The sequence below is a fragment of the Oceanisphaera sp. IT1-181 genome (genome assembly GCF_033807535.1).
GTDB lineage: Bacteria > Pseudomonadota > Gammaproteobacteria > Enterobacterales > Aeromonadaceae > Oceanimonas.
Map to the genome: position 1 here is coordinate 3,428,015 of NZ_CP136856.1, position 57,671 is coordinate 3,485,685.

Annotated in this window: 45 protein-coding genes, 1 tRNA gene, 3 rRNA genes and 1 pseudogene (2 of these 50 running past the window's edge); 20 read left to right on the forward strand and 30 right to left on the reverse strand. The window is 51.8% G+C overall.

Annotated elements, in window-relative coordinates:
* Positions 1-328, reverse strand: partial view of a DNA polymerase I gene (gene polA / locus R0134_RS15235; protein WP_319782791.1) — the 5' end (the start) only. 2,411 nt of this gene lie to the left of the window's left edge; only the first 328 of its 2,739 coding nucleotides appear in the window; it begins with the start codon at positions 326-328; its stop codon lies beyond the left edge, outside the window.
* Positions 329-689: 361 nt separating this feature from the next.
* On the opposite strand from polA, the gene elbB reads away from it, so the two are divergent.
* Complete coding sequence (gene elbB, locus R0134_RS15240; protein WP_319782792.1) at positions 690-1,337, forward strand: isoprenoid biosynthesis glyoxalase ElbB; 648 nt, start codon at positions 690-692, stop codon at positions 1,335-1,337.
* A 564-nt stretch (positions 1,338-1,901) separates the two neighbouring features.
* Positions 1,902-2,540, forward strand: coding sequence for a hypothetical protein (locus tag R0134_RS15245; RefSeq protein ID WP_319782793.1), 639 nt, complete (start codon positions 1,902-1,904; stop codon positions 2,538-2,540).
* 37 nt (positions 2,541-2,577) lie between these two features.
* Here R0134_RS15245 and R0134_RS15250 read toward each other — a convergent pair whose 3' ends face one another.
* The 4 genes from R0134_RS15250 to R0134_RS15265 form a co-directional block, all read right to left on the reverse strand.
* Positions 2,578-3,243, reverse strand: a complete 666-nt coding sequence (locus R0134_RS15250) for a 7-cyano-7-deazaguanine/7-aminomethyl-7-deazaguanine transporter (protein WP_319782794.1) — start codon at positions 3,241-3,243, stop codon at positions 2,578-2,580.
* A 121-nt stretch (positions 3,244-3,364) separates the two neighbouring features.
* Positions 3,365-4,264 carry an EamA family transporter gene (locus R0134_RS15255; RefSeq protein ID WP_319782795.1) on the reverse strand — a complete coding sequence of 300 codons (900 nt, stop codon included), beginning with the start codon at positions 4,262-4,264 and terminating at the stop codon, positions 3,365-3,367.
* Positions 4,265-4,342: 78 nt separating this feature from the next.
* A complete protein-coding gene (locus R0134_RS15260) occupies positions 4,343-4,639 on the reverse strand; it encodes a DUF3630 family protein (protein ID WP_319782796.1) in 297 nt (98 codons plus the stop codon).
* A gap of 120 nt (positions 4,640-4,759) precedes the next feature.
* Entirely contained in the window at positions 4,760-6,193 is a 1,434-nt protein-coding gene (locus R0134_RS15265; protein WP_319782797.1) for a protein adenylyltransferase SelO, read from the reverse strand.
* 210 nt (positions 6,194-6,403) lie between these two features.
* Here R0134_RS15265 and R0134_RS15270 point away from each other — a divergent pair, with 210 nt between their 5' ends.
* Positions 6,404-6,703, forward strand: coding sequence for a cytochrome c (locus R0134_RS15270; protein ID WP_319782798.1), 300 nt, complete (start codon positions 6,404-6,406; stop codon positions 6,701-6,703).
* 403 nt (positions 6,704-7,106) lie between these two features.
* On the opposite strand, the gene recQ is transcribed toward R0134_RS15270, so the two are convergent.
* A complete protein-coding gene (gene recQ / locus R0134_RS15275) occupies positions 7,107-8,933 on the reverse strand; it encodes a DNA helicase RecQ (RefSeq protein WP_319782799.1) in 1,827 nt (608 codons plus the stop codon).
* 189 nt (positions 8,934-9,122) lie between these two features.
* Here recQ and rarD point away from each other — a divergent pair, with 189 nt between their 5' ends.
* Positions 9,123-10,025 carry an EamA family transporter RarD gene (gene rarD, locus R0134_RS15280; RefSeq protein WP_319782800.1) on the forward strand — a complete coding sequence of 301 codons (903 nt, stop codon included), beginning with the start codon at positions 9,123-9,125 and terminating at the stop codon, positions 10,023-10,025.
* Positions 10,026-10,182: 157 nt separating this feature from the next.
* Here rarD and R0134_RS15285 read toward each other — a convergent pair whose 3' ends face one another.
* The 11 genes from R0134_RS15285 to lptM form a co-directional block, all read right to left on the reverse strand.
* Positions 10,183-11,709 carry a penicillin-binding transpeptidase domain-containing protein gene (locus tag R0134_RS15285; RefSeq protein ID WP_319782801.1) on the reverse strand — a complete coding sequence of 509 codons (1,527 nt, stop codon included), beginning with the start codon at positions 11,707-11,709 and terminating at the stop codon, positions 10,183-10,185.
* A 53-nt stretch (positions 11,710-11,762) separates the two neighbouring features.
* Positions 11,763-13,088, reverse strand: coding sequence for an IS4 family transposase (locus R0134_RS15290; protein WP_319782802.1), 1,326 nt, complete (start codon positions 13,086-13,088; stop codon positions 11,763-11,765).
* A 92-nt stretch (positions 13,089-13,180) separates the two neighbouring features.
* The gene (locus tag R0134_RS15295) at positions 13,181-13,663 is read right to left on the reverse strand and encodes a transglycosylase domain-containing protein (protein WP_319782803.1); all 483 of its coding nucleotides are present in this window, start codon (positions 13,661-13,663) and stop codon (positions 13,181-13,183) included.
* Positions 13,664-13,704: 41 nt separating this feature from the next.
* A complete protein-coding gene (locus tag R0134_RS15300) occupies positions 13,705-19,245 on the reverse strand; it encodes an alpha-2-macroglobulin family protein (protein ID WP_319782804.1) in 5,541 nt (1,846 codons plus the stop codon).
* A gap of 531 nt (positions 19,246-19,776) precedes the next feature.
* Positions 19,777-21,945, reverse strand: a complete 2,169-nt coding sequence (uvrD, locus tag R0134_RS15305; RefSeq protein ID WP_319782805.1) for a DNA helicase II — start codon at positions 21,943-21,945, stop codon at positions 19,777-19,779.
* Between the two features lie 44 nt (positions 21,946-21,989).
* A complete protein-coding gene (locus tag R0134_RS15310; protein ID WP_319782806.1) occupies positions 21,990-22,697 on the reverse strand; it encodes an HAD-IA family hydrolase in 708 nt (235 codons plus the stop codon).
* A 259-nt stretch (positions 22,698-22,956) separates the two neighbouring features.
* Positions 22,957-23,895 carry a tyrosine recombinase XerC gene (xerC, locus tag R0134_RS15315; RefSeq protein ID WP_319782807.1) on the reverse strand — a complete coding sequence of 313 codons (939 nt, stop codon included), beginning with the start codon at positions 23,893-23,895 and terminating at the stop codon, positions 22,957-22,959.
* Positions 23,892-24,668, reverse strand: a complete 777-nt coding sequence (locus tag R0134_RS15320; protein WP_319782808.1) for a DUF484 family protein — start codon at positions 24,666-24,668, stop codon at positions 23,892-23,894. Before R0134_RS15320 ends, xerC begins: the two co-directional genes overlap by 4 nt.
* Positions 24,665-25,474, reverse strand: a complete 810-nt coding sequence (gene dapF, locus R0134_RS15325) for a diaminopimelate epimerase (RefSeq protein ID WP_319784390.1) — start codon at positions 25,472-25,474, stop codon at positions 24,665-24,667. Before dapF ends, R0134_RS15320 begins: the two co-directional genes overlap by 4 nt.
* 27 nt (positions 25,475-25,501) lie before the next feature.
* Complete coding sequence (lysA, locus tag R0134_RS15330; protein WP_319782809.1) at positions 25,502-26,758, reverse strand: diaminopimelate decarboxylase; 1,257 nt, start codon at positions 26,756-26,758, stop codon at positions 25,502-25,504.
* 11 nt (positions 26,759-26,769) lie between these two features.
* A complete protein-coding gene (gene lptM / locus R0134_RS16545) occupies positions 26,770-26,985 on the reverse strand; it encodes an LPS translocon maturation chaperone LptM (protein WP_413641415.1) in 216 nt (71 codons plus the stop codon).
* Between lptM and cyaY the strand changes: the two genes are divergently transcribed.
* The gene (cyaY, locus tag R0134_RS15335) at positions 26,965-27,276 is read left to right on the forward strand and encodes an iron donor protein CyaY (protein ID WP_319782810.1); all 312 of its coding nucleotides are present in this window, start codon (positions 26,965-26,967) and stop codon (positions 27,274-27,276) included. The genes lptM and cyaY overlap by 21 nt on opposite strands.
* A 91-nt stretch (positions 27,277-27,367) precedes the next feature.
* Here the strand turns inward: cyaY and R0134_RS15340 are convergent, their stop codons facing one another.
* Complete coding sequence (locus R0134_RS15340; protein WP_319782811.1) at positions 27,368-29,860, reverse strand: class I adenylate cyclase; 2,493 nt, start codon at positions 29,858-29,860, stop codon at positions 27,368-27,370.
* Between the two features lie 196 nt (positions 29,861-30,056).
* Between R0134_RS15340 and hemC the strand changes: the two genes are divergently transcribed.
* The 4 genes and pseudogenes from hemC to R0134_RS15360 all read left to right on the forward strand — a co-directional run bounded on the left by hemC (position 30,057) and on the right by R0134_RS15360 (position 34,353).
* The gene (hemC, locus tag R0134_RS15345) at positions 30,057-30,986 is read left to right on the forward strand and encodes a hydroxymethylbilane synthase (RefSeq protein ID WP_319782812.1); all 930 of its coding nucleotides are present in this window, start codon (positions 30,057-30,059) and stop codon (positions 30,984-30,986) included.
* Entirely contained in the window at positions 30,983-31,741 is a 759-nt protein-coding gene (locus tag R0134_RS15350) for a uroporphyrinogen-III synthase (protein ID WP_319782813.1), read from the forward strand. The genes hemC and R0134_RS15350 overlap by 4 nt, the downstream gene beginning before the upstream one ends.
* 331 nt (positions 31,742-32,072) lie before the next feature.
* Positions 32,073-33,095 (forward strand): annotated as a pseudogene (locus R0134_RS15355) (uroporphyrinogen-III C-methyltransferase); the annotation flags it as partial.
* 10 nt (positions 33,096-33,105) lie between these two features.
* Positions 33,106-34,353, forward strand: a complete 1,248-nt coding sequence (locus R0134_RS15360; protein WP_319782815.1) for a heme biosynthesis HemY N-terminal domain-containing protein — start codon at positions 33,106-33,108, stop codon at positions 34,351-34,353.
* 442 nt (positions 34,354-34,795) lie between these two features.
* On the opposite strand, the gene R0134_RS15365 is transcribed toward R0134_RS15360, so the two are convergent.
* Positions 34,796-35,662 carry an NAD(P)-dependent oxidoreductase gene (locus R0134_RS15365; protein WP_319782816.1) on the reverse strand — a complete coding sequence of 289 codons (867 nt, stop codon included), beginning with the start codon at positions 35,660-35,662 and terminating at the stop codon, positions 34,796-34,798.
* Positions 35,663-36,522: 860 nt separating this feature from the next.
* Here R0134_RS15365 and R0134_RS15370 point away from each other — a divergent pair.
* The 9 genes from R0134_RS15370 to R0134_RS15410 all read left to right on the forward strand — a co-directional run bounded on the left by R0134_RS15370 (position 36,523) and on the right by R0134_RS15410 (position 43,915).
* The gene (locus R0134_RS15370; RefSeq protein WP_319782817.1) at positions 36,523-37,431 is read left to right on the forward strand and encodes an urease accessory protein UreD; all 909 of its coding nucleotides are present in this window, start codon (positions 36,523-36,525) and stop codon (positions 37,429-37,431) included.
* A gap of 100 nt (positions 37,432-37,531) precedes the next feature.
* Entirely contained in the window at positions 37,532-37,834 is a 303-nt protein-coding gene (gene ureA, locus R0134_RS15375; RefSeq protein ID WP_319782818.1) for an urease subunit gamma, read from the forward strand.
* Positions 37,835-37,845: 11 nt separating this feature from the next.
* Positions 37,846-38,181: an urease subunit beta gene (locus tag R0134_RS15380; protein ID WP_319782819.1), complete on the forward strand. Its 336-nt coding sequence runs from the start codon at positions 37,846-37,848 to the stop codon at positions 38,179-38,181.
* A complete protein-coding gene (ureC, locus tag R0134_RS15385; protein WP_319782820.1) occupies positions 38,178-39,881 on the forward strand; it encodes an urease subunit alpha in 1,704 nt (567 codons plus the stop codon). Before R0134_RS15380 ends, ureC begins: the two co-directional genes overlap by 4 nt.
* A gap of 21 nt (positions 39,882-39,902) precedes the next feature.
* Complete coding sequence (gene ureE, locus R0134_RS15390; protein ID WP_319782821.1) at positions 39,903-40,433, forward strand: urease accessory protein UreE; 531 nt, start codon at positions 39,903-39,905, stop codon at positions 40,431-40,433.
* On the forward strand, positions 40,405-41,130 hold the full coding sequence (locus tag R0134_RS15395; RefSeq protein WP_319782822.1) for an urease accessory protein UreF: 726 nt from the start codon (positions 40,405-40,407) through the stop codon (positions 41,128-41,130). Before ureE ends, R0134_RS15395 begins: the two co-directional genes overlap by 29 nt.
* Before the next feature lie 32 nt (positions 41,131-41,162).
* Entirely contained in the window at positions 41,163-41,801 is a 639-nt protein-coding gene (gene ureG / locus R0134_RS15400; RefSeq protein WP_319782823.1) for an urease accessory protein UreG, read from the forward strand.
* Between the two features lie 73 nt (positions 41,802-41,874).
* On the forward strand, positions 41,875-42,462 hold the full coding sequence (locus R0134_RS15405) for a HupE/UreJ family protein (RefSeq protein ID WP_319782824.1): 588 nt from the start codon (positions 41,875-41,877) through the stop codon (positions 42,460-42,462).
* 187 nt (positions 42,463-42,649) lie between these two features.
* Positions 42,650-43,915: a RidA family protein gene (locus R0134_RS15410; protein ID WP_319782825.1), complete on the forward strand. Its 1,266-nt coding sequence runs from the start codon at positions 42,650-42,652 to the stop codon at positions 43,913-43,915.
* A gap of 183 nt (positions 43,916-44,098) precedes the next feature.
* Here the strand turns inward: R0134_RS15410 and ilvA are convergent, their stop codons facing one another.
* From ilvA to ilvG, 4 genes are all read right to left on the reverse strand, one after another.
* The gene (gene ilvA / locus R0134_RS15415) at positions 44,099-45,652 is read right to left on the reverse strand and encodes a threonine ammonia-lyase, biosynthetic (protein ID WP_319784391.1); all 1,554 of its coding nucleotides are present in this window, start codon (positions 45,650-45,652) and stop codon (positions 44,099-44,101) included.
* Position 45,653: 1 nt separating this feature from the next.
* Positions 45,654-47,504: a dihydroxy-acid dehydratase gene (gene ilvD / locus R0134_RS15420; protein WP_319782826.1), complete on the reverse strand. Its 1,851-nt coding sequence runs from the start codon at positions 47,502-47,504 to the stop codon at positions 45,654-45,656.
* A 166-nt stretch (positions 47,505-47,670) separates the two neighbouring features.
* Entirely contained in the window at positions 47,671-47,931 is a 261-nt protein-coding gene (gene ilvM, locus R0134_RS15425) for an acetolactate synthase 2 small subunit (RefSeq protein ID WP_319782827.1), read from the reverse strand.
* 2 nt (positions 47,932-47,933) lie between these two features.
* Positions 47,934-49,592 (reverse strand): acetolactate synthase 2 catalytic subunit, encoded by a 1,659-nt coding sequence (ilvG, locus tag R0134_RS15430; RefSeq protein WP_319784392.1) that lies wholly within the window; start codon positions 49,590-49,592, stop codon positions 47,934-47,936.
* A 380-nt stretch (positions 49,593-49,972) separates the two neighbouring features.
* Between ilvG and R0134_RS15435 the strand changes: the two genes are divergently transcribed.
* Positions 49,973-51,484 carry a YifB family Mg chelatase-like AAA ATPase gene (locus R0134_RS15435; protein ID WP_319782828.1) on the forward strand — a complete coding sequence of 504 codons (1,512 nt, stop codon included), beginning with the start codon at positions 49,973-49,975 and terminating at the stop codon, positions 51,482-51,484.
* A 47-nt stretch (positions 51,485-51,531) separates the two neighbouring features.
* Entirely contained in the window at positions 51,532-51,831 is a 300-nt protein-coding gene (locus R0134_RS15440; RefSeq protein WP_319782829.1) for a hypothetical protein, read from the forward strand.
* A 67-nt stretch (positions 51,832-51,898) separates the two neighbouring features.
* Here the strand turns inward: R0134_RS15440 and R0134_RS15445 are convergent, their stop codons facing one another.
* The 7 genes from R0134_RS15445 to R0134_RS15475 form a co-directional block, all read right to left on the reverse strand.
* The gene (locus R0134_RS15445; protein ID WP_319782830.1) at positions 51,899-52,501 is read right to left on the reverse strand and encodes a thiol:disulfide interchange protein DsbA/DsbL; all 603 of its coding nucleotides are present in this window, start codon (positions 52,499-52,501) and stop codon (positions 51,899-51,901) included.
* Positions 52,502-52,541: 40 nt separating this feature from the next.
* Positions 52,542-53,510 carry a serine/threonine protein kinase gene (locus R0134_RS15450; protein ID WP_319782831.1) on the reverse strand — a complete coding sequence of 323 codons (969 nt, stop codon included), beginning with the start codon at positions 53,508-53,510 and terminating at the stop codon, positions 52,542-52,544.
* 61 nt (positions 53,511-53,571) lie between these two features.
* Complete coding sequence (ccoG, locus tag R0134_RS15455; RefSeq protein ID WP_319782832.1) at positions 53,572-54,993, reverse strand: cytochrome c oxidase accessory protein CcoG; 1,422 nt, start codon at positions 54,991-54,993, stop codon at positions 53,572-53,574.
* Between the two features lie 395 nt (positions 54,994-55,388).
* Positions 55,389-55,503, reverse strand: a 5S ribosomal RNA gene (gene rrf / locus R0134_RS15460).
* 18 nt (positions 55,504-55,521) lie between these two features.
* Positions 55,522-55,597, reverse strand: a tRNA-Thr gene (locus tag R0134_RS15465).
* 10 nt (positions 55,598-55,607) lie between these two features.
* Positions 55,608-55,722 (reverse strand): 5S ribosomal RNA (gene rrf / locus R0134_RS15470).
* 114 nt (positions 55,723-55,836) lie between these two features.
* Positions 55,837-57,671: ribosomal RNA gene (locus R0134_RS15475) — 23S ribosomal RNA — on the reverse strand (it continues 1,058 nt past the right edge of the window).

The window sequence follows — 57,671 nt, forward strand, 5'->3', positions numbered from 1 at the left end:
TCAATAGCGGCAAGCCCATGGCTTTAATAATGTTGTGAATTGGTTCTATTTGGCTACGTAGATCGTCGGGCATGGAGGGCCGCTGTGCCTTATATTCCGAGTACAGATCGTCACGAAAGGTCTTACCTTTGGCATCAAACACCACTGTCACTTGCGAGTCGGGAAACTGCTTGTGCAGGCTGCGCAGCATATTAGTGACCACGCGAACTGCCCCACTGGGGCGGCCGTCACTGGTACGTAGATCCGCCTTTAAAGAGGCAAAATAGGCACGATAAAGATAAGAAGATCCATCAACTAGGATCAGAGGTTTACTGGGTAAGGCAGCCATGGTGTCGTTCTCGTTAATGCGTTACCTATTAGCATGCCACAGCCAGGCTGTTGACACCACGGCGAGCACTTTCTAGCCTGTGGATAAGTCTGTGCAAAGGCGATCTACACAAGATCTAGTCAAAAAACATTAGATCTTACTTATCAGACACTTAGAGAAAAATACTTGATCTGGCATTAAGATCTTGCAATGTGGAAATCTCTTTAGATGGCCTTGTGAATTATATGTAAGAGGTGAGGCGTAAATGGTGAGGTGCAAGATGATAAACATACTCAAACCTGCAAACTCAGTGTTTTACTGTTAGCTTTAGCCCTTCACTCTTTACACTTCTCTCCTCACGTTCACTTACAAGGAATAAGGTATGAAAAAAGTTGCCATTATTTTAAGCGGCTGCGGCGTGAATGACGGTTCTGAAATTCATGAAGCCGTGCTCTGCTTATTACACCTCACCAAACAGGGCGCGAGCTATCAATGCTTTGCGCCCGATAAACCCCAAGAGACTACCAATCATCTCACGGGAACATTAGACGCTGGCCAACAGCGCAATGTACTAACCGAAGCGGCGCGCATTGCTCGGGGCGAGATTAAACCGCTCACCGAGCTCAATGTGAGCGATTTTGATGCACTGCTGTTACCTGGCGGTTTTGGCGTGGCGAAAAACTTAAGTGACTTTGCCAGTCAAGGCACAGACATGCAGCTCGATGCCCAAGTGCAGGCGGCCTGCAAGTCGTTTGCCAGTGCCCGCAAACCCGCAGGCTACTGTTGCATAGCGCCCATCTTGATCCCGCGCGTTTATCCAGCTGGCGTGAAAGGCACTATCGGCACAGACACGGGCACCGCCGATGCTTTTATCGCCATGGGCGGCGAGCACATCGGCTGTGCGGTGACGGACGTAGTAGAGGATGCCCGTTATCAGGTGATCTCGACCCCCGCCTACATGCTAGCCAAAAACATTGCCGAGGCGGATATTGGTATCGGCAAACTAGTGAAACGCTTATTGGAGATGTAAGAGCAGCGCCCAGCACTAGGCGCCTAGCTAAGTTCAAAAGACTAGAAATGTTTTTGCCACGGAAGAACACGGAATCCACGGAAAAATTAAGATGATATAAACTCGACAAGTAATAAGATCCTATTATGGTAAGACCTCCCTTTCTTATGGCTTGGGGTGGCTCTTACCATAAAAATCACTTTCAGATCTGATCTCTATTTTTCCGTGTTCTTCCGTGGATTCCGTGGCGAAGAAGTCTCAATCGCATAAAAAAGGCCAGCATAAGCTGGCCTAAAAAACTCTGGAAGCAATGTGAGCAATGTGAGCAATGTCGTGCCTTCAAAAACTTATCTCCGCTTACCGCATAACTTAACCATAACTTAACCATAACTTAACGTCGCGGGGAACCACTCCTCGAAAGCAAAGTAACGATAACTATTATCATTACTGTTTGCAACTATCATTTACACTTTTTTCAATCCTGCTCGCCAGCGTCCCTAGCCGGTGCGGCTACTAGTTATGTCTCTACTACAATAAACAACACTGCTTTAGCTGAGATCTAGAGCTTATTGAGGAGGGAACCTTATGACTAAGCGCTGGCTATGGATAAGTTTATTAATGCCCAACCTACTGCTGGCAGGACAGCTGTTGGCCGCAGAGTCGAATACCGCGACTAAAGAAGCGATTGAAGCCGCTCATGAAGCAGAAAACGAAATTAAACAGGCAATCACAGCCGCCGCCGAGGCTTATCAAGCAGGCGAGCTGTCCCAGGCGGTGACGCAATTAGATTATTCCGCCACCTTAATCCGCCAACTACAAGCGGTTGAGCTGGGTAAGTTATTTCCTGAGCCTTTACCCGGCTGGCAAGCAGATAAGGTAGACAGCCAAGCGGGAGCCGCAGGGCTTTTTGGCGGTGGTATTAATGCCTCACGCAATTATCACAAAGGCGACCATCGTCTAGAGATAAGTATCATGAAAGACTCGCCGCTGCTGCAAACCATGGGCATGCTGTTTGCTAACCCCAGTATGGCGACCATGGGTGGCTACAAGATGAAGCGCATTCAAGGGCACACCGCCATGAGCAAAGCAGAAGATAACCACCAAGAGCTACAGATGATGATCGAAAACCGCATTTTGCTGCAGTTTAATGGCCGCAATATCAGCGAAGACGACCTCAAGGCTTATGCTGAAGCCGTCGACATTGAGGCCATCACTAAACTCTAAGTGCGACTGGCGCTAGTGGCTCGCTGCGCCTTGCTGTTTAGCTTCTTACTGTTTGTACCTTAAGACCGGTTTCACCAATAAACTTGCTGCTCAAGTACTTGAGCAGCAAGCCATAGGCTGGCACAAATAAGACCAAACTAAACAGCAGCTTAACTCCGTAATCTACCCAAGCAATCTCCACCCAATGTTGTGCCATAAAGGGATCGGGTGAGCGATAAAACGCCAAGCTAAAAAACACCAGCGTATCGACTAAATTGCCAAAAATAGTGGAGCAAGTGGGCGCTATCCACCAGGCTTTTACTTGGCGTAACCGGTTAAACACCGACACATCCATGATCTGGCCCAACACATAAGCCATAAAACTGGCCAGTGCGATGCGCGCCACAAACAAGTTGAACTCAGACAGCGCCGCTAGCCCTTGATATTTAGCCTCAAAAAACAATACCGACAACACATAAGAGCTGGCCAAGGCCGGCAGCATCACCAATAAAATAATGCGCCGCGCCATGGCCGCACCAAAGATGCGCACCGTCAGATCGGTCGCTAAATAAATAAAGGGAAAACTCAGTGCACCCCAAGTGGTGTGAAAACCAAACAGGGTAAAAGGCAACTGCACCAGATAGTTACTGGCGGCAATAATAGCGACGTGAAAGAAAGACAGCCGAAATAAGGCCGTATTGTACTGCTGAGGTGAAATAACCATGATAGACCTTTTTTATAATGGGGTTAGGGAACCCATTCCGAAAACGGCGCTTAGTATAACCAGCCGTGCGGCATTAACAAATGCTTTAATTTTAATCAGATTCGGAATGACGGCCGCTATACTAACGTTTTGCCACGCATTTGTCTTTACCTGAAAGTAAATTCCACACTCGTAGGCCAAACACATTCAAGCCTAAGCCCAGCATCACCAGTAACGCGCCCGCCCACTGGGCCGAGGTAAGTTGCTCATCCAACAACCATACTGCCGAGCTTAATCCCACTACGGGTACCAACAGTGAAAAAGGCGCCACCATACCGGTAGCATAGCGCTGTAATAAACGGCTCCAGAGGCCATATCCTAACAGGGTGGCGATAAAGGCGAGGTATGCCAAGGCGAGCAGTGTCTGTCTACTAATATGGCGCAAAGCATCTGCTATTTGCGCTGGGCCTTCTAGCCACAACGACAGTGCTAAAAAGGGCAAGGGTGGCACCAAGTTACCCCATACAATAAGACCAATTAAATTAACGCGACCTATTTTTTTAGTCACTATATTACCCAGTGCCCACATGGCCGATGCCGCCAGTGTTAGGCCTAAGCCCAGCATGGTCATGGTGCCGTCACCACCAAAGCCAATAATCGCCAAACCCGCCGCCGCCACCAACAAGCCCGCCAGATGCACAGGTTTAATCTTCTCGCCTAACAATAACGCGGCAAAAAACAGGCTAAAAAAGGCTTGGGATTGCAGTACCAGTGAAGCGAGTCCGGCCGGCATGCCATTGGCCATTGCGTAAAACAGAAAGGCAAACTGGCCTAATGAGATAGTACCGCCATAAGCAATCAGCCAACGCCAAGGAACCGCGGGCCGCTTAATCAACAGCACGGCAGGAAAGGCCACCAAGGTAAAACGCAGGGCTCCCAGCAACATAGGCGGCACATCATCTAAACCCGCGAGGATCACCACAAAGTTCATGCCCCACACGCCGATTACAACTAATGCCAACAGTACGTCTTTGGGTGCCATAGTGAGAACTCCTGTTAAGTCATATTGTCAGCTTTAGCCATCAGCCACAGAAAACACGGTATTGTGTAAGCTTGGCCCTTAACCGACAGCTACCGAAGGCCCGTTCCACTGCTCGGTTAGCCACGCCGCTACCTCTTGATCGGCGGCGCTAAAGGGCTGCAGCCAAGCGCAGTTTCCATAATGCTCAAAGCACAGCAATACGCGACTGCCTTCAAAGCCTAACAACCATTGCTGATAATCCGCACCCTGCTCACGTTCTATTAGCTGCAAATCTAATACGGTTATAAATTGTTCGGCCCAAGCGGGAAAACTCTCAAAGCTCAGCGGTTGCACGGCTACTAGGGCGACTGCGGCGGATGATTTTTCATCATTCATATAATTTATGTGCCCTGTTTATTGAAGTCGCTATACGCATTACGCCATACGCGGTAAATAAAACGGTGACTAGCTCTTAACTTACGGCGTAAAGCTTACCGCGTAAGACGTTGTGTACCCTTACGAACTACAAGAAATAGACAGATCGCAGGCCCAAGTCGGTGCAGGCTCGGCATAAGCTTCAAACTCCGGCTGCTCGTCGAAGGGGCGCGCCAGCAGCATTAACAAAGTATCCGCCTCACTTAAGTCGCCCTGCTCCGCCATCGTAATCGCCTGTTGTGCCAAGTGATTGCGCAGTATGTATTTGGGATTGACGCTATTCATCAAACGCACGCGTTCGGCTTGATCTGTGCCTTCTCGGCTTAAGCGCGCCTGATATTGCTCAAACCAAGAGCTAAAGGATTCGGCATTCGGCAATAAAGCTGCTAAATCGGCGGATATTTCACCACTCGCCGTCACGCCCACTAAGCGGCGAAACCAGCAAGTGTAATCCACTTTATGGATGGCCATTAGGTTAAACATATCGCGAAACAATGCGGGATCTGCGTCTTCCCACGCGGTTAAGCCCAGCTTTTGGCGCATGCCCTCGGAATAAGCAGACATTAATTGCCGCTCATATTTACCTAAGGCCGTTTGTAAGACCTCCATCTCGACAAAACCCGATAATGATTGAGCCAAGCGTTGTAAGTTCCAATAGCCCACCGCCGGTTGCTGATCGTAGGCATAGCGACCGCCGGAGTCTGAGTGATTACAAATATGATGAGGGTCATACGCATCTAAAAAGCCGTAGGGGCCGTAATCCAGCGTTAAGCCCAGCATCGACATATTGTCGGTATTGAGCACCCCATGACAAAAGCCCACTAACTGCCACTGAGCAATCACGGCGGCGGTTTTCTCCACCACCCGCGAAAATAAATCGCCATAACCGGCCGCATCTTTGGTTAAATCCGGCCACTGAGTATCAATTAAATAATCGAGTAAGGTCGGAATATGCTCAGACTTGCCCGAGTAGTAAAAATACTCAAAATGACCAAAGCGTAAATGGCTGGGGGCGGCGCGCAATACGGCGGCCCCTGCTTCTACCTCTTCTCGATAAACCGGCTGCTTGCTGGTCACCAATGCCAGCGCGCGCGTGGTGGCAATACCTAAATGATACAGAGCTTCTGAGGCTAAATACTCGCGCAGTGAAGAGCGCAACACGGCGCGACCATCACCAAAGCGCGAATAAGGCGTCTTGCCGCCGCCTTTAAGATTTAAGTCCCAGCGCTGGCCATTAGGTGCTATCACTTCACCCAGTAACAGCGCCCGACCGTCGCCTAACTGGGGGCTAAAACCACCAAATTGATGCCCAGCATACACCTGAGCAAACGGCACCATGCCCTCCGCTAACCAGTGGCCACTGACTAAATCGCGCCATTGTTCTTGGCTGAGCTCAATACCCAACTCTTCGGCAAGCTCAGTGTTAAGTAACAACAAGGTAGGCGAGAGCAAGGGACTGGGTTGCACCACAGAGCCGGCCCACGCAAATTGAGCATATTGATTATCTAAGCGCATGTTTTTGTCCTATGGCCGTTAACTGGGTTTTATCTTTCACCCTGACTTACATTATACTGCCGCCGCCAACTCAATAACGATTGTCGATTAGTAAGGAAAGTGTCACCTAAGCCAAGTATATGAGCGCTTGGGTCAGCAGCCTCTTGTCCGCAACCGTTATTAAGTCTCGAAGCAATATTCTAAATTCACTAATAATAACGGAGTTTCATCATGAAAAAACGGATGACAGCCGCAGTCGCTTTCGCACTACTGAGCGCCCCTGCTTTTGCTGCGGGCAATGCGGATGCTGGTAAAGCTAAATCTGCAGTTTGCGCCGCCTGTCACGGGCCAGAGGGTATCTCTTCTTTGGAGATTTACCCGAATTTAGCGGGTCAAAAAGAAGCATATTTGGCTACCCAGTTACAACATTTCCGCGATGGCGAGCGTAACAACCCTATTATGGCGCCCATGGCCAAGCCTTTGTCTGACGCTGATATCGCCGACTTAGCCGCCTATTACGCAAATTTTTAAGAGCCGCTGTAAGCTCTAAGCCGTACCTGATTACCCACAAAGCTCAGCCATGTTTCAGAGAACTCAGCACCAATTAATTCAATAGGTTACAGGGAGGTACCGCCTCTTCGGTAAAGAATATGAGGCTCAGTTTGGTATTTTGACCTTGTAGGGGCCAATTTATTCGGCCCGGTTTGGTGTTTTGGTTTAAATCTAAACCTCAGTAGCAGCCAGCAGAGCTGGCCTGCCGAATAAATTGGGCAGCTACAAAGAACAAACCAAAACAGCGCACATCATGGCTGAGGGTCATACGTAATCAGGAAGCCGTAAGTCAAAAAAAAGCACTGAACCTCAAGGTTTGGTGCTTTTTAGTTTTAGCTTTGTGTGGATTTTTCTGACGTCTGATGGCTGAGGGCTTTACCGACTAGTTCTGCTGGCGTAATAATCTTAAAAAAGCCACGCCGTAGCGTTCTAACTTACGCGCGCCTATGCCATTAATACTTAATAACTCGGCCTCGGTTTTGGGTCTATAGCGGGCTAATTCAATAAGCGTAGCGTCACTGAACACCACGTACGGTGGCACATCTGCTTCATCGGCCAGTTGTTTGCGTAACTTGCGCATCTCCTGAAACAAGGCTTTATCTTCAGGCTTGGTTAAGGCTGCATCACTTTTATCTTTGGTTTTCACCCGTACCATTCTCGGCTCAGCCAACTCTAGGCAGACTTCACCGCGCAATACCGGCCGCGCCGCTTCCGTCAGCTGCAACACCATATTACGGGTGATATTTTGGCTGAGTAAGCCGGAGTGAATCAGTTGGCGAATAACACTCACCCAGTGCTCTTGGCTTTTATCTTTGCCAATGCCATAGGTCGAAAGCTTATCGTGGCCGTATTCGCGCACCCGCTGAGTATCGGCACCGCGCAGCACATCCACCACATAAGTAACGCCAAAGCCCTGCCCAACGCGATACACACAAGACAGCGCCTTTTGCGCATCTTGGCTGCCGTCATAACGGGTAGGCGGATCCAAACAAATATCACAGTTACCGCACGCTTCCCGCTGATATTCACCAAAGTAATTTAGCAGCACTTGGCGCCGACACGTCAGTGACTCGGCAAAGGCCGCCATCACGTTCAGCTTATAGAGCTCGACTTGGGTCTGTTGGGCATTTTCATTGTTTTCTAACAATCGGCGTACCCGACCCACATCGCCTGGATCGTAGAGCAACAAGGCTTCTGCAGGCAGACCATCTCGCCCACCACGACCGGTTTCTTGATAGTAAGATTCGATGTTTTTTGGAATATCGTAATGCACTACGTAGCGCACGTTGGGCTTATCGATGCCCATGCCAAAGGCCACGGTCGCCACTACTATGTCGAGATCGTCGCGAGTAAAACGCTCTTGCACCGATTGGCGCACTTCTAATGGCAAACCCGCATGATAACTGGCGGCTTTATGGCCCCGACCAATCAGCCGTTCGGCCATTTCCTCGACCCGTTTGCGGCTCGAGCAATACACAATGCCACATAAGCCGGGCTGGTCAGCTACGTAACGCAGCAGTTGGTCGGCGCCTTTAAATTTATCGACTAAGGTGTAGCGAATATTAGGCCGGTCGAAGCTGGCGATATGGATTAAAGGGTCGGTTAAATTCAACCGACCCAGCATATCTTGGCGAGTGGCTTCGTCTGCGGTGGCCGTTAATGCCATCACCGGAATATTCGGGAACCACTGTTTGAGCCGACCCAGCAGTGCATATTCAGGCCTAAAATCATGGCCCCACTGGGAAATACAGTGTGCCTCATCGATGGCAAATAAGCCGAGCTCTAATTCGCCCAGTCGCTCCATAAACTCTTGCTGCAGCAAGCGCTCTGGCGACACATAGACCAACTTCACCTCACCCCGGCGCATGGCCGTTAAGTGATTGTGCATCACCTCACGGCTAAGGGTGCTGTTGATGTAGACCGCCGCCACGCCGTTGGCTACTAAGCTATCCACCTGATCTTTCATCAAGGAAATCAACGGCGACACCACAATAGTGAGGCCGGATCGCAACAAAGCAGGAATTTGATAACAGATGGATTTACCGCCACCGGTCGGCTTGATAACCAAGGCATCGCGCCCAGCTATGACTGTATCTATGATCTCTTGCTGGCCATCGCGAAAGCTCTGATAGCCAAACACCTGCTGCAAAACCGCCAAGGGAGTGTCGGGAATAGGAACGGAATCAACTTGTTCGGTCAAGGGAGTCATTTCAGCCTGCAGGATAAAAGCGGACCTACATTGTAGAACAGGGGGGCCAAACAATGAAGCTCGCCGATAATTGGCGAACCTACCGAGCTCGGTGTGAGTCTTGAGCAAGCAAGTTAACAAGCTTTACTGCTAGCCAATTCGGACTGGCGATAGTTACACTGCACTCCTGCTTTATATTAGATATTTATTATGGAAAAAGATCAGGGTACAAAGGGCGCACTGTATGCGGTGGGAGCTTATACGTTGTGGGGCATAGCGCCTTTATACTTTAAGCAGCTGACGCATATTCCTGCCTATGAGATTTTAACGCATCGGGTGATTTGGTCTTTTTTGCTGTTGCTAGTGTTACTGACAGTGCTGAAATTTTGGCCGCGAGTGCGGGCCATGTTGCGCCAGCCCAAGTATTTGCTGTTGCTAACTTTGTCGTCCGTCATTATTGGTTTAAATTGGTTGGTGTTTATTTGGGCAGTAAACAACAACCATATGCTAGATGCCAGTTTGGGCTATTACATTAATCCGCTTTTTAATATAGTGCTGGCCATGTTGTTTTTGGGTGAACGCTTTCGGCGCATTCAATGGTGGGCGGTGGCGCTGGCGGCCAGTGGTGTGGTGATCCAATTAGTGGTGTTTGGCAGTTTGCCTTGGATCGCCTTGGTGCTGGCTATCTCCTTTGGCCTCTATGGGCTAATTCGTAAGAAAGTACCGGTGGATCCCATTACTGGCTTAACCATAGAAACCCTAGTGCTGTTGCCGCTAGCTGCGATTTATTTATTCTGTATTGCCGATACGCCCACGAGTAACCTAAGTGCCAATTCGCTGAATACTAATCTGTGGCTAATTTCTGCCGGCTTGGTCACTACCGCACCTTTGTTGCTGTTTGCCGGTGCCGCTAAACGGCTTAAATTATCGACGCTGGGCTTCTTTCAATATATTGGCCCTAGCCTGATGTTTTTAGTGGCGGTGGGGCTCTACGACGAGGCCTTTACTGCAGACAAGATCATTACCTTCGTGCTGATCTGGTGTTCGTTAGTGATCTACAGCTGGGATGGGATTAAGCACCGCAAAAAGCCAGCCGTACGTCAAACGCTTTAAGCTGTACGCCGTCCGTTAAAGTCAGCGATAAAACCAAACCGTGCCGAAGTCCTCTTTACCAAAGAGACGGGCATCTACAAATAACTTTCGAACTTGTAGCCCGCCAACTTGTGTCGGCGGCCAGCATAGCTGGCTTTTATATCACTGCTGGCTCGACTTAGCGCAATCTTACTTTGGCTTGTGCGGATTGGCCGGTGCTGTCGATAACTGATAGTTCTACAAAACCCGGGCCGGGCATTTTTACTAGCTGGTCTCGCCCGCGGGCCGATACTACTACTGGCTGCCCGTCGGCCAGCCAAGTGAAGGGGCCAGTGCCGCCGCGTACTCGCAGTAATAAACTGTTCGACATTAGCTCGACCTCGGCGCCGTCGGGCGGAAAGTCCACTTTAGGCGCATCTGCGGCGCTAAAGGCCCCATTACGCGGGCGAAACTTACGCAGCGGCTGGGGTAAGCTGGCGTTGGCCACCATTAAGGTGCTCGGTGGTGGCAAAGGTAAAGGGTCTAATTTGCGCTTTACTCGGGCAAAGGCTTGAAACAGCAAAGGGGCGGCTAAATCTGCGCCAAATACGCCGGGTACTGGCGTGCCGTCGGCTCGGCCCATCCAGACTCCGATCACATGAGTACCATCGAAGCCGATGGCCCAGGCATCTCTGTGTCCGTAACTGGTGCCGGTTTTATAAGGCAAGCGGTTAACCGGCGCACCGATTGGCGGTGCTACGCCCGATAAAATATCCGCCACTTGCCACGCCGCTACCGCCGACATCACTCTCAAGCCAGCTGCACTTTTACCCGCTTCATCCATGCTGTTATCGACTGTAAAATGTAACGGCCGTGACACGCCGCCGCGGGCTATGGTGGCATATAAGCCCACCATATCTTCTAACGTAACGCCCACGCCGCCCAATGCCACCGCTAAACCTGGTTGACCACCGGGCACGCGGGCTTCTACCCCGGCACGACGTAAACCCGACATCAACTTAGCCGGGCCCAGCGCATCGGTGAGTGCGACGACTGGCAGATTAAGCGACAGCTGTAGCGCTTCGCGAATACGCACTTCACCACGAAAAATCTTATCGAAATTTTGCGGCGCATAGCCGCCAAAATCCATGGCTCTGTCTTCAATCAAGGTTTCGGGGTGGGCCAAGCCTTCATCAAACGCCAAGCCATAGACTAAGGGTTTTAAGGTGGAGCCGGGGCTGCGAAAAGCGCGGGTCATATCGACGAAACCTAATCGGGCATCGGCGCGATAGGCGGCAGATCCTACCGATGCCAACACTTCGCCGTTGCCGTGATTCGCCACTACCATAGCCACCTGTAAGCGATCGCCGTGGGCGGCAACCGCTTGAGTGGCCAACTCTTCGAGTCGGCGTTGCAAGCTAGCATCTAGGCTGGTGCGGTGCAGTTGAGTGGTGGGTGTTGCCGCTACGATACGGTCGGCTAAGTGTGGCGCCAGCGCCGGAAAGCTTTTACGCCGTGTAGGCATGGGCTCACGGTTGGCCGCTGCGGCTTGGTCCGCCATGATCACCCCCGCACCCACCGCTTGCGCCAGCACTTTTTCTCGCGCCAAGGTGGCAGCTTTGGGGGCGCGATCTGGCCGACGGCCTTCCGGTGATTGGGGCAAAGCCACTAACAGTGCGGATTGAGCTGGCGTTAAGCGCTTCGGCTCCTTGCCAAAATAGGCCAAAGACGCGGCGCGTAGGCCTTCAAGATTGCCCCCATAGGGCTAACACCATTCAGTTAAGCGTGTTTAGAGCGAATGGGGTACCGAGTTTTTGATATCCGAACGGTCCTACTCTTGGGCCGTTTTCTTTTTTCAGGCAAAATATAGCGCTTCACTCGCTCGCGCATGGCCCTCAGCTTTTTGGGGATCGTGCCGGGGGCGGCGATGGCACACCACATTACTTCATCCTGAATATCTCTTAACGCCATCATAAAACTAATCCGCAGCGGTGAGACGTCTGCCTCGTGAGCAATGCGGCTGATCTCCACCCGCACTAAATTGTAGGCAAGTAAAATCCCCCACAGCTCCTGCGTGACACCTTCAACCGACTGACTGCGCAATAAAATCGTATCCTCCAGCATCCGATGTTTAATTTCCCCATAACTATTTTCGATCTCCCACCGCTCAAAATAGACATCCAGTAACGCTTGGCCTGAGTGCTGCTGTCCATCGACTAACGAGCACAGTACGCCCTTGATATGGTTGCTGCTAACCGGCTCAGGGTAAAGTACCAGCCGCGCTTGCCAGTGCTCCGGCAAGGAAGGATCTAATTTTCTTGCCTGAGGTGACACTTTCATTTCCACCAGATGATCGCACTCTGAAAACGAGTGCAGCACCGTATATTGGGTGTTACTTTTTATGGGTACCATCCAGTGCGCGTGAGGATGCTGGCGTTGCCAGTTAATCAATAATTCTGCACTGAGATAACAACGGTCAAATATCGTTAGGCTGTGATCGGGGACATGCGCAAGCAGTTGCTTAGTATAAGTGACTTCTCCCTGATGACTCGGGCCAAAAGCAACATGATGAACCATGCGACTACGCAGAGAACTAAAGGCACACAGACGAACAACGGGGTATTCAGTATGGGCCGTTTTACTGTGTTTAACGTAACCGAAGTGTTTGGCTAACTCGGGGGTATCCGCAGTGCGAAATTGGGTGCCGTCGACAGAATAAAGTCGAAGTCCATGCCAGGTATCCTTACCGTCTTCTTCTGCAATCCAACGCGCAGCCGTGAGGTTAAACAAGGCGGCTAATGGCTCGCTAGTCAGACGTTGTCTAGCTTGGGGAATGGCACTGGGCGCGACGGACTCTCCCAGCTTATTGGTCAGTTGAAGATCTAACTTGTCTACCACATCACTAATCGAACGGTCACGAAATAATCCCATGGCGATAACCAACCAGACCACCAGCTCGGCGGGGAGCTTTCGCCGCCTGACACTCGCTTTATCCGTTTGCTCTAGCGCGGTATGAATCCAGTCCAGAGGAAGGTGTTTGTGAAAGGTCGATAACGACTCAGGAACGGCAAATGTATCGGTGTCGAGTAACCAGTGAGCAAGCAAAAAAATACCCTCATACCATGTGGTGATGAGGGTATTCTGACGCCGTATAAGGATCGGTCAACCGATCGCCAAAATTTCTTAACTGATCGGTGTTACCCATAGGGCGCCACTTGATAGTAAAGCTGCAAGATTTCCGCTTTGTTTAAACGTCGCTCTAAGGCCAGCGCCAGCCGCGCTTGGCGCAACTTGCCCTTTATTTGGCCGGTGCCGCTGTCCTCCAGCAAACGCGCCACCTGCATAGTTAAGGTTGATCCTCCCGACACCACTCGCCCTTGCCATGCCGCCTGCGCCACCGCGCGCAGCACCGCTAAGGTATCCACGCCGCCGTGGTTGTAGAAACGCTTATCTTCATAGGCGACCAACATGGCGGTAAAGTCTGGGTCTACCGCATCCGGCTCTATCGCCATGCGCCAGCGGCCATCCGCCACCATATAAGCGCGCAGCAAGCGGCCATCTCGAGCCAACACTTCTACCGAGGTTTCTATCACTAAGCTGGGTAACGCTGTGGCCTCAACCCAAGCGTCTAGCGCCTCGGCGGCCAGCCACAGTAGCAAAGCGCTGCTTAAGCTCACCATTAACGTAAGCCCCAGCGCGAACTTAAGCCAAGCTCTGCGTATCACTCGCTGATGGTCACCCGGCCCGCGTCAGTTTGGGCGCGGTAATCCGGGCGATACATATCTTCGACCGAGGCCGCCGGATGATGAAATTGCCCGGGCGACACGGCACGCACTATATAAGCTAAGCGCAGCGTATTACTACCTTCCCAATCCACCTGAGAAATAAAGCGGTCTTGGCGAAATTCGCTGTGCTCGGCATCTTCTTTGACCTTCAGCCAATCCAGCCCCCCTACTTCGCCACCGCGTAACAGATTCGGGTTATCAATCTCAAAACCGGCGGGCAGCGGGTCCGCTAACATCAAGCGCGCTTGCGCCTTGCCGAACGGCACCACTTCAAGTACCACCACCATGCGATCACCGGCTTTTACGCCGGAATCCAAGTCAACCGGCACGCCGTCCATCTGGTAATAGCTGCGCGTAATAGCATAACCATTGCCCGTGGCAGGCTCGGGCACCCGTGGCACACCATAGGTGGTCAGCGTAAGCGTGGTCGGCTTAAAGGAGCCATTACTTACGGTCAACGCCTTAGCGCTATCAGCCTTAGCACCATAGGTATGAGTAACATCCGCTTTTAGTACTCGTACTAAGGGCCCCTCCACCGGCTTACCATCTAAGGTAATACCATCATTACTGGGCTGTTCAATTAAGGCGTTAGCCGCCAATAATGTCCAGCTGGCTTCTTGAGTAGACAAACTGCGACCATCTGGGCGCAAACTAAGCGCCAACTCTTCCACGTCCAGCGCCTTCGATTTAGCTTCCGTGGCCAAGGTCAGCACTGCTGCCACATCGCGACGACGACTGCCGTAATCTTCACGATAAATTTGTGCCTCGGTGAGCGATTTATAAGCCGCCACCCGGGCACCCGCCTTGTTAAACATGGCATCAGCGCGTTTTTGATCGCCATAGCTGGCCAAAGCCGCCGCCAGTTGCGCTTGGGCAATCGGCGTGGCAAAGGCATCACCTTTCACATCTGCGTAATAGCGCAAGTCACCAATGGTGGCCGCACCTTCACGAGCCAACACCATCAGCGCATAGGCCAGCGCCTCACCGCCTTCATCAAAATCGGCGGTATAGTTGACGCGGTTGCGCAAGTTATCCAATGCGGAGCGAAACGCCACATCGGGCACCGCATGGCCTTGGGCCTTAGCGCGACTTAAGAAGTCGGTGACATAGGCATCCAACCAAAAATCGCCGGAGCTGGGGCCCCATAAGCCAAAGCCGCTTTCGGAGCTTTGGTTAGTCAATACTTCACCCACCGCCTTACTGATACGCGTTGGGAGATCTTCTGCCCCTTTTAGCTGCATCGCCTTCGCCACCTGATCAAAATACAGCAGCGGCAGCGCACGCGAGGTCACTTGTTCGGTACAGCCGTAAGGATAACGGTCTAACGCCGCCAGTAGCCCAGGCACATCTAAGCGAGCAATCGGCCCTACCGACAAAGTCGCCAGGCCAGAGCCTGGAGCAAAGTCCGCAAAGGCAGTTTGGTCGAGAGTAAAAGACTCACCGGCGGCCAATTCCAGACGTTGAGTACGTGAAACCTCTGGATCCCCGTTGTGTACCGGGATAAATAACTCTTTGCTCAACTGCTTGCCGTCGGGCGTGGTGAGCGAGACAGACACACTTTGCTGCCCCTCTGCGCCTGCGGTGATGGGCACCGAAAACGTCGCCTTTGCGCCCTTCGCCAGTTCAAAATCGTTAGGCACATCGCCTAAGGTCAGCCCTTCTGCGGACAACTTTAAGCCCATCTTGCCTGCCGGTCCCGTGGCATGCATCACTTCGAGCAGCATGCGGCTTTCGTCATTAGGCGACATAAAGCGCGGCACCGAGGCGGTGACTACTACCGGATCGCGCACCAGTACTTCGGCGTCGGCTTGGCCAACGGCGGTGTTAGACCACACCACCGCCATCACTTTCACCGTGCCGTTAAACGAGGGCATGTCGAAGGTGGCGCGGGCGTAGCCGTCCTTATCTATGGTGACCGGACCAGTAAAATAAGCCACCAATTCTTCGGTAGGCGGTGGCGCTTGCATGCGCGCTTGTGCTGCGGCGTCACCACCGGATCGCACCGTGCCCGCCGCACCACTTAGGCCATCGATTAAACGGCCATATAAGTCGCGCATGCCTACTCCCAACTTACGCTGGCCAAAATAATGGCCTTTGGGATCCGGCGGGGTAAAGGCGGTGAGGTTCAAAATTCCCACATCTACCGCCGCTATGGTGGCGTAGGCGGTTTCACCCCGAGCTATGCCGCCCACTTTCACGGAAATCTCCATGGGGCCACGGGGCGCCACTTCTGCTGCTACCTCAACGCTCGCACTCAATGCTTTCTTGCCCGGCGCTATGCTGGCGTGCGCCAATCCTAAGGCACGGGCCGGATTACGGCCGGCGGCCACATCCATGGGTCGTAACACAGACGCAGACACATAGACGCCTGTGCCCCAATCGTCGGTGACATCTAATTTAATGGTGTTTTCACCCTCAGCTACCTTCACCACTTTCATGGTTACTAGGCGGTTAGATAACACATACACCAGTGCCGTACCGGCGGCACGGGGCACAATGCGCAATTGCGCCACCTCGCCAGACTTATAGGCCGGCTTGTCTAAGGATAATTCCAGCGTATCGGGAGTCGAAGTTACATCTGCTGGCGCATACCAGCCCGCATAAAAACGGCTGGAAGTAGCCGCATCGCCACCGTCCGCTTGGCTGACCACCAACTCATACTCGCCCCAGTCCACGGGTGCTGAGATTTCTACTGCCGCGCTTAATTCTTTCCCTAGCTCTTTCCCTAATTCTGCTCGGCCATCCGCTACTCGTTCACGGCTGCTGACAGGCTCCCAACGCCAATCGCCATATTCTTGATACCACTGATAGCGAGTTTCAATACGCGATAATTCCCAGGTTACCGTCATGGTGGTGGCTGTTTCATCAGAGCCTACCGCCAGCAGCGAGAACTTAGCATCCGTGCCTTGCTTGACCACCTCATCAAATAAGGGTTTAACGCCAATCATGGGCCCGCTGGGTTGTAGTGCGCGCGTTATGCGCCGCTCCACCGGACGGCCCGAACCTTCGGCCACCCGTGCTGCGACTGTGATTTCTAATGGCCGCAAGGGGTCGGTGACATCGGGTATAGATAGTGCAATCACCGCCCGACCTTGGTCGTCAGTACTCTGGCCACTAAAGCTTTCCATTTGGGTTTGGAACGGTTCATCAGTGCGGCCAAACTGGTAGCCAGGAAAAGCCGCCAAGCCTTTGGCGGCGCGTAACGTCACATCGCCTTCCACGCTCAAATCGCTACCCAGGGCGCCAAATAAGTATTTTGCATCTAACGTAAGCGCAGGCGTATCGCCCAAGCGTATTGGGCTGTCGGGTAAGTTCAGGCTGAAATCAATGCGTTCGGGTAAGAAGTCTTCCACCAAGAAGGTTTTTGCGGTGAGCGCTGGCGCGTCGAGATCGGCTTTCACCTCTAGTCTCCATACGCCACGAGGCGCACTACCGGCAATCGGTAGCACAAACACATGACCGCCGGCTCCTGCGTCTGCTGCCACTACTCGGGAATATTCCACGCCATCGGGGCGTTTCACGATGGCCGTTAAGGGTAAGCCGGCAATCGCCGCAGCATTAGCATCACGACTCAGAGCGGTGGCATAGACAGTTTCGCCGGCACGATAGGCACCGCGGTCGGTGGTTAAGAACACATCTATGGGTGGTGCCGGTTCACGGCCTTCAACGCCACGATCCGACAGATCAAATTCTGGGTCGGTGAGTGAGAGAAATGCCATATCTGCCGATTCTTCTTTGGCTTCGCCCTCTTTAGCACTTCCTTCTTTGGCAACAATCATGGCCGGCGCCAACGCGCCCACGCCTCGGGTGAGTGCTGCAGGAAAAAGCGCGTAACCTTGATCGTCGGTTTGTAACCTGCCCAATATTTCATTACTGCGGCTCAGCAGCTCCACCGTCACCTTAGGCTTGGCATCCGCCGTGCCTAGGCTGCGCACTACCACGTGTAAACCATCAGCACCACTTAAGGTGCTAATGCCTAGATCAGACACCACAAACCACTGCCAAGCGGGTGCTACCTCATAGCTGTCTTTGCCGGGCATACTGGCGCGCAGCGCAAAAATACCCGCACCTTGCCCCGCTAGCGCCTCATTCATCGGCAAACGCGTGGTCATGTCGCGATTCACTTCCATCGCTAAGTCCGCATGGCCTTGCCAAATTTCTGCGCCCACTTCGCTAGAAAAACTATCCTCACGCCAATAAGACATGGGTTCGCCAAAATACTCGCTCTGTATCGCGCGCAAGATATTACGATCGGTCACCCGAAATAACGTTAAGTCCGCCTTAGCCGTGTTCACCGCTTCAATGGGCAGCGCCGCGTCTTGGCCTACCTTAGGTAATACATAAGCACGGCCCGGAAAACGCAAGCTGGGGCTACGATCCCGCACATAAGCGGTAATGGTGACCGGCTTTGCTGTGGTTTGGCCATCGGCAGCGGGAATACCCGCACGGAAAGTTAAAGTATGGCGTGCACCATGGCTCACGCCTTCTACACAGAGCATCTGATCGCCAGTTTTCTCTACCGTTAGGCCTTTGCCATCCAGTTGCACAAACTTATTAAAATCGATATCTGTTTTGGCTAAGTCATCGGAAAACTGCACGCAAATTCGCGGCCGCGCGCTGTCCGATTGCACATCATGCTCGGTAACTCTGAATCCGTATTTGCCAATGGCTTTATCTAAGGCGGCTTGAGTCTCGGCGCGCGTATGTATCTGCTGGGCCAAGCGCAAGGCGGGCACCATTGCTAAGCCCCGGCTGCGGTCTTCTAATATTTGGGCCATTTCAACTAACAGGTTATGGCGAAGGCCGGGGGTATCGGCACGTAAATAACCATTAATGGTGGCAGCCAGTGCTCTTTGCTGTAATTCGCTGCTGGTACTCTTATCGCGCGCTGCCGCACGTCTTAATAACCGCGCATATTCAGACCAATCTGAGGCCGCATCGGTAATGTTTAAGGCAGCACCTATATGGCTACTGGCGCGCAGCATATTACCGTTAGACTCTTCTGCTTGGGCCGCGGCCAAATGCTCAGCGGCTGAGCTAGCGCCGGTCACGTGGCGTATCGCTAAACCGGTGGCTAATTCAGTGGCCCGAGCAAGATCCGTTGGCTGTAAAAAGCTCAGTTCAGCAGCGCGAGTTTGTGCCAAGGCGGCCGCATTGGGGGAGGCGTTCAGCATAAAACCCGACAGCGCATCTGCGTATGCGGCAGTGTCACCAAACTCTGCTTTTAAAAAGCAGGAGCCGTTGCGCGAATTAAAGGTGATGGCCGTACAGGCACTATTGCTGACGCAGGCTTTTTGGCAGGACTCTAAGGTAGTATCAAATAGCGAGCTAATATCGCCGCCGGGCAAGTCCACATCTTGGCTCATCACGAAGCGCTGTTGCGGCACTAAATCTGCTGCGCCACTGATGCCAGACCAATTCAAGCCCAATACGGCGACCAAAAGCGCGCCTAATTTTATTCCGCGTCCATACGCCATCTTCAACACCCCATCGACTGTGTCTGCACTCAACGCAGCCGTAACCAGCAGGGCCGCACTCAAAAACAAACTGATTCAATCCTGCCACGCAGATCCATTTATAGCCAAAAATTCTATTGGTTATTAATGTTAATAGCGCCGAGCACCAAACTAAAAATAAACACCTTAAAGCAAACCGCTCCCGAAAATTTAGGTTTTGTAGGCGAACGCTTGCTCTCGCATTTCGCCGAAGGCGGAACAGAACATCACACCAAACGGCAAAACGTATTTAGCTGAATGTTGCTCGCTTGCTTGTTACCTAAAATAAGCGACCCGACGAAAATAAAGAGACACGAGTTTTCTGATGTAGGCTCACTTTATTTCGGTAAAGAATATTTTGACGACTTCCGGCCAGATAAATCGGCCTCTACAAAAGTCTAAAGCAAGATCCTGACTTTCGTCAGGATGACGGCACAATAAAAAAGCACCTAACCCTAAGGCTCGGTGCTTTTCTACTATCTGACAGCTGAACGCTGACGGCTTACCGCTTTCTTATAAAGCTTCTAACCGCGCATAGGCGGTCACTAGCCATTTGCTGCCGCTACCTTCAAAGTTCACTTGTACGCGGCTGTGATCACCCGCGCCTTCGTAGTTTAATACCACGCCTTCGCCAAATTTGGGGTGCATCACTCTTTGCCCCAGCTTAAAACCGGTTTCATTAAAGGTGTCTTGCACGCGGTCTTGGCTAAAACGGCCATTGGGCATGGCGCGGCTCACCGTGGCTTTAAGGCGCACTTCATCTAAGCAATCTTGGGGCAGCTCTTTAATAAAGCGGCTGGGGCGATGAAACATTTCTTTGCCATATACGCGGCGGGTTTCCGCATGGCTAATAAAGAGCTTACTCATGGCGCGCGTCATACCCACATAAGCCAAGCGGCGCTCTTCTTCAAGGCGCTGGCTGTCTTCTGCGGACTGCTGGCTGGGGAACATGCCCTCCTCCACGCCCACCATAAATACCAGTGGGAATTCTAGACCTTTGGCCGAGTGCAGCGTCATCAGTTGCACCGCATCATCAAATTGATCGGCCTGACTTTCGCCCGCCTCTAATGCCGCATGAGATAAAAACGCCGACAGCAAAGACATATCATCGTCTTCCGAGGGCGTAAATTGGCGGGTGGCGCTAACCAGCTCTTCTAAGTTTTCGACCCGCGCTTGGGCTTTTTCGCCGCGCTCGGCTTGGTACATGGCTTTGAGGCCCGACTGCTCAATAACGCGGTCGGTTTGCACGTGCAAAGGCAATTCGCGGGTGTCATCTTCCAACTGATTAATTAAGGCTAAGAAGCGACTCACCGCCGTGGCGGCGCGACCACTTAACACCTTTTCTTCAACTAAGGCCCACGCTGCCTGCCACATGGTCAGTTGACGATCGCGTGCTGCTTCGCGTACTAGGCCAAGGGTGCGCTCGCCAATGCCGCGAGTGGGCGTGTTGACGATGCGCTCAAAGGCCGCTTCATCGCCACGGTTATTCATTAACCGCAAATAGCTGAGTGCATCTTTAATTTCTTGGCGCTCAAAGAAGCGCAAGCCCCCGTAAATGCGATAGGGCAAGCGCGCCTGAATTAATGCTTCTTCTAATACCCGCGACTGGGCGTTGTTACGATATAAAATCGCCACTTCGCTCAGCACATTATCTTGTTGCTGCCATTGCTGGATTTGCCCTACGGCAAAGCGCGCTTCGTCCACCTCGTTATAGGCGCCGTAAATGGAAATCTGCTCGCCAGCTTCGCCCTCGGTCCACAGCTCTTTACCCATGCGCTCGGTATTATTGGCGATCAGGGTATTTGCGGCCTTCAGGATAGTAGCGGTAGAGCGATAATTTTGCTCTAGACGCACGGTTTCAGAGCCGGGGAAATCGCGCAAGAAACGGGCAATATTTTCTACTCTAGCGCCGCGCCAGCCATAGATAGACTGGTCGTCATCGCCCACTATCATTACCCGCGCCTGGGTGCCGGCCAGCATTTGCAGCCAAGCATATTGAATGCTGTTGGTGTCTTGAAACTCATCCACCAAAATATGGCGGAAGCGGTCTTGGTAATGGGCCAGAATATGCGGCTTATACAGCCATAATTCGTGGGCACGGAGCAGCAATTCGGCAAAATCTACTAAGCCGGCGCGATCACAAGTATCTTGATAAACCTGATAAATACGCTGATAAGTTTGCTGAATAGGGTCGTGCAAAATTTGAATGTCTTTGGCCCTTAAGCCTTCGTCTTTGCGGGCATTAATAAAGCCGGCTACTTGGCGCGGCACCCACTGCTTATCATCCAGATTCATACCCTTGAGAATGCGGCGCAACAAGCGCAGCTGATCGTCTGAGTCGAGAATTTGAAAGTCTTGGGGCAGATTGGCATCCAGATGATGGGCGCGCAGCAGTCGATGGGCAAGACCATGGAAGGTGCCCAACCACAGGCCAGAAAGGCGGCCACCCAGCAGTTGCTCAACCCGGCCGCGCATTTCGGCGGAGGCTTTATTGGTAAAGGTGACCGCCAAAATCGCCGAGGCCGGCACATTTTCTACCTGCATCAGCCACGCAATGCGATGCACCAGCACCCGTGTTTTACCACTGCCGGCGCCCGCCAGCACTAGCATGTTCTGGGCGGGAGCGGCCACCGCCGCCCTTTGCTCGTCGTTCATGCCGTCAAGCAGGCTGGATACATCCATTACAACTCCTGAGTTTATTTACAGTATTAGCATCTGCGGGGGGATTATAACAGCTCCAGCATTTGCTCCAACCGTTCCAGCTCAACATGAGGTAAACACTGTAAATCGGCGGCACTACGCCCTTGGTCATTGAGCCAAATGGTCTGGCAACCGCTGTGCACAGCACCCAACACATCGGTATTAATATGGTCGCCAATGTGCAGAATTTCACTTAACTGCACGCCGGTTTGCGCGGCGAGCAGATTAAACATGTCCGCCGCCGGCTTCATGCGACCATCAATACCGGCGCGCAAAACGGTCTTAAAATACGGTGCCAAGACGGTGTTCTCTATGGGCAAATTACCATTAGTGATCACCGCTAATTGATAACGTTGGCCCAGCTCGGTAAGCACTTGATGGCTAACAGCGGGCACTGTTATTTTGCCGCGCTCAGTTAAAAAGCCCTGATAAAACTCTGCAGCCATTTCGGCGGCAAGCGTATCGGCGACGCCTTGCTGGCGTAAGCCTTGAGTTAAGATGCGCAGTCGCAGTGCGCTCACATCGTGACTCAGCTCAGGCTCACTCGATAAAATTTGGCGTTTAATCTTCGCTAAACTCTCGGCACTGAGCAACGTGGATTCAGGCCGATGATTTTTTAGCGCCTGTAATAACCAAGCTTCTGCCGCCGCTATGACCGGCTCGTTATCGTACAAGGTGTCATCTAGGTCAAAGCTGATCACCTTCACCGGCGTCAGTCGTTTATAAAAGCGCATGGAAAATCCTTATTAAAAAGCTGGAAGCTAGAGCTGTTTTTGCCACGGAAGAACACGGAACTCAAGGAAGCAGTTCACGGGCGACAAAAGATAATAAATGTATAGTAAGCACATCCCTGATCCTTACTAGATGGTGTTTTAGATTTTACTATTAAGATCTCTTTCAGATCTGATCACTATTGTTCCGTGTTCTTCCGTGCGTTCCGTGGCAAAAAAGGGGTTTATCTGTTGGCTCTTTGTCTTTAGCTCGACGCTGAACTTATTCTTCTTTATCCCGTTTGGCTCTGGGGTGGGCTTGGTCGTAGGCTTTGGCTAAGTGTTGAAAGTCCAGATGGGTGTAAATCTGGGTGGTGGCTAAATCCGCGTGGCCGAGTAGCTCTTGTACCGCGCGTAAGTCGCCGCTGGATTCCAACATATGAGTAGCGAACGAGTGGCGCAATTTATGGGGGTGAATATGGCTGGATAGTGACTGTTTACCGCCCCACTCGGCCATGCGCAGTTGTACGCTGCGATGACTAATGCGCCGCTGACGTTGGCTAACAAATAAGGCGAACTGTTCGCCGCCCGCGATGGCATCGCGCACTTTAAGCCACTTTGCTAGCCATTCCAGCGCCATGCGCCCCACCGGTAAAATCCGCTCTTTATTACCTTTACCGATAACGCGCACTTGGCGTTCATCAAACTGAATATCGCCCAGATTTAAATCGACTAATTCTGCCAATCGTAGGCCCGACGAGTACATCAGTTCCATAATGGCGCGATCGCGCACCGCTAACGGATCTGACTCATCGATATTCATCAATTGATGCAGCTCATCCACGTCGAGGTTTTTCGGTAACGGGCGGCCTTGCTTGGGCGCGCTCACGCCGCGAGCCGGATTGGCCTGCAGTTGGCCTTGGATGATCAGCCAATCACAAAAGCTGCGCAGCGCACTTAACTTGGTCGCGATAGAACGCGGCGATAAGCCACCTTTGTGCATGCGGGTGGCAATGCCGCGTACATGATTAATGGTGAGCTCAGACCAAGAATGCAGCGCTAACTCAGCCAACTGCTCGGCCATGGCATTAAGGTTGCGGCCATAACCGGTGCGGGTATTCACGCTTAATTGGCGCTCCACGCGCAGATATTCGAGAAACTCCTCGATAACAAGAATCAGCGCCGCGGTACTGTGGCCCGCACTCTTATCCTGCTCAATCATAATGCTTGCGCTGTTACTAGTTCGGGCAATACCCGCGATACTACATCAGCCAATTGACGGAGCAAAAAGGTATCCATATCTGAGCCATAATGACCGGCATCGGTGCTGCCAAAGGCCAATAAGCCCAGCTCGCCTTTAGTGCCTAGCCGAATTAAGGCGAAAGAGTTCACTAAGGAGTCTTGAAACAAGCGCAACTTTTCTTCTTTGCCTAGCCGACCTAAGTATTCGCTTTGGCTAGCCATACGCTCGCGATATAAACGCTCTAATTGTTCTCCGCCTGAGCTGGCCGCACCAGGAAAGGTACGCCCATCCACGATTAAACGTACCGCAGGAATGCGTAACTGCTCTTGCAAGCTATGCCGAATGCAAAGCTCGAGTTCAAGTACGCTTTCGCAATCAAATAAACGTGGCATCAGCTCCATATATACCTGAAAGATACGCTCGTTTTCGCTGGCAACTGTCAGCAGCGCGCTACGCTCATCTTCGAGTTCATAAATGCGCAGCCGTTGCTGCTCAAGCTTGGCTTCGACCAATGACAGGCTGCCGCGTTCTTGATGAGGCACCCTTAGCTTGCCTAACAAACTGGGTTGGCGAGCAAAAAATTCCGGCTCGGCGGCTAAGTAGTCGGCAATACGCGCGTCGTTCAAGCTCGGCTCTCTGGGCTCTAATACTAAATTAGGCATTGAATCTGGCACTACGTCTGCCCTTAATTCCACTGCTAGATTGGTCGCTAACTTAGGTTCAGCCAAGGTGGCATTGACGGTCTTATTCATAAATTAATTTGTCCATCAAATACATGCTCAGCCGAGCCTGTCATATACACCGGCTTGCCCGGGCCTTGCCAAGCGATTTGTACGCTACCGTGAGCAAAGTGCACTTGTACGCGATCGCTAAGCTTACCCCAATAGATGCCCATCACGGCGGCGGCGCAGGCGTTGCTACCACTGGCTAATACTTGGCCGGTGCCACAACTGTAGCTACTAAGCTTAATCTCACGGGCATTAAGCACTTGCATAAAACCCACGTTTACTTGATTAGGAAAGCGCTCATGTTGGGCCAACTCAGGGCCTAAGGCGGCCACTAAGTCGGTGCTAATGTCGTCCACTTCTACGATGCAGTGCGGATTGCCCATGGACACCACGCCGCACAACACGGTTTGTAAGGTTGAGGGCACCAAATAGGTTTTTTCAACCTTTTGCGCCTTAAAAGGGATTTTGGCGGGGTCAAATTCGGGGATACCCATATTGACCGTCACCTGATTATCTTTTTCTAGAGTGAGCGTCACATGGCCGTTTTGGGTGCTAACGCTAATGCGGTCTTTATAGGTTAAGCCTTTTAAGCGCACGAAGCGGGCCAGACAACGGGCGCCATTGCCGCACTGTTGGGTTTCGCTGCCATCGGCATTAAAAATACGGTAGTGAAAGTCCAGATCCGGATCGTAGGGCGGCTCGATCAGCAATAGCTGATCGAACCCCACACCAAAATGACGATCGGCTAATTGCCGAATCACCTCGGGATTAAAAAATACCTTCTGCGTGATGCCATCAACCATCATAAAGTCGTTGCCGAGGGCCTGCATTTTGGAAAAGTGGATCACAGATTCCCCTTAAGCCTTGGGCAGCAAGTGCTCACCGCGCCACAAATCGTTAAGTTGTTCGCGCTCACGTACGACTGTGGCAGTGGCACCATCAACCATAATTTCGGCGCCGCGGGGACGACTGTTGTAGTTAGACGCCATCACAAAGCCATAAGCACCGGCTGAACGTACCGCCAGCAAGTCGCCTTCGGTAATCGCCAATTCACGGTCTTTACCGATAAAGTCACCGGTCTCACAAATTGGGCCCACTACGTCATATACCGCAGATGGGCGTTCTAAGGTGCTATCTACCGGAATTATGGCCTGCCAAGCGCTGTATAAGGCTGGGCGAATTAAATCATTCATGGCCGCATCGACGATGGCGAAGCTTTTCGCCTCTCCTGGCTTTAAATGCTCAACGCGGGTCAATAATACTCCAGCGTTAGCAGCAATGGCGCGGCCCGGTTCAAATACCAGCGTTAGCTTACGACCTTGCAACTTAGCCTTAATTTGCTTTACGTACTCTCTGGGCTCTGGTGGCGTTTCGTCGTCATAACGCACGCCTAAGCCACCGCCCACATCCAGATGCTTAATGTGAATGCCGTCAGCGGCCAGTGCATCAATCAGCACTAATAATTTATCGACCGCTTCTAAGAATGGCGCCACTTCGGTGAGCTGAGAGCCAATGTGGCAATCCAAACCGTGAATCTTTAAGTTTTTCATCTCAGCCGCATGGCGGTAAATGTCTTGGGCTTGCTCGATAGGAATACCAAACTTATTTTCTTTAAGACCAGTCGAAATATAAGGATGGGTGCCTGCATCTATGTCCGGATTTACACGGATCGAGATCGGAGCCACACGGCCCATACGACCGGCAACCTCGTTGATACGTGACAGTTCGGCCACGGATTCGACGTTAAAACAGAAGATATTTTTTTCCAGCGCAAACTCGATTTCATCGACTCGCTTGCCCACGCCAGAGAATACTACCTTGCTGGCATCGCCGCCGGCGGCTAGAACGCGGCACAACTCGCCCTTAGAAACGATATCAAAGCCAGAGCCTAAACGTGCCAGCACATCCAGTACTGCCAAGTTAGAGTTGGCTTTTACCGCGTAACAAATTAGGTGCGGAAAATCACCGGCGGCTTGGTCGAATGCATGCCAATGGCGCTCTAAGGTTGCGCGTGAATAAACATATAAGGGGGTGCCGTGTTGTGCGGCCAGTGCTGTTAAATCGCAGGCTTCACCGTAAAGGCGGCCATCTTCCTGATAATTAAAATAATCCAAGGTGTTTTCCTTTACGACTGCTCAACGTGAGGTGGATTGGCTTGCGTTTCGGGCAAGGTTAACGGCCCTTTCAGGCCACATGCCGACAAACTTAGGCATAATGCCATCAATGTGGTTAACTTGAGTATCTTCATAGGATGACTGTGAATATGTTTCCAGGCTCTTATAATCTCATTCATATTCTCAAAAGCAATAGGAAGCGGATCATGAAAGACAGTGAGTTTCATGCCTTGGCTGACGCCATTTACCAACACATTGAAACCAGTATCGATAACAGTGGTGTCGATATTGATTGCGAAACCATAGGCGGCGTGATGACGCTGACCTTCGAAAACAACGTTAAATTCGTGATTAATCGCCAAGAGCCCCTGCATCAAATCTGGCTGGCCACCCGTGAAAACGGCCATCACTTTGCCCTAAAAGACGAGCAATGGATTGATAATCGCCAAGGCCACGAGCTACTCAGCTGGCTGAGCCTGCAGGCACAACGCCAAGGTGAAACCGAACTGGCGCTGTAAGCTAGCGACGCTCAGTTCGTTGCCTGACTTTATCAGCTAACTGCTTGTTAATTAACTACTATCAAATCACTTATTCTCAAGTAACAGTTTATCAACTAAAGAGCGCCGGGGCTTCGTCTCGGCCCTCTTTGCTGGTTTTAAAGGGCAACACTTTTTGCTGCCCTTGCTCTTCTACTATCTCGTAATACTGAGGCAGATTAAAGTGTGCAAAGCGGCTTTGGCCCGCGCCTTGCTGATTTGAAGCGTAAAACCGATTAATGCTTTGTATCAGCTCATCTTTACTGCCAGAAATCTGCCGATATACCTCTACTCGATTAGCTTCATCCAAAATATACAGGTTGTAGTCGTCACCGCTGTCTTCGAAGAAAAATTGCATTAGGCCTTCGCTGGCATACACATCGACGATGTCTGGCACCGGCTTGCCCACTTGTTGATCCAGCTTCAGGCTGCCGTGGGAGGTGGATGGTCGCAGCTCTGGCTCAACCACCGCTTGTTTTTGTACGCTCACACCGCGACGTTCGAAGAAGATGCTGTGCTCTTCCGTACCTAGGCGCACGGTTTTAACTGTGCTGCCTTGATCCCGCGCCAGCCGTAAACTGATGCATTCTTTCACTAACAACTCAAAACGGGTGCGGATCAGGCTGCGAAAATTCAGGCTGTAGCAAAATATCTGCACGCTTTCTGGCGGTGTGGCCCCTTGATGCATCTTGCCCAAGATAGTGGTCAAAGCTTCGAGTATCGCCGCTGGGCCACTGAAGTGTAAGGAGCGAATTTCATCCCAAGAGTTGCGATACAAGACATCAATCGAGCCCACCAAGTTTTCTCTTTGCTGGCCAAAGCTAAAGGGATCACTGGTTTTGGTGGTAAATTCAATGGCTCGGCTACGCCACTGGGCGGTGGGATCTTGTTCTAGATTCAGAAAAATACCTAACTCGCGTACTTCACAGGGTCGGCTGAGCGCCAAGTTGCTGGGTGAAGGGGCTCGAACCAGAAAAACACGAGCCAAATCGCGGCAGAACTCCTGTAAGTGCTGTAAGTTAACGTCCGTATCTTGATTAAACAGCTGCAGCTCGGTGTCGTTCGTTAATAGGCCATTAAAATGCGCCCAGGCCACCAACTTACTGGCGTAACGGCTGTGCTCTAAAGGCTTACGGCCAATGAGCTCGGTGGCGGTCAGGCCTTGCTTATATAAATACCATCCTGCGTCATGCAGGCGGCCTTCTGGCACTTGCACCAAGCTGATATTGGCCTCTGATAAGTCTGGCGCTATGCCTAAGTTGATCAGCTGCACTTTGCCCGGCAGGTTTTCGAAGGCGGCATACAACTTGCGCGATAAAATGCCGATATCTTCTGGGTTAATCGACTCGCTGATGCGGTTACGCTGGGCAAACTGGATCAAATTACGATAGCTATGCATCAAGGCTTCCAGCAGCTCTTTATAAGCCAGCCTAACCTGCTCTACTTTCCAATGATCACGATTATTGAGCAAGGCAACTTTGTCCGCCGGCCATTCCCAGGCCGCGATCAAGCGCTTAATTTGCTCGTGGCGCCGAGCATAGCGCGCTTGGCTTAAGTCCACGCCTTGGGATATTTTCAAGTAGAAACAACGTCGCACTAAGTCGAGGCGCTTTTCATCATCGATGGACTTCAGATACCCCGTCACCTTCTCCAACATCAACATATAGTGATCTTGGCGCTCATCGAGTCGGTCCGCGTCGTGTAAATGCCCTTTTAAATCCCGGCACAGCAGCTGAGTATCAGGATACTCATGGGAATAGGCTTCCATCAGAATGGTTTTCAGCACCGCCTTATAAGGCGAGTCGATACTTTTATACAGCTGCCACAGCGCAGAGCCAAAATACTCTTCCGCTGGAATACGGGCAAAGCCGCCTAAATCCAGCCACTCATCATGATTCAGGGTGCCGTTGGCAAATTGCTCCGCCACAAAGCTGTCGTAACGCGGCCCCAATTGTCCGGGCGCGAACATCCACACCAAGCGCTTGCCGGCAATCACTAAATGGCTGCGATAAAATTCATCCAGCAATAACAAGTGCTGGGCACTGCCACAGCTTTCGCCGGCGACGGACTCTTCATTATCGGTACGAAACTTGTTATCTGGGATCAAAAACAGATTCAGCTCAACTTGGCGCTGAGCGGCCCATTGGGAAATAAGCAGGCATTTTTGTTGCAGCCACGCCACCCGCTCGGACGCCATGGTGTGGGAATAGCAGACCCAAACATCGAGATCTGAGTCGAGACTTTGGCCAATGGAAGAAGTACTGCCCATGCAGTAGACGCCAAAAATTTCATTGTGCCCAGATTCCAAGCCTTGATGGCCGTTGGCCGCTTGACATAAGTCATCAATAAATTCTTGTTGGCGAGCATTAGGTAAAAATTGGCACACACCCGCAGGTACATCACCCGGTACGAAACCAGGCAACAGGGGGTGATGGTAATGCAGCAACACCGGCAGTAGTTGGAATACTTGCTGCCCGTAACGGCTCATGACCGCGAGGGCATGGGCTTGTTTTTGCTCATTAAACTGATCACATCGCGCTAAGAGCTGATGAAAATTCTCGTGCAAATGTACAGGCCTTTGGTGGACCGACACGGACTCAAATCGAGTCAAAAGTGTGATCATGGTAACAATTTGGCAATAGATGAACAATATATGTCGCACCAAACCGCTTCAAGATGGTGCCTAAGCGGCTTTCTCCCCTGTAATGACAGCACAGGAATGATAATATCGAGTCATTAGTGGATATTGAGAAGAGATTCAAATGGCAAATCGCACCATACGTATAGCTACGCGCAAGAGTCTGCTGGCCCTGTGGCAGGCTCATTATGTTAAAGAGCAGCTGGAATTGCTGCATCCGCACATTACCGTTGAACTGGTGCCCATGACCACTAAAGGCGACGTGCTCTTGGACACACCTTTGGCCAAGATTGGCGGCAAAGGCTTGTTTATTAAAGAATTAGAGCAAGCTATGCTGGAAGGCAGAGCCGACATCGCCGTACATTCTATGAAAGACGTGCCAGTCGAGTTTCCTGAAGGTTTAGGCTTAACGGTAATTTGTGAGCGCGAAGACCCGCGCGATGCGTTTGTTTCCAATAACTATACCCATTTAGAGCAGTTACCTGCCGGTGCTGTGGTTGGTACCGCCAGCTTGCGCCGCGAATGCCAAATTCGCGCTCGTTATCCGCACCTAGAAATTAAAGTACTACGCGGCAACGTGCAAACCCGTTTGCGCAAGCTCGATGACGGCGAATATGACGCCATTATCTTGGCTGCCGCCGGCCTGAAGCGCTTAGATCTAGAAGACCGCATTGCCGGCTTAATGAGCCCAGAAGACAGCTTGCCCGCCAATGGCCAAGGTGCCGTGGGTATCGAATGCCGCGTTGATGACGCCGAGTTACTCGCATTATTAGCGCCTTTGGATCATTACGAGAGCCGCCTGCGCGTAGAAGCGGAGCGCGCCATGAATAAAGGCTTGATGGGCGGTTGCCAGGTGCCCATTGGTGCTTATGCAGAATTGCAAGGCGACCAGCTGTGGTTGCGCGGTTTAGTAGGCCGCCCTGATGGCAGCGAAGTGATTTATGAAGAAATGACTGGTCCTGCTACCCAAGGTAAAGAAATGGGTGCCGAAATGGCCAAGCGTTTACTCGCCCGTGGTGCCGATAAAATACTAGCCGAGGTGGTTGAGTCATGATCCCGTTGGTGGTGCGCCCCGAGCCTCAGGCCAGTAGTTTAAGCCAAGCTTTGCTTGCGGCCGGCCACCAACCGGTGACCAGCCCTTTGCTCAGCTTTGTAGAGGGTAATGAGCTCAACCGCCTACCCGCGTTACTGAGTTCGCTTTCAAGCGCAGATTATGTGATAGCGGTCAGCGTACAAGCGGTAAATTTTACGCATACTGCCTTACAGAGCAAAGGCTTAGTTTGGCCTAAGGCTCACTATATCGCGGTGGGCGAAGCCACCGGCAATGCCTTTGCCACCGTGGGCGTCTTAGGCGCCGCCGTACCGGACGACCCGCGCTCTGAGGGCATTATTGCGTTGCCCGGCTTAGATGAATTAACTGAGCGTCGCGTAGTTATTTTACGCGGTAACGGTGGGCGGCATATGATAGCGCCCACCTTGACCGGACGCGGGGCAAGGGTCGATTATTGTGAAGTATATCGTCGCCAATATCTTCAAGACCCAGATGGAAAACTGTTGAAAAGCTGGCAGAGCCAAGGTGTGGACAGTATTATCATCACCAGTGGTGGTTTATTAAGCCATATTGTGCAATTGGCAACGGCCAGCGCAAAGGACTGGCTGCTAAGCCGTTTATTGATTGTGCCCAGCATACGCGTAGTAGAAGAAGCCAAGGAGCTGGGCTTCACTCAGATCATAAATGCAGAAGGTGCATCCAATCAGGCTCTGATTGCCGCTCTGGATGAAAGGAACCCCAATGACAGACAAGACTGATAAGAACCAACAGCATAATAATACGGCTACCGGTGAGCAAAAATCTGCAGACCTAAGCAAGACTCCACTGACGGCAGCAGTCAGCAAGGGTGCCAGTGCGCCCGCGATGGCACCCGCAAGTACGCCCGACAGCGGTAAAACACAGCCTGCCACCTCTACTTTGGCTACCGATGCCAAAGCGGACGCGGTCAAGCCGGAGCCCACATTGAGCACCACTAGTACAGGCTCAACGAGCGGATCCAAGCCTGCAGACGCTAAGCTCGGTCAAAGCGAAACCGCCAACAGCCCGGCTCACGCTAAAAGTACGGCCGGTGCTACGGCTCCGCCACCGCCGCCCGTCGAGCCTACGCCTTCAAAAAGCTCAAACGCAGGCAAGGTGTTGGGCATTATCGCCATTATTATTGCCATCTTGTTGGCTGCCTTTTTATATTGGCATGGCCATAATCAAGCGCTCGCGCAAGCCGAACAGGTCCAGCAATTACAGCAGCAGTTGCAACAGCAACAGCAGCAAGTACAAGACGCTCTCAAGAACGCCGAAGGTAAACAAGCCAAGCAATTAGCCAGCGTGGCCAGCCAGCAAGATGGGGTGAATGAGCAGCTCGAAGGCTTATCGCGCAAAATCTTAGATTTAGACACCAAACGCCCCAACGACTGGATGCTGGCGGAAGCCGAGTATTTAGTACGTATGGCGGGTCGTAAGTTGTGGTTAGAGCAAGACGGTGTGTCTGCCGCCATGATGCTGGCCAATGCGGATGAGCGCTTAGCTGCCGTGAACGATCCCAGCCTAGCGCCGGTGCGCCGCGCATTAGCAGAAGACATTGCTGCCATTAAATCGGTACCAAAAGTCGACCGCGAAGGCCTGGTGATCAAGCTCAATAGCATCAGCAATCAAGTGGATAAGCTGAAGTTAGACGGCGTGATCCTAGCGCAAGCAGCAGAGCCTGACTTTACCGTCTCAGGCTCGGTGAGTGATTGGAAAGAGAACTTAAAGAAAAGCTGGTCAAGCTTCAGTGATGATTTTGTCACCGTGCGCCGCCGCGATGGCAAGGTAGATGCACTGTTATCACCGCAGCAGCATTGGTACTTAAGCGAAAACTTGAAAGGCACGCTGTTACAAGCACAGTTGGCGGTCTATCGCGATCAGCAAGAAATCTATGACAGCGCGCTCGAACAAGCCAGTGACTGGTTAACGACCTACTTTGCTGATGACAGCGTTCGTCAATTTATGTTGGAGCAAATCGAGCAGTTACGCGGTCAACAAATCAAAGTCGAATATCCACAGCAGTTTAGCGCTCAAGACAATTTGAAGCAGCTGTTGGATGAGAGATTACAACGCCTGTTAACTGGCCAGTAAGGGGAAGTCCATGATACGTCTTGCGATTATCATCGCCATCCTGGCCGCCGGCCTGATTATTGGGCCTAACATTAGCGGTCAACAAGGCTATGCACTGCTAGCGGTGGGTAATTACACCATTGAAACCACGGCCACGGTATTTTTAGTGGGCATAGTGTTGTTTTATATGCTGCTGCTGTTTATTGAATGGCTGCTGGGCCGCATCTTTGGCTTAGGCCATAAAACGCGCAGCTGGTTTGTAGGTCGCCGCCGCCGTAAGGCGCTGAACTACACCCAAAGTGGCATGCAAGCCTTGGTAGCCGAAGACTATGCGGTAGCAGAAAAAATGCTCCTCAAGGGCGCTAAAGGCAATGATTTAGCACTGCTTAACTACCTTAATGCTGCCACTGCCGCTCAGGCGTTAGGCCATGACACTAAGCGCGATGATTATCTGCGTTTAGCGCAGGAGCATAACCCGGGTGCCGGTTTAGCGGTGGGCTTAACGCAAACCCGCTTGCAGTACCAAGAAGGCCAATTTGAATTAGCCTTGGCCGGTGTGCAGCAGTTAAACCAAGAATATGGCAGCCATCCGGCGCTACTTAAGCTGCAAAAAGACGTGTATTTAGCGACTGGTCAATGGCCTGAGCTGATGACCACACTGGATGTGTTAGCCAGCCAAGGGTTGATTGAAACGAGTGAGCAGCAAGCGCTCAAGCAACAGGCTTATGCGGGCTGGTTTGATAGCGTGGCCAAGACCGAAGGCAGTGCCGGTTTAATTACTTTATGGCAAGGGCTCTCTCGCAAAGAGAAGTATCAAGCGGATATTTTGGTGCCCTTGTGTGAGCGATTAATTGCCTTAAAGGCCCATCAAGAAGCACAGCAGTTATTGCTGGAAGGCATCAATAAAGAGTCAAACCCACGACTCTTGGTATGCATGACGCAGTTACAGCTGAGCGACTATCATCCACTGCTGACCAACCTCGAGAAAAAGGCCAAGAACCACTCTTCTGCCCAATTGCACTCGACCTTAGGTCAGTTGTACTTAAAGGACGATAAGCCTGAGCTGGCCGAGCAACACTTGCAACAAGCCATCAGCTTGCAGCCTAAGTCTGCAGATTACATCTTGCTGGCGGGCTTAGCCGAGCAGCGTGAAGAGGTAAGCCAAGCCAACGATTACTATCGCCGAAGCCTAGCACTCGGAACAGCAGTTGCTATAGTTCCTGAAGAAAAGGTTACAGAAGCAAAAGCTACAGAAGTGAAGCTGCAAAAGTTGAAATAGACTAAAAGTAGTGATCACTCCAGATACGCAGAAGGAGCCGAAAGGCTCCTTTTTTATGGGCCACTAATAAGATAAAGATCAAAAGATAAGGCTATTTTGCAACGGAAGAACACGGAATCCACAGAAAAATTAAGATGAGCTAAGGTCGAAAGGGCTCATTATTGGTGAGCGAAACATAGCAACGACAGAGCCACCAACGCATTCTGCTACGCATAACCGGCGAAGTCTTCTTCGCTGAAGAGACGGCCGGCAACGCAGGGGCTGGTGCACTGATCTTACCCATTAATATTTTCAGATTTGTTCTCTATTTTTCCGTGGGTTCCGCGGATTCCGTTGCGAAAAAATCTTTAAGGTCTGGTTTTAGTGTGGGTTTAACTTCTAACCACTCCAAAACAAAAAAGGAGCCTTGCGGCTCCTTCATCTAATCTGTTTCTCGTAGTGATTAGTCTTTGTATAACTTGATAAGCGTTGCTGGGTCGCGCTCTAAGAAGCCTTTGCTGCCGTGTTGGCGCATTAGCTGTGCCGCCAAACCAGACATGGGCACGGCGGTGCCTTCGAGCTTGCTCTGGCTAACGGCCATATCCAAGTCTTTTAACAGTGTGCGTACATGCCACTTAGGATCTGGGTCTGACTCAGCGGCCATTAGCGGGCCAGTGATTTGCATCGGCTTAGAATCGGCAAAGCCGCCGGCCAGCGCTTCGGGAATCTTATCCGCTGCCACGCCGCAGGCTTTGGCTAATGCCATCATCTCCGCCAATACCATTAAGTTACAACCCACTATCATCTGGTTACAGACTTTAGTGACTTGGCCCGCGCCTACTGGCCCCATATGAGTGGAGCGCTGTGATAAGGGCGCCAAAATGGGCTGAATGCGCGCAATATCTGCCGCTTCACCGCCACACATAATGGCCAGCGTGCCTTGTTCTGCACCCACAACGCCACCGGAAACCGGTGAGTCTACCCAGTTCATGCCGCAAGCGTCTTTTAACTTGGCGGCAAACTCGCGAGTGGCAGTGGGGTCTGAGCTAGAAAAATCCACTAGCAACTGATCGGCGCCGCCATTTTCGACCACGCCACCGACACCAAATACCACCGTCTCTACCACTTCGGTATTGGCCACGCACAGCAAGATAACATCCACCTGCTCAACCAGCTCAGCGATAGAGTTAGCGACAGTTGCGCCAGCGGCTTTAACCTCAGCTAGCTTATCGGCACTGCGATTCCACACGGTAACGGCAAAGCCTGCGTTCAATAACCGCTGAGTCATGGGATTGCCCATTAAGCCAATACCAATAAATCCTAGTTTCATTCACACCTCTCCCTTTTGGTCAGATATTTAGTCTAATAATAGCTATAAGCGTCATACCGCCTTGTTAGAGAAGCAGTCATTGTTCCAACTGATAACATGATGACGCAACCAACCACTGATAGACTTTTTGATCGCTATCTGCTGACGTTATACTCTAATTGATGATGCTCGAGCAATCAGTCTGACAAATGGCTCAAGTTGGATATATCAGTATTTTATCCCGAGTATTGCAACGACTATAATAGACCACAGGGTTCATAACTATTTGAATAAAGCTCTGTGCATCTTTAATTCTAAGATTCAAAGGAGAACTCTGTTTCCTCTTCTTGAGTTCCGCATTGTCTGCGGGTGTCCTAACTTTACAGAACAACAAAATAGAGCCATTACTTAATTAATTGGATATTAAAAACCCGCACCTCTCCACTCTGGCCAAGCTCATGTGGCCAATAATTGGCCACATGAGCTTGGGAACCAAATTAAATTAATTTTTTCCCAAAATTGCACACTGGTTCCTAGACGATTGTTTTTCATTGCGATATAATCGGCACAGGGCACAGCTGGTGGTTCGAAAAGTCTGTTTTTTCAGGCCTTTGAGTTCCTCAAATTGGCATACACACCCAGAGACGTTCGTCTCCGCCCTAACCTGTATACGAAGTTTATCTATACCATTTTTACATTTTCCAGCAATGAATGCTCGCAAGCTAATAACTGGCGGCGGCAGATAAGCCGAATCCGTCAACCTGACCGTGGACGTTCCCGATCATTCTGCTATCTTCAGCTTATAGTCCTGCCTGTCAGGAAAATCGGCTGATGATTCGGCGACGGCGCTGTATTGGGATCATAAAAAGGTGTTCGATGGCATGACGACTCTCTCTTATATGCCCGTAAAACAACGGGCAGTCGTGGATTCTGGGCATCGCTTTGATGCCGGCCGCCACTGGGCGGCCTCTTTAACACTGGGGTTTGGTGTCCGCTCGGCCGGTAATACCAACATCACCAGTATGATCAAAGCTCATCACTTTGGGCCCTTGCGCGTGCAAAGACCGTTTTATCCGGAAGGTCGCGACGGCTGCTGCCATGTATATCTGTTACACCCACCCGGTGGCTTGGTCAGTGGTGATGCTCTCAACGTGGATGTCACCGTAGCGGCAGGTGCTCACACCCTGTTGACCACGCCAGCGGCGAACAAACTCTACAGAGCCGACAGCAATGGCGTGGCCTGGACTCAGCACACCCATCTAAAAGTGGCCGATAATGCCACACTAGAATGGCTGCCCCAGGAAACTCTGGCCTTCGACGGCTCTCGCGGCGCGCAAACCTTCATCATCGAACTGGAAGACAACGCCAAATGCTTAGGCTGGGAAATTCTCGGCCTTGGCCGCCCCGCCAGTGATTTGCCGTTTGCGAGCGGTTACCTTGAACAACGCTTTCAGGTTACCCGAAATGGCCGCCCCTTATGGTTAGAACGCCAGTCTCTAGACCCCAACCATCGCCGATTCATCGGTAAATGGGGCCAGGGAGGTGCGACCGTACACGCTACCTTGTGGGCGATTGGTCTGGCCGATCCCGCTGAAGCTATCGAAGCGCTACGTTCACAGCTGCCAGCCAGCTGTCGCTGGGCGGTGACTTATCGCCGAGGCGTGCTGCTGCTTCGCTACCTCGGCCATGAACGTAATGAAATATGGGATTTGTTTCAGCAGGCGCGTGTCATTCTGCGCCCGCGGCTGACCGGACACGAGGCCACCATACCTCGGATCTGGCTGACCTGATTATTCACGTCAAAGCTCCTGCTTTGGCGCCGATCAGCGCCTATGCTTGTTATGTGGCATAGGTCATCAATACAAAACGTCGACGGCTACGGAGTTAGCGATGGAATTAACACCAAGAGATAAAGATAAGTTGCTGTTGTTTACTGCGGGGCTGCTTGCCGAACGCCGCAAGGCCAAAGGACTCAAGCTGAACTACCCTGAATCGATCGCGCTGATCAGTTGCGCCATTATGGAAGGCGCTCGTGAAGGCCGCACCGTGGCGGACATGATGAGTGCCGGCCGTGAAATACTGACCCGTGACGATGTGATGGACGGCGTTGCCGAGATGATCGAGGACGTGCAAGTCGAAGCAACCTTTCCCGACGGTACCAAGCTGGTCACCGTTCATCACCCCATTGTCTGAGGAGGCTAACCATGATTCCCGGTGAATATCAACTGCAAAGCGGTGACATCGAACTGTGTGTCGACCGTGAAAGCATCACCATTAGTGTCGCCAACACCGGTGACCGCCCCATACAGGTCGGTTCCCACTATCACTTTGCCGAAACCAATCCGGCGTTGCGCTTGGATCGTAAACAAGCTTACGGTTATCGCCTAGCTATAGCCGCAGGTACGGCTATTCGTTTCGAGCCGGGCCAGAGTCGTGAAGTGTCGTTGATTCCGTTTTCCGGCCTGCGCCGTATTTACGGCTTTCGTGGTGAGGTTATGGGACCACTAGATAAGAGCTCGAAAGAGGGAGCAGCAACATGAAGATTTCCCGCCAAGCATATGCGGATATGTATGGACCGACTACCGGTGACCGAGTTCGTCTGGGTGATACCGAATTGTGGATCGAAATCGAACACGACCACACCCATTACGGTGAAGAAGTAAAATTCGGTGGCGGCAAAGTGATTCGTGATGGTATGGGTCAGAGCCAGCGTTGCGACGACGCCGTGATGGACACTGTCATCACTAACGCCATCGTCATCGACTGGTGGGGCATCGTTAAAGCCGATGTGGGCCTGAAAAACGGTCGCATCGCGGCTATCGGCAAGTCCGGTAACCCGGATACCCAGCCCGATATCGACATCGTTATCGGCCCCGGTACTGAAATCATCGCCGGTGAAGGTCACATCCTTACCGCGGGCGGCGTCGATACCCACGTGCACTATATTTGCCCACAGCAGGTGGATGAAGCGCTGATGAGTGGCCTGACCACCATGATCGGCGGTGGTACCGGCCCAGCCACCGGCTCGGTCGCGACCACCCACACTCCCGGCCCCTGGCACTTGGGAAAAATGATGCAAGCGGTAGACGATTTACCGATCAACATCGGCTTTCTCGGCAAAGGCAGCGCCAGTACGCCAGAAGCGCTGGAGCAACAGGTCAAAGCAGGTGCCATGAGCCTGAAAATCCACGAGGATTGGGGCGCAGCACCGGCCTCCATCAGCAACGCGCTGGATGTGGCCGATCGTTATGATATTCAGATCGCCATTCACGCCGACAGTCTGAACGAATCCGGTTTTGTGGAAGATACCCTGGCGGCCTTCAAAGACCGTTGCATTCACACCTACCACACCGAAGGTGCCGGTGGTGGTCATGCTCCCGATATTATCGTCGCCTGTAGTCTGCCTAACGTATTGCCGTCGTCCACCAACCCGACTCGGCCGTACACCATTAACACCATTGATGAACACCTCGACATGCTGATGGTATGTCACCACCTGGATCCGAATATCCCGGAAGACGTGGCCTTTGCCGATTCCCGCATCCGTCGCGAAACCATTGCCGCCGAAGATATCCTCCACGACATGGGGGTGATTTCGATGATATCTTCGGATTCCCAAGCCATGGGTCGCATTGGTGAAGTGGTATGTCGCACTTGGCAAACCGCGCACAAAATGCGCTTACAGCGCGGCCTGTTGCCGGAAGACCAAGAACGCGGCACCGACAACTTCCGCGTGAAGCGTTACATCGCCAAATACACCATCAACCCCGCCATTACCCACGGCGTTGGCCACGAAGTCGGCTCCATAGAAGTCGGAAAGTTTGCAGATTTGGTGTTGTGGAAACCCAAGTTCTTCGGCGTCAAACCGTCGATCATCCTGAAAGGCGGCATGATCGCCGGCGCAGCCATGGGCGACCCTAATGCTTCCATATCCACGCCCCAGCCGGTGCATTACCGCCGCATGTTTGGTGCCTTAGGCAGAGCAGCAGCCGCAACGCGAATGACCTTCGTCAGTCAGGCCGCCATGAACACCGGGCTGGAAGAAAAACTGGGCCTGAAGAGCCCGCTGGTGGCGGTTAAAAACGTCCGCCAGATGCGTAAGAGCGATATGAAGCTGAACGACGCCTGCCCTGAGCTAACGGTAGATCCGCAAACCTATGAAGTGCGCGCAGACGGCGTGTTACTGACCTGTGAGCCGCTGTCCGAGTTGCCATTGGCCCAGCGCTATCATTTGTTCTAAACCGCTTGCAAGGACAACTAAATGCTTGAATTAACACAGCGAATAGACGGCAGCACTCAGGCCGAGGTGTACGACACACTGACCTTACCCTATGAGCTGCGCATTCGTGGCCGCCTGAAGGCGGTGACCGATAACGGCCGCGACGTCGGCCTGTTCCTCGATCGTGGCCCGGTGCTGCGCCACGGCGACCTGCTGCAAGCCAGCAGCGGTGAAGTGATCCGTGTTTGTGCCGCCGACGAGCCGGTCACCACCGCGTTCATCGGCAACGGTCTGCCCTTGGGCCGCCTGTGCTACCACCTGGGTAACCGCCACGTGTCACTCGCCATTGGCGCAGATGCAGACGGCCGTCACTGGGTGCGATTCCCTCCGGACCACGTACTGGAAGAGCTGGCGGTACTGCTGGGTGCTAGCCTGAGCCACCACCAGGCGCCGTTTGATCCGGAATCCGGCGCTTACGCACAGGCCGGCCGTGAGCACGCTCATTCTCATGGTCACGGACATGATCACTCCCATGGGCATTCTCATGACGACGGCCATAACCATGCACACTGATAACCAGCCAGTCGTGGCCAGTGATCTGGCACTACTGGGGTTGATGCAACTGATCAGCCCGGCTTTGCCGATTGGTGCATTCGCCTGGTCACAAGGTTTGGAGAGTGCGTTTGAGCTAGGCTGGGTACGCAACGAACAGGAACTGGGTGAGTGGCTGGAAGGTGTGCTCGACGATGGTCTGAGCCGCTGCGAATTGCCGGTGCTGGCACGGTTACAGAACTGCTGGGCCAAAAGCGACAGCGACGGCCTGGCATTCTGGAACGACTGGCTACACGCCAACCGCGAAACCGCCGAACTCAGCGATGAAGACACGCGCTTAGGGCTGGCGTTGATGCGCTTGCTCACCAGCCTGTCGCTGCAACCGCAGGCTGAGCAGGGCCACGCCCAATTGCCGGAAGACCCCGGTTACGTCACCGTATTCGCCTGGACCGCACACCAACGGCAAGTGCCGGTGCGTCAAAGCTTGCTCGGCTTTGTCTGGGGCTGGCTGGAAAACCAGCTCGCGGTGGCGTGCAAAGCCATGCCCTTAGGGCATACCGCGGCGCAACGCCTGAACGAACAGTTGCGCCCCAAGATGGTGGCCGCTGTTGAAACCGCACTGGCGCTGTCCGACGAGCAACTGGGCCCGATTCTGCCGGGGCTGGCCCTCGGCAGTGCCCAGCATGAAACCCAATATTCAAGATTATTCCGAAGCTGACCGCTTCGACCTCACAAGAAGGAAAGTTAGCAATGAAACATTGTTTACGAGTAGGCGTAGGTGGCCCGGTTGGTTCCGGCAAAACCGCCTTGTTGCGCCAGTTGTGTAAAGCCCTGAAAGATCACTACGACATCGCCGTGGTCACCAACGACATCTACACCCGTGAAGATGCCGACTTTCTGCTGAAGCACGACGCCCTGCCAGCCGACCGCATTCTCGGCGTAGAAACCGGCGGCTGCCCGCACACCGCCATTCGCGAAGATGCCTCCATGAACCTAGCGGCCATTGACGATCTGCAGGCGCGTCACCCCAACCTAGAACTGGTGCTGGTCGAATCTGGCGGCGACAACCTGTCTGCCACCTTCAGCCCAGAGCTGTCCGACCTGACCCTGTACGTAATCGACGTATCGGCCGGCGACAAAATACCCCGCAAAGGCGGCCCCGGCATTACCAAATCGGACCTGCTGATCATCAATAAGATCGACATCGCCCAATACGTGCATGCCTCGCTGGATGTCATGGAGCGAGATTCCAAAAAAATGCGCGGCGAGCGTCCCTTCATCTTCGCCAACCTGTACGACGGCGTGGGCGTGGAAGAAATCATCAGCTTCATCCTGAAGCAGGGCATGCTGCCCGAGCGCAGACCCGGAAAAGTGGGCAGCACTGCCTAAGCGGTCCCGACCTAGTCAAAACACAGTAGTAAAATAACTTAATAGTAAACAGAAAGAACAAACGGAGAACACCATGAACAAAATGACCAAATTGCTGATGACCGTTGGCCTAATGCTAACCGCCACCGCAGCCGTAGCCCACCCCGGCCATGGCGTGCTGCACACCCACAACGATTTTCTCAGCGGCTTGCTGCACCCCATGATGGGCCTTGACCACCTGCTGGCCATGGCCGCCATCGGTTTCTGGAGCATCCGCCAGAACACCGCAATGAAAAATGGCACTCCCTTGTTTGTCGTGGGTGGCATGATGGTGGGTGCGGCCCTAGCCTGGGGCGGCTTGAGTCTGGCTGGTGTGGAAATGGGCATCGCCATGTCGGTGCTGCTGGCCGGTATTCTGATCGCCACCATGGCAAAACTGCCCACCGCCGTTGGCGGTACCCTGGTCGCCCTGTTCATGATCACCCACGGCTACGCACACGGCACCGAAATGAGCGCTGGCGCCAGCCTGATGTCTTACATGGCCGGCTTCGTCCTCGCCACCCTGGCCATTACCTTTGTTGGCCGTAGCCTGGGCACCGTCATGCTGAAAGCCGATAACCGCATTACCCGTGCTCTGGGTGGCGTGGTTGCAGTTATTGGTGGTGTATTGGCTGCTGGCTGATCCTCCCCGAGTATAAAGTTGTCCTATAAGGGCGAGTCCAAAAAGCCGCGCGGGCTTTCGTGCGGCTTTTTAAATTTAGGTGTCCCGTCTTGAACCATTACCAGCTCTGTACGGGCTAAAAAGAAGACGGTGGAACCGAGTCAAACTGAAACCCAGTTAAATTATATCAAATAGGAGATATATCGATATGAGTGGCACTATTATCAAGCGTTCAATAAACACGGAAAATGCACCAGTAAGTTCTGTCTCTACACAAACTGTCGCTTTTTCTCATTACAATAATATTTCAGCTCAATTGCCCGTTGACCCCAAAACCGGTGCCATTGTAGCGGGTGATGTCACCGAGCAAGCAAAGCAGTGCTTTGAGAACATTAAAGCTATTGTGGAAAGCATCGACCACGTCATGGACGATGTTGTTAAAATCAATATCTTCTTGAAGAACATCGCGGACATTGACGCTGTAGACGCCGTTTATGCAACTTTCTTTCAGAACTACCTTCCTGTACGGACGACAGTCGCAGTGGCAGCTTTGCCTCTGGATGGTGCCTTACTGCAAGTTGATGCCCTTATTTCAAACGGTGAAGGAACGGCCCCACAAGCGCCTTGCGACCTGGTAAAGGTGGCAAAAAACACACAAAATGCGCCTACTAGCTCGACCTCCACACACACAGTGGCTTTTTCTCATTACAACAATATTTCAGCTCAATTACCGGTCGACCCTGCAACGGGTAAACTGGTCGCGGGTGGCGTTAAAGAGCAGACTGGCCAGTGCCTGAAGAATATCAAGGCTATTTTAGAAAGTATCGACGTTCCCTTTGACGATATTGTTAAAGTAAATATCTTCCTGAAAAACCTTGCTGACATTGATGCCGTCAACGAAGTCTACAGCACATTTTTCCCAGACTCGTCCATTGCCAGAGCTGTGGCCTATGTTCCTGCACGAACCGTCATTGCAGCTTCAGCTTTGCCTATGGATGCTTTGGTACAGATTGATGCGGTTGTGTCACACGGAGATGGCACGCCTCCACAAGCTGTTGAAGACAGACATGGCATCGTCATCAAAGCAAACAACACAGACAATGCCCCAAAGTGCGCTCTATCTACACAAACGGTCGCCTTCTCTCATTACAATCACCTTTCAGCTCAATTACCTGTAGACCCTAAAACGGGTGCATTGGTAGCGGGTGATGTAACCGTGCAGGCAAAGCAGTGCTTAACAAATATTCAAGCGATTGTAGAAAGTATCGGCCACGTGATGGACGATGCGGTTAAAATCAATATCCAGCTGAAAAATATCGCCGATATAGATGCGGTAAACGACGTTTACACCACTTTCTTCAACAGCGATCTTCCTGCAAGAACGACCGTTGGCGTATCAGCTATCCCGATGGACGCATTGGTACAAATTGATGCCGTTATCTCTAACGCTGAAGGTACACCACCAGCGTTATAAGTGTATTTTTGGTTCTGTCACAAAGCTTAATGGAACCATAATTGCACTCGTTTTCAGACGCACCTAGGCTGCGTTGGCATAAAAAAAGGCAACACAATAACCCATCAGGATTATCGTGTTGCCTCTCCCTTATTCCCCTTTCATTATGTTCCGCAAGCCTCCTATAAAAAGACTAACTGACCATTAATGAGCCAAGAAGAACTGATATGCAGCATCTTCTGTCACGTCATCCCAACGATAACCTAACTCCACCAAGTACTGTTCGAAGTCAGCTAACTCCGCATCCGGCAACTCAAAAGCACAGAGCACACGGCCAAACTCGACCCCTTGGTTACGATAGTGGAATAAGCTAATGTTCCAACGCGTGCCCAAAGTGTTTAAGAAGCGCATTAAGGCACCCGGCTGCTCAGGAAAGCGAAAGCTATATAAGCGCTCATGTAACGCTTTAGGCGGGCGACCACCCACCATATAACGCACATGAGATTTAGCTAAATCGTTGTCCGTCATATTGGCCACTTGATAGCCCGACTGTTCTAGCTCCATCATGATCTGGGTTAACTCGCGATCGCCATCCGTCAAACGCACCGACACTAATACCGCCGCCTTGTCGTTGGATGAATAACGATAGTTAAACTCCGTCACCATGCGATTACCCAGCACTTCACAAAAGGCCACAAAGGCACCCTTTCGCTCGGGAATGGTCACCGCTAGCAAGCCTTCACGCTTCTCGCCCAGCTCACAACGTTCAGACACGTAACGCAAAGAGTGAAAATTCACGTTAGCGCCACTTAAGATGGCAGTCATGCGCGCATGGGAATAATCCCCCGCTTGGCTGTATTTTTTCAGTCCTGCCAGCGCCAGCGCACCCGAAGGCTCGGCAATGGCGCGGGTATCTTCAAAAATATCCTTCACCGCAGCGCAGATTTCATCTGAGCTGACGGTCACCACGCCATCGAGATACTGCTGACAGAGGCGAAAGGTCTCCGTGCCCATGCGCTTTACGGCCACGCCATCGGCAAAGGTACTAACGCGGTCTAGGGTGACAATTTCACCGGCTTTCAGCGCCGCCTTTAAACAGGCAGAGCCTTCCGCTTCCACGCCTATCACCTTCACTTGCGGCAACAGCTGCTTAATATACACAGCCACGCCCGCCGCCAAACCACCGCCACCCACAGGTACAAATACGTGGGTTAAGCGAGTGTCTTGCTCCAGTAATTCGCGGCCAATAGTGCCTTGACCGGCAATCACATCCGGATCGTCAAACGGCGGGATCAGCGTGAGCTGATGCTCTTCGGCCAGCTCGATGCAACGGGCATAAGCTTCATCGAAGTTATTACCGTGCAAAATCACCTTACCGCCAAAGCCGCGCACCGAATCAATCTTAATATCCGGCGTCACGACCGGCATCACTATGGTGGCTTTAATGCCAAGCTTGGCGGCCGACAACGCCACGCCTTGGGCATGGTTGCCGGCCGAGGCAGCAATCACCCCGGCTTGCAGCTGCTCAGGGCTTAACTGCGCAATCTTGTTATAAGCACCCCTTAGCTTGAAAGAATGCACGGGCTGCATGTCTTCGCGCTTTAGCGATACCGAGTGGCCTAAGCGCTCAGAAATTTTCTTCAAATGCGTCAAAGGCGTCACTCTTGCGGCCTCATACACAGGAGACAGCAAGATACGACGTAAATACTCGCTCGCAGAGCGTAATGCGGCGGCTTCTTTCAATGCCGGTTGTGCCATCTTATCCCCCCAGTTTGCTGACATCGCGTACCGCACCTTTGTCTGCACTGGTCGCCAATGACGCATAAGCGCGTAATGAGAAGGACACCTCACGTTGGCGGTCCACTGGGCGCCAGCCTTGATCCCCTTTGGCATCCATAGCCGCGCGACGGCTTGCCAACTCAGCATCTGACACATCCAAAACTATGCTGCGGCCCGGAATATCGATGTCGATGATGTCGCCGTTCTCTACTAGGCCAATAGTACCGCCACTGCCCGCTTCTGGCGAAACGTGACCGATAGATAAACCAGATGTACCGCCAGAGAAGCGACCGTCGGTGATCAGCGCACACTTAGTGCCCAACCCCATCGACTTCAAATAGGTGGTCGGATACAGCATTTCTTGCATGCCTGGGCCGCCTTTCGGGCCTTCGTAGCGAATAACCACTACGTCGCCGGCTTTCACTTGACCGCCCAAGATGCCTTCTACTGCGCTGTCTTGGCACTCATAGATGCGGGCCGGCCCTCGGAACACTAAATTATCGTCGGACACGCCGGCGGTTTTCACGATACAACCGTCTACCGCTAAATTACCAGACAGTACGGCCAAGCCGCCCTCTAAGCTATAGGCGTGCTCTAGGCTGCGGATACAACCCTCGGCGCGGTCGTCATCCAGTGTGGGCCAGCGGCAATCTTGGCTGAAGGCTTTAACGGTACGAATGCCGGCAGGACCAGCGCGGAACATGGTTTTTACCGCTTCGTCTTCGGTAACCATAATATCGTACTTGGCTAACTGTTCGGCCAGGGTCATGCCCAGCACAGTTGGCAGTTCGGTGTGCAGTAAACCGGCACGGGCCAGCTCACCCAAAATACCCATAACGCCACCGGCACGGTGCACGTCTTCCATGTGATATTTAGGGGTAGAAGGTGCCACCTTACACAGCTGCGGCACTTTACGAGACAGCTGGTCAATGTCGGCCATAGTAAAATCAACGCCCGCTTCATGAGCGGCGGCCAACAGGTGCAGTACGGTATTGGTCGAGCCACCCATGGCCACATCTAATACCATAGCGTTTTCAAAGGCCGCTTTAGTGGCAATGTTGCGCGGCAAAGCAGAGGCATCGTCTTGCTCGTAGTAGCGCTTAGTCAATTCAACAATACGGTGACCGGCTGATTTAAATAACTGCTCGCGATCCGCGTGCGTGGCCAGCAAAGAACCGTTAGCAGGTTGAGATAAACCCAGAGCTTCGGTTAAGCAGTTCATGGAGTTTGCAGTAAACATGCCTGAGCAAGAGCCACAGGTTGGGCAAGCGCTACGCTCAGTTTGCTCACTCTGGGCATCACTGACGTTAGGATCGGCGCCTTGGATCATGGCATCGACTAAGTCGAGCTTGATGATTTGATCAGACAACTTGGTCTTGCCCGCTTCCATAGGGCCACCGGAGACAAAAATCACCGGAATATTCACCCGCAATGCTGCCATCAACATACCGGGAGTGATTTTGTCACAGTTAGAAATACACACCATGGCATCGGCACAGTGAGCGTTCACCATGTATTCGACCGAGTCAGCGATCAGGTCACGGCTCGGCAAGCTGTACAGCATGCCGCCGTGGCCCATGGCGATGCCATCATCGACAGCTATAGTGTTGAATTCTTTAGCAACACCGCCGGCCGCTTCAATTTCGCGCGCCACTAACTGGCCCATGTCTTTGAGGTGCACGTGGCCCGGTACAAACTGGGTAAAGGAGTTCACTACCGCAATAATGGGTTTGCCGAAATCTTCTTCGGTCATGCCTGTTGCACGCCACAGGGCGCGAGCACCGGCCATATTACGGCCGTGAGTAGTGGTGGCGGAACGATACTTTGGCATTCTTAATATTCCTAACAATGTGAGTCATACAGGCGCCATCTACTAGGCGACGCCTATCTCTAAAAATTAAATCGTTATACGTCTTACGTGGTACGCCATACGCCAAAGCTAAAACAGCGCTCTGCTTTTCATTTACAGCGTATGGCTTAAAGCGTACGGCGCTAATTTAAGCTATTTTTTTTAGCGCTTGCGCTTCTTCTAGCACTTGCGCTTGAACTTGGGTCACGTCTAACAATTTTTCTAACTGGCGACTGAGTAATTCTATAGCGCGCTCGCTCTCGACCCGCATATTAATGACGAGATTCGCGTCTTGAGTGGTCATGTCCATCTGAGCGACGCGAAAGCCGCGGTGGCGAGTCAGGCGCAATACTCTTTCGAGTACTTCAGGGCGAAACTGGGCAGTTACCTGCAACTGATATTGGTTCATATTTACTTCTCCATCATCTGATCATTGGGAACGCCGGGCGGCACCAAGGGCCAAACGTTTTCTTGCTCAGAAATTCGCACATGCAATAAATAAGCGCTATCAGCCGCCAGCATGCGCTGTATGGCAGGCTCTACGTCTGCTTTACAGGTAATGGTTTCACCCGGAATATCAAAGGCGGCCGCCATGGCCACAAAATCCGGGTTATCGTTCAAAATGGTTTCACTGTAACGACCATCGAAGAACAATTCTTGCCACTGGCGCACCATGCCTAAGCGCTGGTTATCGAGCAACACCATTTTCACCGGTAACTGGGCGCGCTTCAATGTGCCCAGCTCTTGTACGTTCATCATAAAAGAACCGTCACCGGATACTAATACCGACTCATCTTGAGGGCGAGCCAGCTTGGCGCCAATGGCGGCGGGCAAACCAAAGCCCATGGTGCCAAGGCCTGAGCTACTCAGATGATTACGCGGGCTGGTAAAACGCATATGTTGCGCCACCCACATTTGGTGCTGGCCTACGTCACAGCTGACCATGGCGCTGTCATCTAAGGCGGCACTCAACTGGCTTAACATCAAAGGCGCATAAATAGCGGCACCAGGATGATCGTAGCGCCAAGCATGCTCAGCTTTAAGGGTCTTACAGTGCTCGCGCCATGGGTCTATGGCCAGTTTATCGGCGCTTATTTTAGCATTAGCGAGCAAAGGGAGCACGGTGGCGAGTTCGGCATTAATGCTTACTTGGGCGTGGCGCACCTTACCAAATTCGGAGGCGTCTTTATCAAGGTGGATAACCTTGGCATTCACGGCAAAGGCGTCCAGTTTACCGGTTACGCGGTCGTCGAAACGTGCGCCTACCACCAACAGCAGATCACTCTGTTGAACGGCCAGATTGGCGGCTTTTGTTCCGTGCATGCCGAGCATGCCTAAAAACAGTTCGTCATCCGGATCCAGAGTGCCGATGCCCTTAAGCGTGGTCACCATAGGGATCCCGGTGCGCGTGGCAAAAGCACGTAATTCTTCCACCGCATTCGCCATGCCCACACCGCCGCCCACGTACAAAATAGGCTGCTTGGCATTAGCCAATAACTGCTGCGCCTCGGCCAGTGCTTGCGCGTCTAATGGGTTCGGATCCGTATTGAAAGTGGGTGTGGTTTTAGGCTCGACTAAGGCCATTTGGATATTTTTTGGCACATCAATCAGCACAGGTCCCGGGCGACCGGAGCGCGCCACCTCAAATGCCTCGGCAATAATGGCACCTAAGTCTTCCACATTTTCCACTAAGTAAGAGTGCTTAGTGCACGACAACGACATGCCGAGCACGTCCACTTCTTGGAAGGCATCGGTACCAATGGCCGACATCGGCACTTGGCCAGTAATGGCCACCAGAGGGATAGAATCGAGCATGGCATCGGCCAGACCTGTGATCAGGTTAGTGGCGCCAGGGCCAGAGGTGGCCATGCACACACCTACCTGACCACTGGCTCTGGCATAACCCACAGCAGCCAACGCGGCGGCCTGCTCATGGCGGCACAACAGATGGTCTACACCACCATCATACAAGGCGTCATAAAGCGGCATAATAGCGCCGCCGGGGTAACCGAAGATTTGGGTGACTCCCTGCTGTTTTAAGGTTTGAACGATATACTGTGCGCCATTCATCTTATTACTGTCCATCTGTTAGTACCAAAGCCGGTTAAAAAAAAACCCCCGAGCGATGTGCTCGGGGGTTTTACGTTTCGTCTGTCGGTGAAGTTATTTTTCGTCAGACCAAAGTACCCCGAGCGGAGATATAATAATCACCACTAGGACCACAATAATGTTGACGAAATAGTCTAAGAAATTCATCTCACCGTTCTCTCAATAGGGTGTCGAGCCAGAACCATCTACTCAAGCAGGCCTATAGAACTAGCATGATGAGCTAGACTAAACAAGACTTTCTTGATCGCCAAACCTAAATGAGCCACTTAACAGCAAGGGAAAGCTAGTTAAAAAAACTGCAAATATTTAATTATCAGAAACAAAATATCAGGGAGACTAGGATGTCACTCGCCGTAGTTTTTGCTCGCGCCAGTTTAGGTGTGGCCGCGCCCTTAGTTACCGTGGAAGCTCACCTTGCTAATGGCTTACCCGCCTTTAATATCGTGGGTTTACCTGAAACTACGGTCAAAGAGGCCAGAGACAGAGTACGCAGTGCGCTATTAAATTCTGGCTTTGAGTTCCCAGCTAGGCGCATTACCGTCAATCTGGCACCGGCAGATTTACCCAAAGAAGGCGGCCGCTTCGACTTACCTATCGCCATGGCAATTTTAGCCGCCTCAGGGCAAATTCCCATCGCCAATCTAGATAAGCTGGAGTTCTTAGGCGAGCTTGCCCTCACCGGTGCTTTAAGGCCGATAAAAGGCGCCTTACCGGCCGTATTGGCGGCGCGCGATAGCCAACGCTTTATCATATTGCCCGTCGATAACGGCGCTGAAGCAGGCATGATACAACCGAGCCCTGCAAGGCTGGCCAGCCATCTGTTAACGATTACCGCTTGGTTACGCCAAGAAGCTGAGCTAATCACTCCCAGCGCCATCGTGGAGCAAGAACCAGAGCACATTAGCGACTTGTGTGACGTGATCGGCCAAGAAGGCGGTAAACGCGCCCTAGAAATAGCCGCCGCCGGTCAACACAACCTGTTGCTCTTGGGCCCGCCCGGCACCGGAAAAAGCATGCTGGCTAGCCGTTTGCCCGGTTTATTACCCGCCATGAATGAAGAGGAAGCCTTAGAAATCGCCGCCATTCGCTCTATTTGTGGCGAAAACCTGAAACCACACACTTGGCGGTTACGCGCCTTTCGCCAACCTCATCATTCTTCCTCTGCGGTAGCCTTAGTCGGTGGTGGCAGCTTTCCTCGGCCCGGAGAAATTTCACTGGCTCATAATGGGGTATTATTTTTAGATGAACTCACCGAATTTGAACGCCGCGTGTTGGATGCTTTGCGCGAGCCCCTCGAAACTCATGTCATCTCGATTGCGCGCGCCGCCCGCAGTGTGACTTTTCCTGCCTGCTTTCAATTAATCGCCGCCATGAACCCCAGCCCCTGTGGCCATTATCAAGACGGCTACAGCCGCAGCTCGCCGGAGCAAATTCTGCGTTACCTCAATAAAATATCCGGGCCCTTCTTAGACCGCTTTGATTTATCGGTAGAGGTGTCTTTACTGCCACCCGGCGAACTGAGCAGGCCCAGAGCCAAAGCTGAGTCGTCTGCCGAGATTCGTAAACGGGTACTGGCCGCCCGTGAACGACAACTGCTTCGCGCCGGCAAAACCAACGCCCGCTTGAGTGCCGCAGAATTAGAGCGCTATTGCCCACTAAACCAAGCGGATGCAGAATTTCTAGAACAGGCGCTGCATCGTATGAAACTCTCTATCCGCGCTTGGCATAAATTAATCCGCGTGGCGCGTACCATAGCTGACTTAGAACATAAAACAGACATTAGCCGTCAACACTTAATTGAAGCGCTAGGGTATCGAGCCATGGACAGACTCATACAGCAGCTACAGTTTTAAACTGCTATAATTAAAGAGGTGGCATAAATAATAATAAGGAGTGAATTATGAAAAGTGCAAAGGAGTTTGCAGTTTGGTTGCACGAGCGCTTTAAGAACGTGCCCGAGGGCGTCTATTTAAGCAGAGACGACGTCACTACCTTATCTAGTCGACAGTATTTCAACCAAGACTTTGTGAACGACATTCACTATGAATTAACGCTGAAAGGAATGGGCTTTGTATCAGGCGCAAGCCGAGATAAGTTCTACTTATTCCAGTTACCGACTCTCCATTGGCAACAACAAGATAAGAATTATCAAGAAGATGCGTTTCACAATGTTCACTCTATTAACAAACAACAAGCTTAGTAACGCAATTAAAAAAGCCCATGATGATGTGTATCATGGGCTTTTTCATTTACTTAACTAATAAATATTAATCTTTAGTTAGCAAGTATTCTACTACTTGATAAAAACGCTCTTCTGAACCAATTTCGCTCATATCAAGCTCATATTTATCTTTTACTATCACAGTGGGTGTGCTGCGTATATCAAAGCGTTGAGTGGCTTTATCGTATTGGCCAATCATGCCATTCAGCACAAAGCTATTAATTACGCTATCAAACTTTTTCTCTGTAATATCATTAGCCAAGAATAACGTTTTAATATCCGCAATATTATTGGGCTTTTTCTTTGCCCGCAGCATCGCATCAAACAGCACTGGCGTTATTTTATCTTCTGCTTTCAATAAGGTAGCGGCACCATGAGCGCGCTGCAATACTGGGCCCATATCTCCACCCAAGAAAGCAACGGGGATCTTTTTCAGCTGCATATCAGGAATGCGCTCTTCAAGCTTGGCCATCAACGGCTCAAAGCTATCGCAATGAGGGCAAACATAAGAGAAGAACTCCGCTACCACAGGCTCATTACTGGCCACTTCTTGTACTACTTTATACTCAACGCCTTCCTTAAAATCGCTAGCCGCATTCGCTAAAGGAGCCATCAGTAAGGCACACACGATAAAAATATACTTTTTCATAATCAATCCCATTTAATAAAAGCTGGTTCAAGTTAAGTAACTAGTTCCACGAGGTCAAGGATAATGGTGGTGCGGCGAGCAGCTGTAATTGTTCATCGAGCACGCCAAGCTGCTGCTGCCAATAGTCTGGGGTATTAAACCACGGAAAATTAGCAGGAAAAGCCGGATCAGACCAACGCGCAGCCAACCAGGCCATATAGTTAACCATGCGCATCGCCCGCAACGGCTCAATCAACGCCAATTCACTACTATCAAACTCACGTACGTTTTCATAGCCCGCCAATAGCGTATCCAGCTGCATCAGTTGCTCTTGGCGGCTACCGCTAAGCATCATCCACAGATCTTGTACTGCAGGTCCGGTGCGGCAGTCATCGAAGTCCAATAACCAAGGCCCATCATGCCACAAAATATTGCTGGCATGACAGTCACAGTGCAAGGTGAGCTGTTGCTTAGGTTGGTATAAAACACAAGTGCGAGCAATCAATGCATCTAAGCGCTTAAAAAATTCATCTTTTAACTTCGCCGGAATCTGGGCCTCCGTCGCCAACACCTTACGAGCACGCAACAAATAATCGTCGGTGCTCAATGTCGGTCGGTGCAGTAATGGAAAGGTTACACCTACTTGATGTAGCCGCCCCAATTGCTCGCCCAGTGCTTCTAGCTGATCTAAGTTATCGGCTTCAAATTGGCGACCCGCCACCGCCGGCCACACCGCAAACAACATATCGTTAAAAACAAACACACTCTGTTGCTCACGCACCAAAGGCAAGGCCACCCGCACCTTTGCCTTAGCTAAGGCAAACAGAAAGTCATGTTCCTCTTGGATCTGCGCTTGGCTCCAGCGCTGCGGCCGATAAAACTTAGCCACTAAGGCGCCGTCTTGATCGCTTTTAAAGCGATAGACGCGGTTTTCATAGCTATTTAACGCCATCAGACCAGAGTCTACATGGAGGCCAATACTCATCATGGCATCGACTATCACGTCAGGCGTGAGTGCATAATAATTCATAAGGCTCCAAAAAAAGACCGCAGCTTGAGCGACGGTCTTCACTATTTAGTGACTGAGTTTATCAGTTAAACGAACTAAAGAACTTACTCTTGTTACGTAAGATAGCCTTACGGTCACCTTCTGCTAAACCGGTATGAGTCAGTACAAAAGTGACATCACTCACCGGTGACGATAACAAGTAAGGGTCGGTCGCTAGGCTAATCGGTAAGCTCAAGATTTCACCGCCGCGCACTTTCACTTCCTTAGGGCCAATCCAAGTCACATCCTTCAAGCCTTCCACATCCAAGCGATAGACTTCGGTGTCTAGGGTTTTGTTCATGATTTTCATGGTGTAGGTATTTTCAATTAGGCCTTCACTGGTTTCGCGATAAAGTTGGTTACGATCTCGAATTATCTCTATGCCCATGGGCATTATGCTGGAGGCCATATAAATAAATACCGCCGTCATCACTGTGATTACGATGCCATAACCAATCAGTTTAGGTCGCGCCACATGCGTCACGCCATACTGTAATTTATGCTCAGTGGTATAGCTGATCAGGCCTTGCTCATACCCCATGCGATCCATGGTTTGATCACATGCATCCACACAAGCGCCGCAGTTAATGCACTCATATTGCAGGCCATCGCGAATATCAATGCCGGCCGGGCAAACCTGCACACACAAGTTACAATCGATGCAATCACCTAAGCCCAATTCTTTGGGGTCGGCCTTGCGCGGGCGCGGCCCTCTTGCTTCACCGCGTTCGACATCATAACTGACCGTAAAGGTGTCTTTATCGAACATAGCGGACTGAAAGCGCGAATAAGGGCAAATATGCGTACACATAATGGTGCGCATCCAGCCCGCATTGCCGTAGGTACAAAAAGCAAAGAACAGCACCCAAAACCCAACCCAAAAACTGGTAGAAAAGGTGACTAGCTCTAACGCCAATTCTTTGGCAGGAACAAAAAAGGCAATAAACGTAAAACCGGTGAGCAGCGATACCGCCAGCCAAGCCACATGTTTAGCTGTTTTACGCCAGATTTTATTAAAACTCCAAGGTGCTTTATCTAAAGCTCGGCGTTTATTAGCAGTGCCTTCGAGCTTTTCTTCAAACCAAATGAAAATAAAGGTCCACACGGTTTGCGGACATACATAACCGCACCACACTCGGCCTAAAAAGGTGGTCACAAAAAACAAAGCGACGGCAGAGACCATTAACAGCAAGGCAAGCAAGGTGAGATCTTGTGGCCAGATGGTGGCGGCAAAGATCTGAAAGCGTTGTTGTTCTACATCAAACAACAGCGCCTGACGGCCATTCCAAGTCATCCAAGGGGCTGCAACGAAGAGTAACATCAACACCCAGCCTAGATATTTCCGCAGTCTCTGCCATTGTCCTTTTTGCGCGCGAACATAGATATGACCGTCGTCGGTGGGCCGGTGCGAACGCACAGCCGGAGTGACGTCTTTAACGTCTATTTGATTTTGTTTATTGTTCATTTTGCTCACATTGTTATTCTGACTGCTTACGAATAAGTTATCTGCCTAACAAAATGAAACCATTGTTAATACTAACAAAAGTTAACATGCAGATAAAATACCAGTTATTACCTATTCTGCAGTAAAGCACCCCATAAAAAGGTGATCTTGATCACTCTTTCTACCCTCAAGACTCATCCCTGTCGTCCGTCGTACCATGATATGCATTGTCACAATCAAACACCATGATAGCGGTCATCAAATACCGCCCAGTGCGAATGTTAAAAGAAAAGAGTCGGGAGAAAAAAATAGTGTGGCGTGTGGCGTGTGGCGTGTGGCGTGTGGCGTGAAAAGAGTATTTTTCATCATCCAGAAAGCAAAAAGCCCCGCTCATTGAGCGGGGCTTAGTAATAAGTGTTTGATTGTGACCTACTTTCACATGGCAGCTGCCACACTATCATCGGCGCGGATGCGTTTCACTTCTGAGTTCGGCATGGGATCAGGTGGTTCCACAACGCTATGGCAATCAAACAAAACTGTTTTTATAACTGGTGCTGATACCCGGATTCGAACTGGGGACCTCACCCTTACCAAGGGTGCGCTCTACCAACTGAGCTATATCAGCTAAATATGTTGCCTGGCAGTGACCTACTTTCACATGGCAGCTGCCACACTATCATCGGCGCGGCTGCGTTTCACTACTGAGTTCGGCATGGGATCAGGTGGTTCCACAGCGCTATGGCCGCCAGGCATAAATTGTAATCTGGAAGGCTGAATTTTGATTATCGTACTGTTGAGTACGCTAATCTGAATAATTTGTTTGGTAGTTCTCGACCGCAAGGTCTCACACTTCTTGGGTGTTGTATGGTTAAGCCGCACGGGTAATTAGTACAGGTTAGCTCAACGCATCGCTGCGCTTACACACCCTGCCTATCAACGTTGTAGTCTCCAACGGCCCTTCAGAGGGCGTAAAGCCCTAGGGATGACTCATCTTGAGGCTCGCTTCCCGCTTAGATGCTTTCAGCGGTTATCGATTCCGAACGTAGCTACCGGGCAATGCATCTGGCGATACAACCCGAACACCAGGGGTTCGTCCACTCCGGTCCTCTCGTACTAGGAGCAGCTCCTCTCAATCATCCAACGCCCACGGCAGATAGGGACCGAACTGTCTCACGACGTTCTGAACCCAGCTCGCGTACCACTTTAAATGGCGAACAGCCATACCCTTGGGACCGACTTCAGCCCCAGGATGTGATGAGCCGACATCGAGGTGCCAAACACCGCCGTCGATATGAACTCTTGGGCGGTATCAGCCTGTTATCCCCGGAGTACCTTTTATCCGTTGAGCGATGGCCCTTCCATACAGAACCACCGGATCACTATGACCTACTTTCGTATCTGCTCGACCTGTCCGTCTCGCAGTTAAGCTGGCTTATGCCATTGCACTAACCGTACGATGTCCGACCGTACTTAGCCAACCTTCGTGCTCCTCCGTTACTCTTTAGGAGGAGACCGCCCCAGTCAAACTACCCACCAGGCACTGTCCGCAACCCCGATAAGGGGCCTACGTTAGAACATCAGACATACAAGGGTGGTATTTCAAGGTTGACTCCATAGCAACTAGCGTCACTACTTCACAGTCTCCCACCTATCCTACACATGTAGGGCCAATGTTCAGTGCCAAGCTATAGTAAAGGTTCACGGGGTCTTTCCGTCTAGCCGCGGGTATACGGCATCTTCACCGCAAATTCAATTTCACTGAGTCTCGGGTGGAGACAGCGTGGCCATGATTACACCATTCGTGCAGGTCGGAACTTACCCGACAAGGAATTTCGCTACCTTAGGACCGTTATAGTTACGGCCGCCGTTTACTGGGGCTTCAATCAAGAGCTTCACCCGAAGGCTAACCCCATCATTTAACCTTCCAGCACCGGGCAGGTGTCACACCGTATACGTCCTCTTACGAGTTTGCACAGTGCTGTGTTTTTGATAAACAGTTCCAGCCACCTGGTCACTGCGGCTGAGTCACGCTCCATCCGCAAGGGATTTCACATGCCTCAGCGTACCTTCTCCCGAAGTTACGGTACTATTTTGCCTAGTTCCTTCACCCGAGTTCTCTCAAGCGCCTTAGTATTCTCTACCCGACCACCTGTGTCGGTTTGGGGTACGATTCACGTGTACCTGAAGCTTAGAGGCTTTTCCTGGAAGCGGGGCATCAGTGACTTCACCGCCGTAGCGATTTCGTCTCAGGCCTCAGCATTGCGCGTCCGGATTTACCTAAACACGCTGCCTACACCCTTTCACCAGGACAACCAACGCCTGGCTCACTTAGCCTTCTCCGTCCCCCCATCGCAGTACACGTCAGTACGGGAATATTAACCCGTTTCCCATCGACTACGCTTTTCAGCCTCGCCTTAGGGGTCGACTCACCCTGCCCCGATTAACGTTGGACAGGAACCCTTGGTCTTTTGGCGTGGAGGTTTTTCACCCCCATTATCGTTACTCATGTCAGCATTCGCACTTCTGATATCTCCAGCATGCTTCACAACACACCTTCGCAGACTTACAGAACGCTCCCCTACCACGCACTCAATAAAGAGTGCATCCGCGGCTTCGGTGCATAGTTTAGCCCCGTTACATCTTCCGCGCAGGCCGACTCGACCAGTGAGCTATTACGCTTTCTTTAAATGATGGCTGCT

What these genes read in the sequence shown, in the direction of transcription:
- elbB (WP_319782792.1), top strand. Translation starts at nt 690, where the DNA reads ATGAAAAAAGTTGCCATTATTTTAAGCGGCTGCGGCGTGAATGACGGT.
- R0134_RS15245 (WP_319782793.1), top strand. Translation starts at nt 1,902, where the DNA reads ATGACTAAGCGCTGGCTATGGATAAGTTTATTAATGCCCAACCTACTG.
- R0134_RS15250 (WP_319782794.1), bottom strand. Translation starts at nt 3,243, where the DNA reads ATGGTTATTTCACCTCAGCAGTACAATACGGCCTTATTTCGGCTGTCT.
- R0134_RS15255 (WP_319782795.1), bottom strand. Translation starts at nt 4,264, where the DNA reads ATGGCACCCAAAGACGTACTGTTGGCATTAGTTGTAATCGGCGTGTGG.
- R0134_RS15260 (WP_319782796.1), bottom strand. Translation starts at nt 4,639, where the DNA reads ATGAATGATGAAAAATCATCCGCCGCAGTCGCCCTAGTAGCCGTGCAA.
- R0134_RS15265 (WP_319782797.1), bottom strand. Translation starts at nt 6,193, where the DNA reads ATGCGCTTAGATAATCAATATGCTCAATTTGCGTGGGCCGGCTCTGTG.
- R0134_RS15270 (WP_319782798.1), top strand. Translation starts at nt 6,404, where the DNA reads ATGAAAAAACGGATGACAGCCGCAGTCGCTTTCGCACTACTGAGCGCC.
- recQ (WP_319782799.1), bottom strand. Translation starts at nt 8,933, where the DNA reads ATGACTCCCTTGACCGAACAAGTTGATTCCGTTCCTATTCCCGACACT.
- rarD (WP_319782800.1), top strand. Translation starts at nt 9,123, where the DNA reads ATGGAAAAAGATCAGGGTACAAAGGGCGCACTGTATGCGGTGGGAGCT.
- R0134_RS15295 (WP_319782803.1), bottom strand. Translation starts at nt 13,663, where the DNA reads ATGGTGAGCTTAAGCAGCGCTTTGCTACTGTGGCTGGCCGCCGAGGCG.
- R0134_RS15300 (WP_319782804.1), bottom strand. Translation starts at nt 19,245, where the DNA reads ATGGCGTATGGACGCGGAATAAAATTAGGCGCGCTTTTGGTCGCCGTA.
- uvrD (WP_319782805.1), bottom strand. Translation starts at nt 21,945, where the DNA reads ATGGATGTATCCAGCCTGCTTGACGGCATGAACGACGAGCAAAGGGCG.
- R0134_RS15310 (WP_319782806.1), bottom strand. Translation starts at nt 22,697, where the DNA reads ATGCGCTTTTATAAACGACTGACGCCGGTGAAGGTGATCAGCTTTGAC.
- xerC (WP_319782807.1), bottom strand. Translation starts at nt 23,895, where the DNA reads ATGATTGAGCAGGATAAGAGTGCGGGCCACAGTACCGCGGCGCTGATT.
- R0134_RS15320 (WP_319782808.1), bottom strand. Translation starts at nt 24,668, where the DNA reads ATGAATAAGACCGTCAATGCCACCTTGGCTGAACCTAAGTTAGCGACC.
- dapF (WP_319784390.1), bottom strand. Translation starts at nt 25,474, where the DNA reads ATGCAGGCCCTCGGCAACGACTTTATGATGGTTGATGGCATCACGCAG.
- cyaY (WP_319782810.1), top strand. Translation starts at nt 26,965, where the DNA reads ATGAAAGACAGTGAGTTTCATGCCTTGGCTGACGCCATTTACCAACAC.
- lptM (WP_413641415.1), bottom strand. Translation starts at nt 26,985, where the DNA reads ATGAAACTCACTGTCTTTCATGATCCGCTTCCTATTGCTTTTGAGAAT.
- hemC (WP_319782812.1), top strand. Translation starts at nt 30,057, where the DNA reads ATGGCAAATCGCACCATACGTATAGCTACGCGCAAGAGTCTGCTGGCC.
- R0134_RS15350 (WP_319782813.1), top strand. Translation starts at nt 30,983, where the DNA reads ATGATCCCGTTGGTGGTGCGCCCCGAGCCTCAGGCCAGTAGTTTAAGC.
- R0134_RS15360 (WP_319782815.1), top strand. Translation starts at nt 33,106, where the DNA reads ATGATACGTCTTGCGATTATCATCGCCATCCTGGCCGCCGGCCTGATT.
- R0134_RS15365 (WP_319782816.1), bottom strand. Translation starts at nt 35,662, where the DNA reads ATGAAACTAGGATTTATTGGTATTGGCTTAATGGGCAATCCCATGACT.
- R0134_RS15370 (WP_319782817.1), top strand. Translation starts at nt 36,523, where the DNA reads ATGACGACTCTCTCTTATATGCCCGTAAAACAACGGGCAGTCGTGGAT.
- ureA (WP_319782818.1), top strand. Translation starts at nt 37,532, where the DNA reads ATGGAATTAACACCAAGAGATAAAGATAAGTTGCTGTTGTTTACTGCG.
- R0134_RS15380 (WP_319782819.1), top strand. Translation starts at nt 37,846, where the DNA reads ATGATTCCCGGTGAATATCAACTGCAAAGCGGTGACATCGAACTGTGT.
- ureC (WP_319782820.1), top strand. Translation starts at nt 38,178, where the DNA reads ATGAAGATTTCCCGCCAAGCATATGCGGATATGTATGGACCGACTACC.
- ureE (WP_319782821.1), top strand. Translation starts at nt 39,903, where the DNA reads ATGCTTGAATTAACACAGCGAATAGACGGCAGCACTCAGGCCGAGGTG.
- R0134_RS15395 (WP_319782822.1), top strand. Translation starts at nt 40,405, where the DNA reads ATGACGACGGCCATAACCATGCACACTGATAACCAGCCAGTCGTGGCC.
- ureG (WP_319782823.1), top strand. Translation starts at nt 41,163, where the DNA reads ATGAAACATTGTTTACGAGTAGGCGTAGGTGGCCCGGTTGGTTCCGGC.
- R0134_RS15405 (WP_319782824.1), top strand. Translation starts at nt 41,875, where the DNA reads ATGAACAAAATGACCAAATTGCTGATGACCGTTGGCCTAATGCTAACC.
- R0134_RS15410 (WP_319782825.1), top strand. Translation starts at nt 42,650, where the DNA reads ATGAGTGGCACTATTATCAAGCGTTCAATAAACACGGAAAATGCACCA.
- ilvA (WP_319784391.1), bottom strand. Translation starts at nt 45,652, where the DNA reads ATGGCACAACCGGCATTGAAAGAAGCCGCCGCATTACGCTCTGCGAGC.
- ilvD (WP_319782826.1), bottom strand. Translation starts at nt 47,504, where the DNA reads ATGCCAAAGTATCGTTCCGCCACCACTACTCACGGCCGTAATATGGCC.
- ilvM (WP_319782827.1), bottom strand. Translation starts at nt 47,931, where the DNA reads ATGAACCAATATCAGTTGCAGGTAACTGCCCAGTTTCGCCCTGAAGTA.
- ilvG (WP_319784392.1), bottom strand. Translation starts at nt 49,592, where the DNA reads ATGAATGGCGCACAGTATATCGTTCAAACCTTAAAACAGCAGGGAGTC.
- R0134_RS15435 (WP_319782828.1), top strand. Translation starts at nt 49,973, where the DNA reads ATGTCACTCGCCGTAGTTTTTGCTCGCGCCAGTTTAGGTGTGGCCGCG.
- R0134_RS15440 (WP_319782829.1), top strand. Translation starts at nt 51,532, where the DNA reads ATGAAAAGTGCAAAGGAGTTTGCAGTTTGGTTGCACGAGCGCTTTAAG.
- R0134_RS15445 (WP_319782830.1), bottom strand. Translation starts at nt 52,501, where the DNA reads ATGAAAAAGTATATTTTTATCGTGTGTGCCTTACTGATGGCTCCTTTA.
- R0134_RS15450 (WP_319782831.1), bottom strand. Translation starts at nt 53,510, where the DNA reads ATGAATTATTATGCACTCACGCCTGACGTGATAGTCGATGCCATGATG.
- ccoG (WP_319782832.1), bottom strand. Translation starts at nt 54,993, where the DNA reads ATGAACAATAAACAAAATCAAATAGACGTTAAAGACGTCACTCCGGCT.